Source organism: Parvimonas sp. M20 (assembly GCF_035282425.1).
Classification (GTDB): Bacteria; Bacillota; Clostridia; order Tissierellales; family Peptoniphilaceae; genus Parvimonas.
Genome location: NZ_JAYKBQ010000009.1, coordinates 1 through 57,671, shown reverse-complemented (window position 1 = coordinate 57,671; position 57,671 = coordinate 1). Strand labels below are relative to the sequence as shown.

Here is a 57,671-nt window from a genome sequence, read left to right as displayed (position 1 = left end):
CTGGACTTTTTGAAACAAGCTCAAATCTACAAGGCCAAGTTACTGTTAAAAATCCATTATATATACTTTCATTTGAAATCTCAAAACCCATTTTTCTAAGTTCTAAAAGTAATTCAAGAGAAATTGTAGCATTTTTAACTTGATGTGAACCAAGTAAATTAATTTTTAAATTCCTAAATTCTTTATAATCTATAATTTGTCCAGATTTATTATTTTCCAATATTTTAATTTTTGATAAATCATTTACTATAACTTTTGAGTTTTTACTTTTAGCTACTCTTATTATATTATCCATAATTTCAGTATCTTGAGAATATAGAACTAGAGGAACACCATCTTTAATTATCCCAGCTTTTTCAAGAGATATTTCTTTTATAGTATTTCCCAAAAATTGTTGATGATCAAAACTTATTGATGTAATTAACGTAATTAAAGGTTTATCCACAACATTTGTGGCATCTAGTCTTCCACCTAAACCTACTTCCATAATTGCAAAATCACATTTTTCTCTATAAAAATACAAAAAAGCTACAGCGGTTACTAGCTCAAAATCAGCTGGAAAAACTTCAAGAGTGTTTGCAACCTCCCTAACTTCATCCATCAATTCTATTAATTTATCTTCTGGAATATTTTTGTTGTTAATTCTAATTCTTTCTTCAAAATTGTAAATAGAAGGAGAAGTAAACATCCCGACTTTGTAGCCTTGTGAAACCAAAACAGAATTTACAAAAGAAGTGCAGGAACCCTTTCCATTGGTTCCTGCAATATGAATAATTTTTAATTTATCTTGTGGATTTCCTAGCTTTTCCATAAGAGTTTTTATATTTTGTAAACCTAATTTAATTCCACTGCAAACTTCTCCTCTGAGTTTAATCATTGCAGTTTCATAATCCATATTATTTTACCTTTTTTCTCGCGGCAATTAAACATTTTTCTGCTAAAACTGAAGTTGTTATCGATCCAATACCACCTGGTACAGGATTAATATAACTTGCAATTTCAGAAACTTCATCGAAATGAACATCGCCGGTTACCTTTCCATTTTCATCATAATTTGTTCCGACATCAACTACTATCGCCCCTTCTTTTACAAATTCCTTTGTAACAAAATGAGCCTTACCTATAGCTGAAACTAAGATATCTGCATTTTTACAAACTTCTTTTAAGTTTTGAGTTCTACTATGACACACAGTAACTGTTGCATTTTTTGCTAATAATAGCATTGCAACAGGTTTTCCAATAACATTACTACGACCTAATACAACTGCATTTTTACCACTTAAATCTAAATCATAAAATTCTAACATCTTTATAACAGCAGCAGCAGTACAAGGAATGAAACTATCTTCTTTAGGATAGAAAACTTCTCCAATATTATATGGACTTACTCCATCAATGTCTTTTTTAGGATTAATTTTCATTCCAACCAAATCATCGTCAATATGTGAAGGTAATGGTCTTAAAAGCAAGAAACCATCAACACTATCATCATTTCCAATTTTTTCTAGTTCAGATATAAAATTAGCTTCGGTAATATCTTCTGGATAGTGGAATTGGACACATTCAATTCCCAAAGAAGATAAAACTTTTATTGCTGCATTTTCATAACCTATAGAATCGCTTCTATCTCCAACTCTAATAAAACCACAAGTAGTAACTTTCCCTTTTTCTTTAAGTTCAGCAACTCCTGCTTTAATCTTTTCCTTTAAAGCTATTGCTACTTCTTTACCTTTCATTATTGTTGTCATAATAGTCTCCTTATTTTAAAAATCCATTAAATATTTCTTCAAATGCCTTATTAGCAAGTTCCATTCCATCTTTTAATAATTTCATAGATTTTTCGTTTATCATCTTAATATTATCCTCATTTTTCATTGAAGAAGTATTTGCAAATACACTTAAACTTGCACCTTTAAGAGCAGATTCTAAAAAGACAGCTCCTGTTGCAACATCTCCAATAAGATTTTTATTCCCAATTCTAATAAGTCTGTCAACTAAACAAAGAGCTTCATAAGATTTTTCCATTATTTGTAAAGGAATCATAGCAGCATTATAAAGGTTTTTTTCTAATGCCTCTCTCTTTAATTTCTTTTCCTCGTCAGTGTTTCTTGGCATCTTATAGCATTGAGAAAGTGGATAGAAAGCATCCGCATCCCCTTGAACTAATTCTTTTAAAGAAGTAATTAATTCGTTATATTTTTTTATTTGCTCTTTAATTTCTTCTTCAACATCTTTAAATTTTTCATTACCAGTAGTATAAATTGCATCCATATTTAACAGAGCAACTCCCAAAGCACCTACAAGGGCGGATGCTCCTCCACCCCCTGGTACTGGTTGTTTATCTGATAATTCTTGAATAAATAAATTTATGGTTTTATCACACATTTTTTGTTCCATAAATTCCTCCTATTAACTAGAATAATCCAACTATCTTTCCATCGTCAGTTATGTCAATATTATTTGCAGCAGGAACTTTTGGTAATCCAGGCATAGTCATAATATCTCCACTATAAGCAACAGCAAATCCTGCACCTGCAGCAATCTTTATATTTTTGATATTTACTTTAAATCCTTCTGGTCTACCAACTTTATTCTTGTCATCAGAGAATGAGTATTGTGTTTTTGCCATACAGATTGGTACATTTTTAAATCCTAATTCTTCTATAGTTTTAATTTTCTTTTTAACTCCTGGAGAGAATGTTACACCAGATCCTCCATAAACCTTTTGAACAATTTTATTTAATTTTTCTTCTAAAGAATCTTCAATATCATAAATTTGATTAATTGGTTTGTCATTTTCTGCAAGTTTTACAACTTCATTAGCAAGATCAACTGCTCCTTCTCCACCTTTTGCCCAAACATCTGAAAGAACTACATTAACACCTAATTCCTTACATTTAGTTTCAATTAATTGAATTTCTGCATCAGTATCCAATGGGAATTTATTAATTGCAACGACACAAGGAATACCAAATAGATTTTGCATATTTTCAACATGTTTTAGTAAGTTTGGAAGTCCTTTTTCCAAAGCAACCAAATCTTCATTTCCTAATTCTGTCTTAGCAAGTCCACCATGCATCTTTAAAGCTCTTACAGTAGCAACAACTACAACTGCATTAGGATTTAAACCTGCAAATCTACATTTAATATCCAAGAACTTTTCAGCTCCCAAGTCAGCTCCAAAACCTGCTTCAGTAACAACATAATCGGAATATTTTAACGCTAATTTTGTAGCAATTATACTATTACAACCATGAGCTATATTAGCAAAAGGTCCTCCATGAATAAATGCAGGAGTATGTTCTAATGTTTGAACAAGATTTGGTTTGATAGCATCCTTTAATAATGCTGCCATAGCCCCTTGAGCATTCAAATCTTTTGCAGTTACTGGTTCTCCTTTTCTATTGTAAGCAACAATGATTTTTCCTAGTTTTTCCTTTAAATCTTTTAAATCATTTGATAGACATAAAATAGCCATTACTTCAGATGCAACTACTATTTCAAATCCATCCTCTCTTGGAACACCATTCGCTTTTCCATTTAATCCATCAACAATAAAACGAAGTTGTCTATCATTCATATCAACAACTCTTTTTAAAGTAATAGTTCTAGAATCGATATCTAACTCATTTCCGTGATTAATATGATTATCTAACATTGCAGCAAGTAAGTTATTTGCAGCACCAATAGCATTAAAATCTCCTGTAAAATGCAAATTTATATCTTCCATAGGAACTACTTGAGCATATCCACCACCTGCAGCTCCACCTTTAACTCCAAAAACTGGTCCTAAAGAAGGTTCTCTCAGTGCAAGAGATGTTCTTTTTCCTATTTTATTTAATCCATCACCAAGTCCAACAACAGTCGTAGTTTTACCTTCTCCTGCAGGAGTTGGAGTTATAGCAGTTACTAAAATTAACTTTCCATTTGGTCTTTCGTTATAATCTTTCAATTCATGAATATTTAACTTTGCTTTATAATTTCCGTAAAGTTCAATTGCTTCTTCCGGAAATCCTAAGTAATCAGCTACTTCTCTGATAGGTTTCATTTTTGCTTCTTGAGCAATTTGCACATCTGTCTTCATAAAAGCCCTCCTTTTTATTAAAAAACATTTATTGGGAATCGTTATTCCCCATAATCAGTATACAATTTATTTAATAATATGTCAATATTTTATTCTAAAAAGAATCTTATATCATTGTAAAATAAATTACACACTCATAGAATTAACTACCCTTATAATTAATAAGCAAAACAGATTTTTTTATAGAATTTTATAACTATCAATATTATGATGAACGTTTTTATAGTATTAATATATCGGATAAGAACCCTCCCTTTTACTATGCTTTGCAGCAAGTAAGTGCCTCAAACTTTCTTGTTATGCAATAAAAAAGTCGAATTATTGTTTAATAATCCAACTTTTTATAATATTTTTTAATTTTTCTATTTCTTTCTTAAAACTTTGGAAACTTCAGCAACAACAAAAGGTAAGAATGCAAGTGGTATTGCAACTGCTAACTCTTTTATTCCTAAAGAAACAGTATCAAAATATGGTTGTAAGAAAGGTACATATACAACTACTAGCATCATAAAGAAAGATAATGCTGTTCCATATACCAATGTTTTATTTGAAAATATTCCAATATGGAATAATGTAAATCTACTACTTCTAACAGAATAGCTTCTTAGTAGTTCTGCAGTTATAAGTGTAAAGAATGCAACTGTTCTTGCTCCTTCAATATGATTAGGATAATGATGCATTCCATAGAAATACGCTCCAAGTGTTGCAACTGTAATTGCTAAAGATTGAGAAATTATACTATAAATCATTTCTTTATCTAAAATTGGTTCATTTGGATTTCTTGGTGGAACTTGCATAATATCTTCATCACCCTTTTCAACACCAAGTGCCAATGCAGGAAAACTGTCTGTAACTAGATTTAACCAAAGTAATTGAATTGGTATAAAAGGTACTGGTATATTTAAAAGAATAGATATTAAAACTATTAAAATTTCTCCTACATTACAAGATAATAGGAAAGAAACAAACTTTTTAATATTTGAATAAATAATACGTCCTTCATGAACTGCTGATACTATTGTAGCAAAATTATCATCTGTTAAAATTACATCTGAAGTATTTTTTGCAACATCTGTTCCTGTAATTCCCATTGAAACTCCAATATCAGCTCTCTTAATTGCAGGTGCATCATTTACTCCATCCCCTGTCATCGCAGCAATATGGCCATTTTTCTTTAAAGCACTAACTATTTGCACTTTATTTTCAGGACTTACTCTTGCAAAAACTCTCGTAGTTTTTACAACTTCACAAATTTCTTCTTCAGTCATCTTATTAAGTTCACGACCCATAATAGCATTTGAATGTTCATCCAAAATCCCTAAATCTTTAGCTATAGCAACAGCAGTTTCTAAATAATCTCCTGTTATCATTATAGGAATTATTCCTGCTTTTTTACATTCTTTGATAGCTTCTTTTGCTTCAGGCCTTGCAGGGTCAATCATTCCCATTAGTCCGACAAAAACCATATCTCTTTCTATATTTTCTGAAGTAATATCTTCAGGCAACAAATCAAATTTTCTATAAGCAAAAGCTAATACTCTTAGAGCTTGTTTAGCAAACTGACTATTTTGTGAAAGAACTTTATCTTTTATTTCAGAAGTGAATTCTTCTTCTTTTCCATTTATTAGAATATATTTACAATTATCGATAACTATATCAGGAGCACCCTTTGTAGCGGAAATAACATTAGATGAAAAAATATTTTCATTAAATGTTGTCATCATCTTTCTAGTAGAATCAAAAGGTATTTCTGCAATTCTTTTGTTCTTAACATTTAATACATCTTTAGATATACCAACTTTTTCAGAAACAGTAAGCAAGGCTCCTTCAGTAGGATCTCCTGCAATTCTATACATATTTTCATCTTTAAGTAGTTTTGCATCATTAACAAGAGTTGAAATTTTAGAAATTGAAATAAAATCGTCAATTTCTTTAGCATTAACTTTTTCTCCATTTAAAAATACATCTCCAACAGGCTCATAACCAGTTCCTTCTACATCATAAACTAGATTATTTACAAAAACTTTTTTTACAGTCATTTCATTTTGAGTAAGAGTTCCTGTTTTATCTGAACAGATTACTGTTGTAGTGCCTAATGTTTCAACTGCTAAAAGTTTCTTTACTATAGCATGCTTTTTTACCATTTTTGTCATACCAAGTGATAAAACTATAGTAACAATTGCTGGTAAACCTTCAGGAACCGCTGCAACAGCAAGTGAAATTGCAGTTAAAAGCATAAGTAAAAACTGTTGTTTATACAAAAGCCCAACTATAAATACTACAATACAAACTCCTATTGTTATTAGTCCAAGAGATTTTGAAAGACCAGCTAGCTTCTTTTGTAGTGGAGTGTCTTCATCTTCAAAAGAATCAAGAGTTGTTGCAATTTTACCAATTTCAGTATTTTCTCCAGTAGAAACTACTACTCCCTTTCCTCTACCATAAGCAACAATAGTAGAAGAGTAAGCCATATTTTCTCTATCACCAATCTCAATTTCTCCATCATAAACTTTATCTGCAAATTTTTCAACAGGTACAGATTCCCCAGTTAAAGAAGCTTCATCAATCTTTAAAATAAAACTTTCAATTAATCTTAAATCTGCTGGGATAATATCACCTGTTTCAAGCTCAACAATATCTCCAACTACAATTTCTGGGGAAGGAATATGAATTAATTTCCCATCTCTATAAACTTTTGCCATTGGACTAGCCATTTTTTGCAAAGCTTCTATTGCCTTTTCGGCTTTTCCCTCTTGATTAAGTGAAAGAATCGCATTAACAATTACAATCGCTATGATTATAAAAGCATCTGTTATTTCACCAACAATAGCAGACATAATACAAGCTCCAATTAGAATTAAAATCATAGGGTCTTTAAATTGGTCTATAATTTTTGAAAGAAGTGATTTTTTATTCTTTTGTTTTAATTCATTTCTTCCGTTTTTCTCTAAAAGCTCTACAGCTTTTGTCCTTGAAAGTCCGTTTTTAGCATCACTTCCAAGATCATTGATACATTCATCAATCTTTTTGTTGTACCAAAACATAATTTATCCTCCTTGAATTAAGGCTTTTTTGCATAAAAAAAACCTTGTTTAATAAAATTAAACAAAGGTCTTGCTTCCTATTGAAATAGTTAGGTGTTTAGCCGGGATAAACCGTACTGACGACTAAACAAGATTAGCTACTCCCCTTCATTGAGTATATTATACTAAATATAAAAAATTTTTTCAAGTAAATTTAAAAGGTGTTTTAAAAAATTTTAAAACACCTAAAAATTTATTTCTTTATAATTTTAACAGCAGTACCTGAACAAGTAACCATCATCATACCATTTGATGCTCCAAGCATTTCATAATCCATTTTTAGACCAACTATCGCATTAGCACCAATTTCATTTGCCCTATCAGTAATCTCATCTAAACTTTCATCTCTTGCTCCCATTAATTCTTTTTCATAGGAAGATGAACGTCCTCCAAAAATATCTCTTAGACCTGCTTTAATATCTTTTAAGAAATTTACTCCAGTAATTACTTCACCAAAGACAACTCCCTTATATTCAACAATTTCATATCCTTCAATATTATTTGTAGTTGTAATTATCATAAACATATCCTCCTTTAAAAGAATAGTAACATATTTTCTAAATTTAATCAAGATATTATTTATCTTTGTTTTAAGTTCATTTACTTAGTTTTAACTTTTATTTTTTCTAAAACAATATTACCTTTTTTTACATCCAAAAACAATTTTTCATCATTAAGAATTTGGTCTTTTAAAATTTCATCTGCAATTTTATTTTCAAGCTCAGATTTTATAATTCTTTCAAGAGGCCTTGCTCCGTATGCTTTATCAAATCCCATATCGGATAATTTTTTTATAATTTTATTACTATATCCAATATTTAAGCCAATATTTTTAAGTCTTTTTTTCAACTTTTCAAGTAAAAGCTCTGTAATTTTCATTATATCTTTTTCATCTAATTTTGAAAAAACTATAATATCATCTATTCTGTTTAAAAACTCAGGTTTAAACATAATTTTTAATTCAGAATTTACAATCTCTTTTATTCTATCGTATTCTTTTTCTTGTTCATCTTTCTTTGAAGAAAAACCTAATGAGTTTTTCTTTTCAATTGCAGATGCTCCGACATTTGAAGTCATAATAATTACTGTATTTTTAAAGTTTACTGTTTTACCTTGAGAATCTGTAAGCCTTCCATCATCTAAAATTTGAAGAAGCATATTGAATACATCAGGATGTGCTTTTTCAATTTCATCAAATAATACTACACTATATGGTTTTCTTCTTACTGCTTCAGTTAAATAACCTCCCTCTCCATATCCGACATATCCAGGAGGAGAACCTACTAGTTTAGAAACCGTATGTTTTTCCATATATTCACTCATATCAATTCTAATCATATTTTCTTCAGATTCAAACAAAAGATTTGCTAAAGACTTTGCAAAATAAGTTTTACCAACCCCAGTTGCACCAACAAAGATAAAACTACCTATAGGTTTACTGCCCAAAGAAACTCCTGCTCTTGATCTTTTTATAGCACTTGTAACTCTGTCAATTGCTGTACCCTGTCCAATAACAATATTTTTTAAATTATCAGAAAGAGACAAATACTTTTGACTTTCTTTAGCGGTTAATTTATTAACTGGAATTTTACTCCAATCTGAAACTATCTTTGCAATGTCTTCATATTTTAAAGTTAAGTTCTCATTGTTTTTCTTATCTTTTTTTATTTCCTTAAGTTTCTTTATATCTTCTAAATTCTGTTCATACTTATTTTTAGATTCTTGTGCCTTTAAAAACTCTTGACTTTCAACAAATTGTTTAATTTCTGATTTTAGTTTTACATTTTCATCTTTCAAGAAAATTATATCATCTGGATTTAAATATGATTTTATTCTTAACATTGACCCCGCTTCGTCAATTAAATCAATAGCTTTGTCTGGCAAAAATCTGTCCGTTAAGTATCTATGAGATAATTCTACAGCTGCTTTTATTGCTTCATCTGTAATTACTATACCATGATGATTTTCGTATTTTTCTCTTAATCCCAACAATATATTTATCGTCTGACTAACCGTTGGTTCAGAAACATCAATAGGTTGTAATCTTCTTTCAAGAGCTGAATCTTTTTCAATATATTTTCTGTATTCATCAATTGTTGTAGCACCAATTAATTGAATTTCCCCTCTAGCTAAAAATGGCTTTAAAATATTTGCAGCATCAATAGAACCTTCACTTCCTCCAGTTCCAACTATATTATGAAATTCATCAATAAATACAATTACATTTTTATTTTTCATAATTTCATTCAAAGTATCCTTCACTCTTTTTTCAAAGTCTCCACGATACTTACTTCCTGCAAGCATAGCAGGTAAATCTAAACTATAAATTGTCTTATTTTCTAAAAATTCTGGTACTTTCCCCTCTATAATCCTAAGAGCAAGTCCTTCAACAATCGCAGTTTTCCCGACGCCAGCTTCTCCTATCAAAATTGGATTGTTCTTTGTTCTTCTAAGTAAAATTTGTAAAATTCTATCAATTTCTTTATCTCTACCTATTACTTGATCAATCTTGCCATTCTTAGCTCTTTCATTTAAATTTACAGTATATTTTTCTAAAGTTTCTGTTGTTGCTTCTCCGATTGTTTCAGAATCACTTCCAAAATTTATCTTTTCTTTTATATCAGATGAAATACTTTCCGGACTGATATTAGAATCAATAAGCATTTTATATGCTAACCCTACTTTTAATTCCATTAATGAAATCAAAAGATGACAAGGCAAAACTTGAATATTGTCCGATTCCATTGCAATATTGACAGCATTATCAACAACTTTCTTTGCATTTTTTGATAATTTACTCGCTACATTAGAAAAATCTCCAAATCCTCTTTTATCTATCAAATAACTTTTTAATGAATTATAATTTGCCCCCGCAGAAACAAGACATTCAGTCTCTCTACTATTAATTTTCAAAAATGCAAGTAATATATGTTCAGTTCCAATATAATCATCTTTTAAATAAAACGCTTCATTTACAGCATATCGGATAAATTCATCAACGCTTCTAATTACATTTTCATACATAAAATCACTACTCCTATACTAATTTCAAAATCACATTTAAAAGCTCTTCTTCTCTTTCTTCTTCATCTAAAAAAGTTGAACTTCTAACTGCCATAAGACATTCATACAATACCTTTATATCATAATCAACAATAAGCTCCAAACTTTGTAATAATATACAAAGAGAAATATATTTACTAACTACATAAGGATTTAAATTTTCTCTATTTATCATAATTTTTTTATATTTTTCAAATTTTTCTCTATAATAGTCAGTTTTTATACCTAAAAGCTTTCTACGATTATCAATTTCCAAATTTACAATTTCCGTTATATATTTATCCATTTTTCTAATTGCAGAAAATTCGTCAGAATTCTGTTTGCAAAATTCTACAATATAAAAGTCTTCACAAAGTCCTATCATGGATAAAGAGTAAAACTTAATTCCCAAAATGTTCATTTTCTTTTCTAAAAAATCAGTTGTTTTATAATATTTTAATGATGGAATATGTAAAACTCCAGTCATTTTTAATCCATTACCAACTAAGTTCACATCTTTAAAAACATATCCAAAATTTGTATTAAAGGAAAAATTAAGTTTTTCATCTAAATCAGATTCTACCCCATAAGCAAAATTACCACATCTGAAAAAATTAACTCCTGGAAGTTTACCTGTTATCCTAAGATGTTCTTCAATATTTATATTAATAAATATAAATTCATCATCTCTTGAAGCAATGTATGAATTTTCCCTAAAAATATCATTTGAATCTATAAAAAGCCCCTTATTATAATATTTCAAGATTTGCTTTCTTGAATTTACTTTTTCAAATGTAAATCTATCACTATAATATAATTTATAAAATGAAGAACAAATTTTGTTATATAAATTAATTTCATCTTCAAAAGTTAACATATAATTAAATTTATATCCCTTTATATTTCTATAAACATCAACCTGACTAGAAAGAGAAACATATTTTTCGGATATTTTTCCTAGAAAACTACTCATTTATTCTCCTCCTAAGCTTTAAATTTTTCTTTTTTAAATCTTCAATTGTATTTTTTAAAACTTCACATTTTACGAATTCTTCTGTCTTTATACTATGCTCTAACTCTCTTTCCAAATCTGAAATTTTTATTTCATTTTTAAAAAACGCATTGGTATATTCTGGTCTTTTTCCTTTATATTTTTTAAAATCATTACATAATAGCTTTTTAATAAAATTCGAATAAACAAGTGTAGGTTTTACTTTCTTGTTTTCTATTAGTTTATATATTGTTTCAAAACAACATGGACAAATAGTTAAATTTGTGTTAATCATTTCTTTTACAGAAGTTTTACATTTCCTACATTTAACATTTGAATTAGAAATCTGACCTTTAAAATTACAAAAAAGCTCATCTTTTTCATCAGATTTTAACGAATTAAATAAATTGTCATATTCAAAATCTGATATTTCTTTTTCATAACTAATTGTTGCAATTTTTTTACTCATTTTTCCTCCCGAAAGAATATAGAATATTTAACAATATATTTGATCTTAAATTATCTTTTGTTTTAGCATCTATGCAAAGCGAATTATCACTTATAGCATGTAAAATAATAAATCTTTCTCTTTTTGTAATATATCCTAATTCAAATATTCTATCTATAATTCTTCGACCTTCATTAAAAGTTATCGTATTTTGTTCTAAATACTCAATAACTGAATTAAAAAATACATCTTCATTTAAAAGAGTTGAGATTTTAATGTAACCACTACCTCCACGATGACTTTCAATGTAATATCCATTTGTAGAAGAAAATCTTGTTGTTAAAACATAATTTATTTGAGATGGAGCACAAGAAAACTTATTCGCTAAATCATTTCTGCCTATCTCAATAATTCCATTTTCTGAATTTTCTAACATTTCTTTCAAAAATTTTTCTATAATATCACTAATACCTGCCAAAAGAACACCTCCTGACCTACTTTGACCTTTTTTATATTATACCCAATGAATAACAATATTTTACATTTTAAAATAATCTTATTAAAATTTTTACTAATCTTTATAGATTAAAAAAAGATTTATAATTTACTCAAAAAAATTTTTTTATATAATATACTGTAATATTATTTTATCTATTAAATTTTTTTGATTTTTTTTATTGAAAGTTAACTTTTTGTCAAAAAAATCTATGTGAATACTAAAATTTGTATTGACAATGCTCAAATGTGGGTTTATAATATTTCTACAATATTTATTATTGTGAAAATATTAAAGGAGGTTTTTTATTGTGAAAGGTTTTGCAATGAAAAAAATTGGAGAAATTGGTTGGATTGAAAAAGAAGAACCATTTTGTGGACCTATGGATGCTTTAGTTAAACCATTAGCCCTATCACCTTGCACTTCAGATGTACATACTGTTTGGGAAGGTGCTATCGGTGATAGAAAAGATATGATTTTAGGTCATGAAGGTTGTGGTGTTGTTGTTAAAGTTGGTGAATTAGTAAAAGATTTTAAAATTGGAGACAGAGTTATGGTCGCAGCTATAACTCCTGATTGGAATTCTTTAGAAGCACAAGGTGGTTTTGGTATGCATTCTGGAGGGATGCTTGCTGGTTGGAAATTTTCAAACTTTAAAGATGGTGTTTTTGGAGAAGTTTTCCATGTGAATGATGCGGATGGAAATCTTGCACATTTGCCTGATGAAATTTCTCCAGAAGAAGCATGTATGCTTTCTGATATGGTTCCTACAGGTTTCCACGGAGTTGAACTTGCTGATGTTCAATTTGGAGATACTGTATTAGTTGTTGGAATTGGACCTGTTGGTCTTATGGCAGTTGCTGGTGCTAATTTAAGAGGATCATCTAGAATAATTTGTGTCGGTACAAGAGAAATATGTAAACAAGTTGCTAAGGGATATGGTGCAACTGATTTCATAGGATATAAAGAGGGTTCTATAGACGAACAAGTTTTAAAACTAACAAATGGTGTTGGTGTCGATAAAGCTATAATAGCAGGTGGTGGAGTTGAAACTTTTGAACCTGTAATAAAATGTTTAAAACCAGGTGGAAAAATTGGTAATGTAAATTATTTAGGTTCAGGTACTTATGTCAATATCCCACGTATTGAATGGGGTGTTGGTATGGGACATAAGCAAATTTTAGGTGGACTTATGCCTGGCGGTCGTTTACGTTTAGAAAAACTTGCATCACTTATTGCATGTGGAAAATTAGATGTTAAACCTTTATTAACTCACAAATTTAAAGGATTTGAACATGTTGAAGATGCTTTATTGTTAATGAAAGATAAACCTGCTGATTTAATTAAACCAGTGGTTGTTCTTTAGTCAAAAATTAAATTATAAATTTGGGGGAGTTAAACTCCCCCATATTAATTATTGGAGTAATATGAAAATACTAATTATATCTGGATTTTTAGGTTCAGGAAAAACTACTTTTATAAAAGAAATGGTTAAAAAAACAAAAAAACAATTCGTAATTGTTGAAAATGAATTTGGAAAACTTGGTTTAGATGGAAATCTAATAAAAGAAAATTTTAATAATGAAGAAATAAAGATTTGGGAATTAACAGAAGGTTGTATATGTTGTTCATTAAATTTAGATTTTACACATTCTATATTAACAATAGCAAATACCATAAATCCTGAATATTTGATAGTAGAACCAAGTGGAGTTGCTATGCTAAGCAATATAATAGAACAACTATCGAAAATATGCTATGAAAATATAGTACTACTATCCCCCATAGTAATTATAGATGCAAATAACTTTAAAAATAATTTAGAAAATTACTCTGAGTATTTCTTAGACCAGCTAAATAATTCTTCAAAAGTAATTTTAAGCAAATCAGAAAATTTGTCAGAAGTAGAATTTTCTAATATTAAAAACGAACTAGAGATAAATCGAAAATTAGTAAATTTCAATCTAACACATTATTCAAATTGGACAAAACAAGATTGGGAGAACTTATTTAATAATGAATATTCTATAAAAAAAGATCACAAAGGCGAATTAAAAGTAATATTTAATAAAATAGAAATAGACAAAGAACAAATACTTGAAAATATTTCTTTACTAAATATAAAAATAAAAAATATTCCTGAATTAATTTTTAAATTAAATGTATTAATGTCTAAACAATTAGGAAGCATTGTGAGAGCAAAAGGATATTTTAACATAAAAGATTTTTGGTTTAAATTTGATTTAGTAAATAATAATTATGAGATATGTGGATGCAATCCAATGGAAGATTCAAGAGTTGTAATAATAGGAAAAAAATTAAATAAAAAATACATATATCAAATTTTTAACAAAAATAATTTTAAAAAATTAAATTCTTAATAAAATATATGTGTACTGCATCCATTTCTTATATCAAAAATTTTGGATGCAGTTTTCTCCACAATTTTAGCTATTAAATAAAAAATACTTATATAAATTCAACTTATCTCAAATATTATCCAACAGCAGTCATTACCTTTCCGATATAATAAATTCCATAAACTAATGCTCCAACAAACAATAGTCTAAACAAAGAAAACAAAGAAAGAGAAAAGTATTTCTTTTTTTCTTTTGTATCTCTATTAAAACTTAAAATAAAAGTACAAAACTTACATACTACACTTATTATGAATATAATTAATCCAAATCTAAAAACAATTCCTAGCATAAAAAAGCCTATTTTATAGCTTCCCAGTCCAAATGCAAATCCTATTACAAAACACAATAATAGAAATATATCTAAAGCTATAGAACCCCAAAGTAAAATTTTCATCAATTTTTCTCTATCATTTATAAATTTTTTCATAAATTCAACGTTTTTGTTTCCCATACTTATCACCAAAATATTTTTATAAAATTATGCTGATTATACAATATATATTTTTTATATCCAATTATAGAACATTCCATTATAGAAAGCATATAACTTAGTTTTCTAATATCACAAAAAACAACGGGATTTTATCACCCGTTGATCTTTGAATTCATACTATTTTATTTAAAAGTTTCTAAAAATATATCTAACTGTATTTTTCACATTATCTATAAATTTAGCGAATCCTTTTGTTTTTTTAGTTGGAAATTCCTTTCCATATAAAATTTCATAAGCTTTTAGTGCTTTATTTACTTTTTTTACATAGTTCTTAGCCTCTGCAGAAGGAATATTGTATAGAGTAACCCCATCACTAGAGTATTTAGAATCCTTTAACCAAGTATTTACATTTCCTATTCCACCATTGTATGCTGCATAAACTGTATTCATATTACTAAAATTTTGCATTAAATATTTTAAATAATATGTTCCTATTTTTACATTAGTTTCAGGATCGTTTAAGTCTAATGAATTCACATCAATATTTAATAACTTTGCGACATGTTTAGCAGTATCCGGTAGAACTTGCATTAAACCTTTAGCATTAACTTTACTTACTGCATCACTCTTGAAATTACTTTCAACTCTCATAATGGCTAAAACCACTTTAGGATCTACTCCATATTCACTAGAATATTTTTGAATTTCTTCAATATAACTTATAGGATAATTCTGTCCACCATAATAAACTGCACCCAAAAATAAAGCCTTACATATAATTATCACAGTTATTAAAGTTAACAATACTTTTTTCCATTTTTTCATCTTTTTCCTTTTCTTACCTTTATCATTTGTAGTTTCTTCTATATTTTCTTCATTAGTAGTATCTGAATTAATACTATCTTTTAAAGATTCAGTATTATCCATTTGATTATCATGTAAAGCACTTAAATCAGTTAATTTCGTTTTTTCCACTTCTGATGAATTTTGATTTTCTAAATCTTTTAAATCAACACTTTCTGTACTTTGATTTTGGAAAAATGCCGGTTGTACAAATTCACCTAAGTGTTCCTCACTATTACTTAAATCTTTACTTTCAGCAAAACCATCATAAGACTCATCAGTGTTGTTTTTAGCTTTTAATTCTTCTTCGGATACTTTTCTAAACGCTCCAGTATCTCCATTACTATCCTCACTATTTTCTTCAATATCTTCTGATTCATTTTCTTTTTTGTTTTTCTTAAATCTTCCAAAAAATCCTGATTTTTTTTCTTCATTAATACAACTATTTTTAAAGAATAAATCAACTTTATCTTTTAGCTCCTCAAAATCACCATTATTTTCAACAGATAAAATATCATAGCTTTCATTTTCAAACTCAGATTGTATCTCCATAATTCTATGGGCAACATCTTCAGTCATACCCTTTCTTTCCATTAGCCTTTTAAATCTAACTTCATCACTAGCTGTTATATTCCACACTTCATCAATATCAATTAGTTTTTCTAATCTGGCTATTGATTCATTTAATAGTGGAATTTGTAAAAATACAATATCTGATTCAGATTTTTTAGCAAAATCAACCATGTTTTTTAGAATAACAGGATGAGTTAAATAATTAAGCTTTTCTCTATTTTCATCATTTAATAAAACTGTTCTTCTTAACTTTGATTTTGAAATATTACCTTTTTCATTTAAAATGATATCTCCAAACTCTTTTACTAAAACTTTATAAAGTTCTGCCCCTCTCTTATACAATTCTTTTATTTGATCATCAGCATCTAAAACTAAATACTTCTCATTTCTTTTTTTAATTAACTCAGCTAAGCTACTCTTACCGCTGGCAATCTGTCCTGTTATAACAATAAATTTTTTATTTCGACTCATACCAATTTCTCCCTTCGCAAACATCTACTTTTAAAGGTAAATCTAATTTATACACATTTTCCATAGAATCTTTTAATATATTCTTAACAATTTCTTTTTCGCTTTCTTCACATTCTATTATAAGTTCATCATGAATTTGTAATATCAACTTTGCTCTAACTTTCTCATTTTTTAGTCTTTCATATACTTTAATCATAGCGATTTTTATAATATCCGCAGCACTTCCCTGTATAGGAGTATTCAATGCTATTCTCTCACCAAAACTTCTAATATTAAAATTTTTCGAATTAATTTCAGGAATATATCTCTTTCTGTCCAATATGGTAGTTACAAAGCCATCACTTTTAGCCTTATTTACTATCTCTTCCATATAATTTTTAATACTTAGATAAGTATTCAAATAGCCATCAATATATTGTCTTGCTTTATTTCGTGAAATATTTAAATCTTTTGAAAGACCATAATCGCTTATACCATAAACTATTCCAAAATTTACAGCCTTTGCACTTCGTCTTTGATTGTCAGTAACTTCACTAATAGGAACTCTAAAAACTTCGCTTGCAGTTTTATTATGAATGTCTAAATCATTTTTAAATGATTCAATCATAACAGAATCCTTAGACAAATGTGCTAAAACTCTAAGCTCAATTTGTGAATAGTCCGCATCTATAAAAACTTTATTTTTATCTGAGATAAATACTTTTCTAATATTTCTTCCCTCTTCACTTCTAATTGGAATATTTTGTAAATTAGGATCAACAGAGCTAAGTCTTCCAGTAGCAGTAATCATTTGCTTAAAAGAAGTTCTAACTCTCCCATCATCCATAATATAATCTATTATTCCTTCTAAATATGTTGAAATTAACTTATTTAAAGACCTATATTTTAAAATATATTCTGCTATTTCATGCTTACTTGCTAGTTTTTCTAGAACTTCAACATCAGTAGAATATCCTGTTTTTGTCTTTTTTACAACAGGTAATTTCATTTTTTCAAATAGAACTACTCCAAGTTGTTTAGGAGAATTTAAATTAAAAATTTCTCCAGCAAGTTCATAAACTTTTTCTTCATACTTCTTAGCAAGTTTAGAATACTCATCAGTTAATTCAATAATCTTATTTCTATCTACTAAAACTCCTGTGTTTTCCATATCAGCAAGAACTTTAACTAATGGTTTTTCAACATTTTCATATAATGAGATAAGATTATTTTCTTTAACTTTTTCTATAAAAATATTATACAATGCTGAAATGGCAAACACATTTTGTGAAATATAGTTAAAAATACTATCTTCATCCAATTCAAAAAAAGTCTTTTTGTTTTTTCCCTTTCCAAACATTTCTTTTAAATCTAAAATTTCTAGATGTAAAAATTCACTACTTACTTTTGAAATATCATAATTCCCTTTATTTGAATCAATTAAATATTCTAAAATCATAACATCTTCATAATTTTTAAATTCTAAATTATTCTTTAATGCAAAATATAACTCTTCCTTTATGTCATAACCAATTATCTTTATATCTAAATTACAAAACTTTTCAAAATCTGATAGCTTAAATTCCTTACAAATATATGCCTTCTTATTAAAGTTTGAATAAATTCCAATATAGAATTTCTTCCAATAAATATATCCTTCATCCGAGAAAAATTTAATTGATACAGACTCGTCATTTTTTATTTTTTCAAAAATTTCTGAAAAATCAATTACCTCAAAATCTATATTTTGATTTGTTTTTATAGTATTATCCTTTTTTATATCTTTAAAATGCTTATTTATAATACTCTTAAATTCCAATTTTTCCAATTTTTTAATATATTCATCAGAATTTACATCTTTAATTTCAAAATCTTCAATATTTCTATCAATAGGAACATTCAAAAAAATCTCACCAAGATATCTGCTTAAATAAGCCTTATCCTTTTCATTCTCAAGATTTTCTTTTAATTTACCCTTAAGTGCATCTAAATTTTTATATAAATTTTCAAGACTTCCATACTCTTGAATTAATTTTAATGCAGTTTTTTCCCCAACGCCCTTAACTCCGGGTATATTATCTGAACTATCTCCCTGAAGAGCCTTAACATCAATCAATTGTTTAGGAGAAAGTCCATATTCTTCTAAAATTGATTTATTATTCATAAGTTTAATTTCACTTATACCTTTTTTAGTTAAATAAACTAAAATATTATCATCAATTAATTGTAAATAATCTCTATCTCCCGTAAAAATATCTACTTCAAAACCTTCTTTTTGAGCAAGTTTTGCTATACTTCCTAAAATGTCATCAGCTTCATATTCATCAAGTTCCAAATAATTTACATTCATAGAAGAAAGTAAATCTTTTAAAATTCCGAATTGGTAAGTTATTTCATTAGGAGCATTATCACGAGTCCCCTTATAATCTTCAAACTCATTATGTCTAAAAGTTTTTGAACCCTTATCAAAGGCAACAAAAACATGAGTAGGCTTTATTAATTCTAAAGCCTTGTAATACATATTTAAAAAGCCATAAACTCCATTTACAAAAACTCCATCTTTAGTTGTTAAATTTCTTATTGCATAAAAAGCCCTAAAAATAAGACTTGACCCATCTATTAAAAGTATTTTTTTCATTTTATTCTCCAAAATATATTTTATCATAAAAACTATAATAATTATAGCATAACTCCTACATTATAACTCTTTTTTGTTGTTATGATGAAATTATTATAGTTTTACCATTCGGCGTAAAACTATAATAATTATAACATAAAGTTGAACATTTTAAAAATTTTATTATAAATTGACAAGTTTAATTTTGTGTGATATATTAATAATGTAAGAAAGTTGAAATAAATAATTTGATTGTTTTATGGAGGTGCAATATGAGAAAATTTTTAATAGTTTGTACTCTTATTTTATCAATGGGATTAGGGTGCAATATAGTAATGGCAAGTGAAAGTTTTGAACCAACTCACAAAAACACTAAATCAGGAAAAGAATATGGAATTAAAGAAGAATATAGAGTTAGAGAACTAGAAAATGAAAAATTAGAAATTGAATATAAAAAAGGTTTTTTTACAATTGTAAATAAGGATGAAATTTCTACAATTTGTGATTTGGATGCTACTGAAGATATGACATCTACTGATTCATGTGAAATTAACAAGTTCAATACAGGAATAATAGTAAAATTTAAAACTATAAAGGTTTATGGGAATTCATCTTATTTCCCATATAATAAGTATTATGACGAGTATGACAATGATGCAAATTGTTGGTATGGCAATAACTTAACACTAAAAGAGATAGTATGTAAAGATGAAAATACTTATGTAGCTATTTATGGTGAGATATTAGTTATAAAAAGTAAATAAATATATGTATTTTTTAAAAAGAGAAGTTTTTCTTCTCTTTTTTAGTTTTTAAGACAAAAATTTGGCATATATATTACTTTTATGATATAATTACAGTAATTAAATTATTTTGAATGGAGTTATTATGTTTAAATTTGATTTTAATGATAAAAAATACAAAAATATATATTTCATCGGAATTGGTGGAATAAGTATGAGTGGAATTGCTAAACTACTGTTAAAAAAGGGCTATAATATTTCAGGAAGCGACAGAAATACTTCTAAAGAAATTCAAATATTAGAACAAAATGGTGCAAAGATATTTATAGGTCAAAAAAAGGAAAATATTGAAAATCCTGACTTAATTGTATATACAGATGCAATTTTACCAGATAATGAAGAATTAATTAAAGCAAAATCTATTGGAGTTCCTTGTGTAACAAGGGGACAGTTTTTAGGAGCATTAATGAGAAATTATACTCATTCAATAGCAATTTCCGGATCACATGGAAAGAGTACAACAACGAGTATGATTTCAAAAATTTTAATTAATTCCCCATTTGAACCTTCAATTTTAATTGGTGGAAATTTAGATGAAATTGACGGAAATGTTCTATGTGGTAATGAAGATTATTTAGTAACTGAAGCCTGTGAATTTAAAGCTAATATACTACATTATTATCCAAGTATGGCTATTATTTTAAATATTGATGAAGACCATTTAGATTTTTATAAAAACTTGGATCATATTGTAGATACTTTTATAGGATATATGAAAAATTTGGATGAAAATTCAAAAGCTATAATTAATATTGATGATCCAAACTGTCTTCCCCTATTAGAACATATCAAAGGAGAAACTATTACATTTGGTATAAATAATGAAAATGCTACTTATAATATTACAAATATAAGTTTTGATAAGGTTGGTCATCCTTGTTTTGATATTGAAAATGAAAAATTTGGAAAACATCATTTTTGTTTAAATATAATAGGAAGACATAATATTTACAATGCAGCTGCTGCTATTATAGCTACTTATGAAACAGGAATAGATGTTGAATATATTAAGAATGCTATTTCAAAATATAAAAATTTACACAGAAGAATGGAAGTTTATGGAGTAATCGGTAATAGTAAAAAAGCTACTATTCTAACTGATTATGGACATCATCCAAGAGAAATTAAAAGTTGTCTAAGTTCAATTGCTGAACATAAAGAAGGCAGACTTGTATGTATTTTCCAACCACATACTTATTCAAGAACAAAAGTTTTATTAAATGACTTTGCAAAATGTTTTGATGATTGTGATGAAGTTATTGTTACTGAGATTTATGCTGCAAGAGAAAAATTCGATCCTACTATTCATTCAATAGATTTAGTTGAAAAACTAAATAAAAACGGAGTAAATGCTATATACCTAAAAACATTTGAAGAAGCAAGAGATTATATCTTTGAAACTTTTAAAGACAAAGATACTATAATTACAACAGGGTGTGGAAATCCACATGAACTTGCAAGAATGATTGTAGAAGACTATAAATAATTAAAAGAAAAAGACAGAAAATTTTAAATTTTCTGTCTTTTTATCTTGGTAAAAAACCAACTTTTTTATAAACTTTTCTAAGTGTTTTATTTGCATAATAGGATGCTTTATCTGCTCCTTCTTTCATAACTTTTTCAAGATGTGCCTTATCTGAAACAAATTCTTTATGTTTTTCTCTTATTGGTTTTAAACTATCTGAAATTAATTGTCCCAAATCTTCTTTAAATGCTGAATAATTTTCGTTTTTATATTTTGCCACAATTTCATCACTTGTTTTACCAGTGAAAGCAATATACATATTTATTAAATTTTTTAGTCCTTTTTGTTCATCATTATAATCGAAATTTCCAATACTATCAGTTACAGATTTTCTAATTTTTCTCTTTATAGTTTCTTCATCATCAAGAAGTAATATAAATGAATTAACATCTTCATCAGATTTACTCATCTTCTTTTGAGGATTTTTAAGGCTCATAATTTTTCCTGTTTCTTTTCCAATTATTCCTTCAGGAACCACAAAAGTTTCAGAATATTTATTATTAAATCTTTCTGCCAAATCTCTTGCAAGTTCTAAATGTTGTTTTTGATCAACACCAACAGGAACTAAATCTGTTTGATATAATAAAATATCTGCAGCCATTAATACGGGATAAGTAAACAAACCAGCATTTAAATTTTCTTCCGATTTTTGAGATTTTTCTTTAAATTGAGTCATTCTGCTAAGTTGTCCCATATAACTCATACAACTTAAAACCCAAGAAAGTTCTGCATGTTGAGGTACATGAGATTGAACAAAAAGAGTTGATTTATCCGGTTCTAATCCTGATGCTAAAAATATAGCCATTAAATCTAATGTTCTTTCTCTAAGCAATTTAGGCTCTTGTGGTACTGTTATAGAATGTAAATCAGCAACATTAAAAAAACAATCATATTGGTCTTGTAAACTTTTGAAGTTTTTTATTGAACCTAAATAATTTCCTATTGTAAGCTGACCTGAAGGCTGTAATGCACTGTAAACTATTTTTCCCATATTAAAATCCTCCTTTTATAAATATTAATAAAAAAGGTCATTTCTAAATTAATTAGAATATTGACCTATTTTTGTTATTTATTTTTCTTCTTTTTCTTTTTTAGGCTTTTCAAGTAATGCCTTTCTTGACAATTTTATTTTACCTTGATTGTCAATTTCTATTACTTTAACTTCAACTACATCTCCAACTTTAAATAAGTTTTCTACCTTATCAAGTCTTTCATGAGTCATATTTGAAATATGAAGTAAGCCTTCTTTTCCTTTAATTAATTCAACGAATGCTCCAAAATTTGTGATTGTTGTAATTACACCGCTGTAAATTTCTCCAACCTCAATTTCTTTAACTATTTCGTTAATCATTTCTTTTGCTCTTTCGCCATTTTCTCTTGAATCAGCAGTAATTGCAATGCGTCCATCATCAAAAGTATCAATCTTAACTCCTGTTTCATCAATAATCTTATTGATTACTTTTCCACCCGGTCCAATTACTTCTCTTATTTTTTCTGGTAAAATTTGCATAGTAAATATCTTTGGTGAATATTTTGACATTTCTTCGCTTGGAGTTGAAATACATTCATTCATAATTGATAAAATGTGAAGTCTTGCTCTTTTTGCTTTTTCCAAAGCTGTTGCCAAAATTTCTCTACTAATACCGTCAATTTTAATATCCATTTGTAAAGCTGTGATACCGTCTTTAGTACCTGCAACTTTAAAGTCCATATCTCCAAAATGGTCTTCTAAACCTTGAATATCTGTTAAAATAGCAATTTTATTAGTTTTTTCATCCTTTATAAGTCCCATTGCAATACCTGCAACTGAATCTTTAATAGGAACACCTGCATCTAATAATGAAAGTGTTGAACCACAAATACTTGCTTGTGAACTTGATCCGTTTGAAGATAAAACTTCTGAAACCAATCTCATTGTATATGGGAATTCATCTTCACTTGGCAAAACAGGAATTAATGCTCTTTCAGCTAATGCACCATGACCAATTTCACGTCTGCCCGGACTTCTTAAAGGTCTAACATCTCCAACACTAAATGGCGGGAAATTATATTGATGCATATATCTCTTATTATCTTCATCAATAACTCCATCCAAAATTTGAACTTCTCCAGGTGCACCTAAAGTTGTTAAAGTTAAAACTTGAGTTTGTCCTCTAGTAAATAATCCTGATCCATGAGTTCTAGGTAAAAGTCCTCTTTCACAAGAAATCTTTCTAATTTCGTCAAGTTCTCTATCATCTGGTCTAATTCCTTCTTCTATTATTAATCTTCTAACTTCATCAACAATTACAGATTCAATAGCTGCATTAATTTCACCTTTTTTATCTTCATAATCAGGTAAAAACTTTTCAAGAATTTCTTTTGTAATCTTATCTAAATTTTCTTCTCTTTCCATTTTGTTTGGAGTTCTAAGAGCAGAAATAATTTGTTCTTTACCAAATTCAATAATTGCATTAAATAAATCTTCATCCCTTTGCTTTATAATAACTTCAGATTTTTCTTTACCAATTTCTTCTCTTATTGTTTCTATAAAATTACAAATTGATTTAATTTCTTCATGTGCAAAAAGAATTGCATTTAAAACTTCTTCTTCACTTAAAATATCAGCTCCGGCTTCAACCATCATAATAGCATCTTTTGTTCCTGATACTGTAATATTAAGTCTTGATTTTTCTCTTTGTGCAATTGTTGGATTTATAATATATTCCCCATCAACATATCCAACATTAACAGATCCTGTAGGTCCGTTAAAAGGAATATCTGAAATTGTAAGTGCTATAGATGATCCAATCATTGCAAGTATATCTGGTTGATTATCTTGCTCAACAGATAATGCTGTTGCAATAACTTGAACATCATTTCTATATCCTTCTGGAAAAAGTGGACGTAGTGGTCTATCTATAAGTCTAGATGTCAATATTGACTTTTCACTTGGACGTCCTTCTCTTTTAATAAATCCACCAGGAATTTTTCCTACTGAATAAAGTTTTTCTTCAAAATCACAACTTAATGGGAAAAAGTCAACTCCTTCTCTAGGCTCTTTAGAAGCACAAGCGTTTACTAAAACGACAGTTTCTCCACATTGAACAAGACAAGATCCATTCGCTTGTTCTGCTACTTTTCCTATTGTTACTTTAAGCTCTCTTCCACTTAAGTTATATATAAATTCTCTAACCATTTAATCCTCCTATGGTCTTCTAAAAATAAAGAGCGAAAAAAATCGCCCTTTAATAATTATCCTCTTATTTGTAATTTGCTAGTTAATTCACGATATCTTTCGATATCAACATTACTAAGATATTTTAAAAGACCTTTTCTTTGTCCAATTAATTTGAATAAACCTCTTCTTGTTGCATGGTCTTTTTTATGTTCTTTTAAGTGTTCAGTTAAATATTTAATTCTGAAGCTTAATAATGCAATTTGAACTTCTGGAGAACCTGTATCTCTTTCACTTCTTTTAAATTCATCAATAATTCTTAATTTGTCTTCTTTAGTTATCATTATAACTACCTCCTAAAATATAATTCACCGTAGCAATGTAAAGGTCGGAGTTTCCATAAACATAGCAACAGTACTTGATAAGTATAACATAAAACGCAATAAAAGTAAACTATTTTTAAAAATTTTTACTGAATAACATCGAATTTTTATGTTATCGTATATTATAATTTTACAATTACTATTAATTTTTAACTTGTTTTTTCCACTCATCTTTTAAAATTCCATATTTCATTGAATCATAAAATATATTATTATGGTATCTAACTTTTCTAATTCTTCCTTCGAGTATCATACCAATTTTTAAGCTACATTTTATCATTCCAATATTTCCACTCCAAGTTGTTAAACCTATATGTTCTAAGTTATCTTCAGTATTAAAAATTTCATCTATCCATAACGAAAGTGCCTTTGAGCCGATTCCTTTACTCCAGAAATTATCATCAAAAATTACTATTCCTATTTCAAGCCATCTGGTTTTTTCATTTTCCCAATATTTTGAAACTATTCCAATTAGAGAATCATTAAAATAAATTCCTTTTACTCTTTCCCCTAAAAAAAATTCAATCTCCTTTGATGTTATAAATTCATCATAAGTTTTAAATTCAAAATCATCGAAATATGGAGCATCATATTCTTTCCACTTAGGCCTTTTACTTGAATATTCAATTTCATATAATCGTCTTAAATCATATCTTTGAATTCTCTTTAGTTCAATCATAAATTTCTCCTAAATTTATTCATCTGATAATTGCTTTCTCATTATATCCCAAGGTTTTACTTCAAATGGTAAAGGCATTTTTATAATTTGTTTTGCACGGGGTGCTACATCAATTTCTTCCCCTTTATCATCATACATTTTTTCTATTCTAAATGTTTCAAAACCATCTCTAGGGCCAAAAAATTCAACTTCATCTCCAACAAAAATTCTATTTCTCTGTTCTATTGTTGCAATTTTTGTTTCCTTATCATAGTCCAAAACAAGTCCAACAAAATCATAAGTTCTTATATATGAGCTTGAATTGTAAAGTTGATCATTTTCATCCGGCTTTTTATAGTAAAATCCCTTTGTAAAATCTCTATGACTTGCTTTTTTAATCTCAAGTAAAAGTCTTTCTGCCATTTCTTTTGTATAAGTACCATTTTTAATTGCATCAAGAGCTAATCTATAACTTCTTATAACAGTTGCAACATAGTATTGAGTCTTTACTCTTCCTTCAATTTTTAAACTATGAACTCCTGCTTTGATAACATCTTCAAGAGAATCCAACATACATAAATCTTTACTATTATATATAAAAGTTCCTCGTTCTGTTTCTTCAATAGGATAATACTCTCCTGGTCTTCTCTCTTCAACTAAATTATATTTCCATCTACAAGCATGAGCACAATCTCCCTTGTTTGCATCTCTTCCACACATATAGTTGCTCAATAAGCATCTTCCTGAATATGAAATACACATTGCACCATGGACAAAAGCTTCAATATCAACTTCAGGTACTTCCTTATGTATTAAATTGATTTCTTCTAAAGACAATTCTCTTGCCATTACAATTCGTTTAATACCTAAATCGTACCAGAATTTAACTGTTCTATAATTTGTAACACTTGCTTGTGTACTCATATGGACTTCAATATCTTTACTTACAGAACGAACAGCAGTGTATATTCCAGCATCTGCAACGATTAAAGCATCTACACCTATATCCACTAAAACTTTTACATATTCTTCCAATCCTATTAAGTCATCATTATGTGGGATTATATTCATAGTAATATATATCTTTTTGCCTCTTTCATGAACAAAATCTGTTGCTTCCTTTAATTGTTCAACTGAAAAATTTTTAGATGCTTTTCTTAATCCAAAAGATTCTCCTGCAAGGTAAACTGCATCAGCCCCATAGATAATTGCCATTTTTAATTTTTCTATATCCCCTGCAGGGGCTAATAGTTCAACTTCTTTCATTAATTATTTTCTCCTTTAACTATTAAATAGGAATCCAAGAAAACTGGATTCCCATTAAATATTTAATCTATTTTTTATAACATATAGCCATACCATCGTCTATTGGTATTATAGTAGTCGAAAATTCATCACTATTTGTGATAATTTTTAAAAACTCTTTTAATCTTTTAACTATTGTGTTTTTTCTTCTTATATTATTTTTTTCTTTTGCAACAAGACCTCGAAACAGAATATTATCTGAAACTAATATTCCCCCATGATTTAATTTTTCAATAGATTTCTCGAAAAAACTTATATATTGCCCTTTTGCAGCATCCATAAAAATCATATCATATTTATCTGTAATAAAATCTAAAGCATCATTTGCATCAGCAAATATAAGATCTATATTCTTCTCACAACCCGCTCTTTTTATGAACTCTTTTGCTTTTAAAAAGTTTTTCTCATCAATCTCAATAGTTGTGATAATAGAATCAGGATAAGCTCTATTCATAATTATAGATGAATAGCCAATTGCTGTTCCAATCTCTAAAATTCTTTTTGGTTTTTTTAACATTACCAAAAATTCTAAAAATCTAGCAACTTCAACTTCTATAATTGGAACTTTATTGTCATTAGCATATTCTTCCATTTCAATTAAAATAGGCTCTTTACTTTGTTCTAAATTCCTGATATATTCAGACACATAATTTGCAACTATTTCCATTATTCTGCTATTGTTTCTTCCAACATTTTTACTATGTCATTCATTATAGTTGAGATTCTAACTTCTGCAGACATAAATTCTGATATTTCAGAATTGCTCATCAAAATTGCATTCAAATCATTAAGTTGTTTTTCTTTTTCAGTAACATCTTCTCCATTTTGCTTTGCAATTTGATAATCATATAACTTCTTATGAAAATCATCTATAATTTTTTTATTTTCAGGATTTTCATCAATTTTTTTCTTTAATCGTTTAAACTCTTTAACTTCATCACAATTTTTAAAATCATTTGAAAAAGTTAAGATACTATTATAAATATTCATAAAACCTCCTAAAGCTCTGTAATTATAGGAATAATCATTGGACCTCTTTTTATTTCATGATAGATATAAGAATTTAAATCTTTTCTAATATTATATCTCATAGTTCCAATATCTGTTATAGAATCATCCTTACAAATACTTAAAGTATTTTCAACAACTTTTCTCATTTCAGAAACAAGATCCAAATTTTCCTTTACATAGATAAATCCTCTTGAAACTATTTCAGGTCCCGAAATTATTTCTTTAGTAGATTTTTCAAGAACTACCATAACAATTATAATACCATCTTCTGATAGATGTTTTCTATCTCTTAAAACTGCACTACCTACATCACCAACTCCAAGTCCATCAACCAAAATATTTCCAGACTCAACTGTTCCTGATATAAATCCTTCTTGTTTGTAATTAAATTCAAAAACAGTACCATTTCTTCCTATTAGAATATTATCTTTCGACATACCCATTTCAACCGCTAGTTTTGCATGTCTTTTTAAATGTCTTGACTCTCCATGAACTGGAATAAAGTACTTTGGTTTAACTAAAGTATGAATTAACTTTAATTCTTCCTGACAAGCATGGCCTGAAACATGAACCTCTGCAAGAGAAGAATGAATTACTTTAACTCCCATTTCAACAAGACGATTTACAAGTCCAAAAAAGATTTTTTCATTTCCAGGAATTGGTGATGCTGAAATTATTACAGTGTCATTTTCAGTCAATACAAGTTTTCTATGCTCTCCGTAAGCCATTCTATTTAATGCACTCATAGGCTCACCTTGGCTTCCAGTCATCAAAAGTACAATTTCAGATTCATCATACTTATTAATATCCTTTAAGTCAATAAGAGTTCCTTTTTCTATTTCCAATTTATTGAGTTCAGTAGCAACCTTAATAACATTAACCATAGATCTGCCTGACACAGCAACTTTTCTTTTAAATTTCTCCGCAGCTTTTATTATTTGTTGCACACGATGAAGGTTAGACGCAAATGTTGCAACTATAATTCTTCCATGAGCTTTACTAAAAAGTTCTATAAAAGTTTCTCCTACTGAACTTTCACTCATTGTATATCCAGGTCTTTCAACATTGGTACTATCTGCACATAAGAGCATAACTCCATCAATTCCCCATTGAGCAATACGATGTAAATCCATTTTATCTCCATCAATAGGTGTGTAATCAATTTTAAAATCTCCCGTAAAAATAATATTGCCAACTGGTGTTTTTATTCCGAAACTTACACTGTCAGGAATACTATGACAAGCTCTTATATATTCAACAGAAAAATGCTTAGTTTTTATAATTTCTCCGGCATTTACCAAGTGTAAACTTTCTTTACTAAGACTATGTTCCTGTAATTTACTTTCAACAAGACCTAAAGTTAATTTAGTTCCATAAACGGGTACATTTATCTTTTTTAATATATATGGAACGGCTCCGATGTGATCTTCGTGTCCATGTGTCAAAAAAAGCGCTTTTACCCTATCAATATTTTTCATTAAATAGGTAATATCCGGAATTACTATATCTATTCCTGGCATATCATCATCTGGAAAAGTCATTCCACAATCTAGAATGATAATTTCATCATCATATTCCAAAATAGACATATTTTTACCTATTTCACCAACTCCACCTAAGGGTATCATCTTTAAAGTTTTCTTTTTATTTTTTTGCACCACAACAATCCCCTACTTCTTTTCAAAATTTGAACAATCTGAACACTTTCCATAGAATTTTAAATCGTGGTTTATAATTTTAAATTTATATTTTTCTTCAATAATTTGTTCTAAAGTTTCTAAATAATCTTCTTCAACTTCAATTATCTTTCCACAATCTTTACACAGAAGATGATGATGTTGATGCTTGTCATCATCTCTTATGATTTCATATCTATATCTTTTATCATCAAAATCCAATTTATGAACTATATTCATTTTATCAAAAATAACAAGTGTACGATAAACAGTAGCAATTCCCAAATCTTTATCATATTTACTAGCTATTTCATGTAGTTCTTCTGGACTTAAATGATTACCTTTATTTTCATTTAGAACATTAAAAACAATTTCTCTTTGTTTAGTAATCTTATAGTTGTTTTCAACTAACAACTTTTTCATTTCTTTTACTTCCATAACTATTCTCCTTTTCTAAATATTTTCTTTTTCTGACTTTAATTCCTCATAAACTTCTATCGCATCGGAAAGTTCTTCATCATCAATACCTTCCAAATTAATATTTCCTTCTTTATCATATACAATCTTCAAAATATATGTGTTGATATCATCTTTTGAATTCAAAACAGCGTACTCACTTTCATTCATACCAAAAGTTTCAACTAATTCAAAAATAATTTTTTTCCCATTTTCATCAAAAGCTTCAAAACGCTCCAAAATATCACTCCTATTTTCTATCCAAATATGACTGTAAAATGTAGGTTGCTGCCACTTTATCTATTACTTTTTTTCTTTTTTTTCTACTCATATTTCCTTCAATTAAAATTCTTTCGGCACTAACAGTTGTAAGTCTTTCATCTTGCATAATTATCTCTATATTAAAACTATTTTCTTTTAAAAAATTCTTAAGCTCATCAACAAAAGCTAGTACTTTTTCACCTTGTGGTCCAATTGTGTTATTCATATTCTTAGGAAGTCCAACAACAATTTTAATAATATTTTCTTTAATTATTATATTTTTTAATGATTCCAAATCCTTCTCAATAAATTCTCTAAAAATTGTACTATGCCCTTCTGCCATAATAAACAATGGATCACTAATAGCAACTCCTATAGTCCTATCGCCTACATCCAAAGCCATATATCTATCCATAAATACCCCTTTTTAACATTATGTAAAAGCCCCGACAATTTGCCAGGATAAATTTAATCCTTTATATAATTTTCTAAAAATTCTTCAAGTATTTCATCTCTACTAACTTGTCTAATTAAACCCCTAGCATTATTATAGCTAGTAATATAAGTAGGATCTCCTGAAAGAATATATCCTATAATTTGATTTTTAGGATTATATCCCTTAATTTCGAGTGCTGAATACACTATTTTTATTATTTCTTTAATACTTTTTTTATCAGTTGGTATTTCAATTCTCATTGTTTCATTAAATTCGTTTGACATATAATCCCTCCTATTTTACATTTGAGATTTTAAAATCTCCTCGGCTTTTCCTAAAGCAAAATCTACCTTGCTCAAGTCTTTTCCTCCTGCTGATGCGATATCAGGTCTACCTCCACCGTTTCCACCAACAAGTTTTGCAACTTCTTTAACAATATTTCCGGCATTTATTTTTTTAGCATTCAAATCTTTACTTACTCCAACTGTAAAAGTAAGTCTTCCTTGATAAACATTAGCAAACACTATTACACTTTTACCCAATTTATCTCTTAATTTATCAATTAAATCTCTTAAATCATTTTGATTTTCAAATTCTACTTTTTTAGCAATAAAAGAAATACCATCTATATCTTTCTTTTCTGCTATAAAAGTATCTAAACTACTCAAAGTCATTTGAGACTTTATTTCTTTTAGTTCTTTTTCTAAAGATTTAATATCATCAGTTAGAGAAACTACTTTAGAAACTAACTCAGGCTTTTTACATTTTAATACATTTGAAACTTCTTCAACTTGATTTTCAGTTTTCTTTAAGTATTCATAAACACTTCTACCTGTAATAGCCTCAATTCTTCTAACTCCAGCAGCAACACTTGATTCTGAAATTATTTTGAACATTTGAATTTCACTAACATTTCTTACATGTGTCCCTCCACAAAGTTCTATTGACCAACCTCCAAAAGAAACGACTCTTACAACATCTTTATACTTATCTTCAAAAAGTCCTATTGCACCCATTTCTGAAGATTCCTCTAAAGACATTTCCTTTATGATTGTATCAAGGTTCAAAGCAATTTTATCATTTACAATTTGTTCTGCTCTTTTTAAATCCTCTTGGCTTATAGCTTCAAAATGTGTAATATCAAATCTTAATTTATTTGCATCTACCAAAGAACCAGCTTGATTAATATGATTACCTAGAACTTCTATTAATGCTTGATGTAAAAGATGTGTTGCAGAATGATTTTTCATAATATCACGTCTATTATTTACATCTATTTTAAATGTTAACTCATCATTTAAATTAACATTTCCACTAATAACTTCTACACTGTGGAAAATTCCATTATTTTTATTTTTCTTAGTATCTAAAACTTTAAGCTCACAGTTTTCGCCAATAATAATTCCAATATCTCCTACTTGTCCTCCACCTTCTCCATAGAAAACAGTCCTATCAGATACTAAAAATGCCTTATCTCCTTGATTTAATGTAGAAACTGCTGATTCATCTTTAAATAGTTTTATAACTTTTCCAACACATACATTATCTGTATATCCTAAAAACTCTGTAGTTTCCAAAGTCTTTAGATAGTCAGTATTTTTTTCGCTCCAACCTGCTGATGAAACATTTCTGCCTTCTCTTGCTCTAATCTTTTGATCTTGCATATTTTTATTAAAAGCTTCTTCATCAACTGTCATCTTTTCTTCTTCTAAAATTTCTTTTGTCAAATCTAATGGAAATCCATAAGTATCGTATAATTTAAAAGCCTTATCCCCAGATAAAACCTTTGAATTCTTTGATTTTTCATCTTCTATGTAAGAATTCAAAATACCTAATCCTTGTTCTATAGTCTCTTGGAATTTAGATTCTTCAGCGTTTAAAATCTTAAAAATTCTTTCACTATCTTCTAATAATTCAGGATATTCCATATTATAAGCTTCCATAACAACTTTTGAAACATCCATCAAAAAATTATCCTTAATTCCCAATAATTTACCATGTCTTGCAGCACGTCTTATAAGTCTTCTTAAAACATAGCCTCTTTGTTCATTACTTGGAATTACACCATCATAAATTAAAAATGTCATAGCTCTAGCATGATCTGCTATTACTCTTATAGAAATATCAGAAATTTCATTTGATTTGTATTTAACTCCGGAAATTTCTTCTATTTTCTTAATTATAGTATCAACTAAGCCTATTTCAAATATATTATCTTTTTCTTCCAAAACTAAAGTAAGTCTTTCAAGTCCCATTCCGGTATCAATATTAGGATGATCTAATCTATGATAATTTCCTTCTTTGTCCTTATTAAATTGAGTAAAAACTAAATTCCAGATTTCCATAAATCTATCATCAGGATTTGTATATTTTTCTCCTCTATCATACATAATTTCAGAGCACGGACCACAAGGGCCAACTTCTAATTCCCAAAAATTGTCTTCTTTTCCAAGTCTTTGAATTTTTTCCGCTGGAAGTCCAACTTCATTTCTCCAAATATTATAAGCTTCATCATCTTCTTCATAAACTGTTACAGATAGTAAATTTTTATCCATTTCTAATTTTTCTGTCAAAAATTCCCAAGCCCAAGTTATTGCTTCTCTTTTAAAATAATCTCCAAATGAAAAATTCCCTAACATTTCAAAAAAAGTTCCATGTCTTTGAGTTTTTCCTACATTATCGATATCAGCTGTTCTAATACATTTTTGACTAGAAGTGGCTCTATTTTTACTCATTTTTTTTACCCCTGTAAAATAATCTTTTAATGGAGCCATTCCAGCATTTATAAGCAATAAACTTTTATCATTATTTGGTATTAAAGGATAACTCTTTAAACGTAAATGTCCTTTACTTTCAAAAAACTCTAAATACTCTTCTCTAATTTCATTTAATCCTAATTTTCTCATATATCCCTCTTAATTATTAATTTTATCCTTGTATAAATATTTTTTTACATAAGGTTTAGTATGTTTGTAAATTATCTTTATAACCGCAGCAATAGGCACTGAGAAAATCATACCCAAAACTCCAAACATTCCTCCACCTATAATTAATAGTATCAAAACTATTAGTGGGTGCATTCCTGTACTATCTCCAAGTATTTTTGGCCCCAAAATATTATTTTCAAGCCATTGAACGAAACAAAATAGTACTGCAACCCAAAAAGCAGTAAATGGTCCTTTAAATAATGCAAGTAAAACAGCAGGTACAAAACCTAAAAATGGACCAATATATGGAATAATATCTGCCACACATGTTATAACCCCTATAACAAAAGAAAATTCAATTCCGAACGCCATTAAATATATCATAGTAGCTACTCCTACAAAAATAGCCATTATAATTCTACCTCTTACAAACATGGATAATGATTCATCTATTTCTCTCCATATTTTAACCAAGAAATTTTCATACCTATCAGGAACTTTCTTTCCTATTACGTCAAAAATTTTATCTTTTTCAAGCAATAAATAAAATGTTATTACAGGAATTAATATAAGTTGAATAACTATTCCTATAAAATTCGATATTCCTGCAACCATTCCTGTTATCCAAGTTGCAGAAGATGATAGTAATGTATTAGCAATTTTTACAAGTTGACCATTTATACTATTTATCATTTCATTAATAAAAGGTGTATCTGTAAATAAATTTTGTCTAATACTATCACTATAATCAACAAAATTTTTGACCATATCAGGCAAAGAGAACAATAAATGTTTAAATTGTCTAAATGTACTTGGAAATATTCCAATCGCCAAAACACAAATTGAAAGTGTAATTATAATATAAATAAGTATTATAGCATATAACCTCTTTATTTTTTTCCCCTCAAGAAATTTCATAAATGGATTTAGAATATACGCAATAATTACTGATGCTAAAAATGTAAAAAAAGTTATTCTTAATATAGGATAAATACTATATAGATAAAACATAGCAAATGTCGATAAAATATATAACATCATTCTTAAAATTTTAAGCTTATTAAATCTTATTTTATCATCGTCATCTAACTTCTTATTTGAAAATTGAATAAATACGTAAATTCCAACAATCAATAAAATCGAAATCAATATTTTTATAGTAATATTTAACACAAAATCAAAATCTAACATATTACCTCCATCTAATTAATTATTTCTTTTAAAGCTATAATAAATTCATCTATTTCTTCAAATGTATTATTTTCTCCAAAACTGATTCTTATAGCACTATTCTTTAATTCGTCGTCAATACCCATAGCTGTCAAAACATGTGAATTTTCAATAGAACCACTACTACACGCAGATCCTCCTGAAATACAAATTCCCTTAAAATCCATAGTCATAATTAACATTTCTTTATCTAATCCAGAAAAAGAAATATTAACATTTCCAGAATATCTATTGTCAAGAGAACCATTAATCTCATAATCTTTAAAATTTTCTTTAACATTTTTCAAAAAATAATCTCTTAAAGCTAATCTCTTAAAAACATTTTTTTCTCTTGACTCTCTCAAAATATCTATAGCCTTTGAAAATCCAACTATTCCTGCAACATTTTCAGTTCCTGCACGTCTTGATCGTTCTTGACTACCTCCAAATACAAAATTTTCAATATCAGTTCCTGATTTTATATATAAAGCTCCTATTCCCTTTGGTGCATGAACCTTATGACCAGAAATAGAAAGTAAATCAACATTCAAATCTTTAACATCAATCACTAGCTCAGATAAAGCTTGAACTGCATCTGTATGAAAAACAATTTTTGGATTTTTTTCCTTGACAGAATTGCAAATTTTCTTTATATCTTGAATAGTTCCTACTTCATTATTAATATACATAACAGATACCAAAATAGTGTCATCTCTTATTGAATCAATAATATTTTTTTCATCTATAAAGCCATCTCTATCAGGATTAATAAAAGTAACATCAAAACCTCTATTTTCTAAAAATTTTGCAGTTTCTAAAATTGCAGAGTGTTCGAAGGCTGTTATAATAATATGACCATTTTTTCTTCCCTTAAACAAAGTTAGACCCATAAGAGCCCAATTATCAGCTTCTGTTCCTCCTGTTGTGAAAAACAATTCATTTTTCTCAGCATTTATGTAATTAGAAATATTTTCCCTTGACTTTTCGACAGCAACTCTAGATTTTTGTGCAAATTCATATAGAGAAGAAGGATTAGAATAATTATTAAGTAAAAAATTCTTCATTTCATCAAAGACTTCTTCATTTAAACTTGTAGTTGCAAAATTATCAAAATATATAATATTATTCATATATACAAAACTCCATAATAATAAAAAATATTACTATAATTATACTCCAAAAACCTATAAATTACAAGAAAGCATAGCAAAAAGTATCAAATAAATTAAAATTACCCACATATAAAATCTAATACTTGTATTTATTCTGTTATCAATTAGTTTAAGTAAAAACTATTCAAGAACTTTTTAAACATTTACTTTAAAGATTTTAAAATTATTTATTTTCAAAAAATACTTCATTCTATTTTTTATAGAAAAAAGACACTGATTAATCAGTGCCTTCAGTAAAAATTTTATTAAAATCTAATATTAGCCTTTAAGCAAATTATTTTACTAATTCTAAAATCGCCATTTCAGCTGCGTCCCCTTGTCTAGGTCCTAGCTTTAATATTCTTGTATATCCACCATTTCTTTCTTTATAAAGTGGAGCAATTTCTTCGAATAGCTTATGAACTGTTTCAGTCTTGTAAATATAAGCTAAAGCTTGTCTTCTTGCATGAAGATCGCCTTTTTTTCCAAGAGTTATCATTTTTTCAGCTACTCTTCTAGTTTCCTTCGCTCTTGTTACCGTAGTTTGAATCTTTCCATTTTCAAAAAGAGATTGAACTTGATTTCTAAGCATTGCATCTCTATGGTCAGCTCTACGTCCAAGTTTTCTTAAATTAGCCAAAGTACTACCTCCTCTTTTTATTCTTCATCTAAAAATTTTAAACCTAATTCATGTATTTTATCCACTACTTCTTCTACAGATTTCTTACCAAAGTTTTTAATTTTCTTTAGCTGTTCTATATCTTGTGAAATAATATCCTTAACTGTATCAAGATTTGCTCTTTTCAAACAGTTAAAACTTCTAAGGGATAAATCTAATTCTTCAACACTCTTTGATAAAACACTATTAGTGTCCAAATTTTTACCATCTTTTATACTTGAATTATCAAGGTTAATGTCTGGTAGTGATCTAAATAGACTTAAGTAATCTATAAAAATTCCAGCACCTGTTGAAAGAGCTTCTTGTGGAGTAATAGTTCCATTTGTCCAAACCTCAATTTCAAGTTTGTCAAAATCTATACTTTGTCCAACTCTAGTATTTCCTACCATAAAGTTTACTTTCTTCACAGGAGAAAAAGAAGAATCCACCGCTATTGAATTAATATCACAATATTCTTTATTCAAGTCGCTAACTCTATAGCCCTTACCATTTAAGACTAATAAATCCATTCGGATTTCTCCCTCTTCATTAAGAGTTGTTATATAATGATCTTTATTAGCTATTTCAACATTTTGATTTTCAGAAATATCTCCAGCTGTTACAACTTTTGGTCCTTTTACATTTAATTCTAAAATTACAGGTTCATCATTGCATTTCTTTAATGCAATTCCCTTAATATTAATTAAAATTTCTGGAACATCAGCTATTGAGCCTTTAATAGTAGTAAACTCATGTCCAATACCATCAATTTTAACAGTTGCTATGGCAGATCCAGGAAGAGAACCTAAAAGTACTCTTCTCATAGAATTCCCTAATGTAGTGCCATATCCTCTATCAAGAGGCATTATAGCAAATTTACCATAGTTTTTTTCAAGATCTAGATCTAAAACTTCAATATTTGTATTTAAATCTTCTGTCATAGACTTTATCCTCCTTAGTCTAATTCATATTGAAACTTTTAAATACCTTTAAAAGCTTACAATTACACTCTTCTTCTCTTTGGTGGTCTACAACCATTATGTGGAATCGGAGTAACATCCTTAATTAAACTAACTTCAAGTCCAGTAGCTTGCAATGATCTGATAGCAGCTTCTCTACCTGATCCAGGTCCTTTGACATAAACTTCTACAACTTTTAGCCCATGTTCCATAGCTTTCTTTGCAGCTTCTTCAGCAGCTTGTTGTGCAGCAAATGGAGTAGATTTTCTTGATCCTCTAAAACCTAATTGTCCAGCACTTGCCCAAGAAATTACATTACCGTTTAAATCACTAAGAGTTACCATAGTGTTATTAAATGAAGAAACGATATGAGCTTGTCCTTTTTCAATGTTTTTACGCTCTCTTCTTTTAACACGAGCTTTTTGTTTCTTAATTGCCAATTAAATCCCCTCCTTATTTACCTTTTTTTGTACCAGAAACTTTCTTTGGACCTTTTCTTGTTCTGGCATTATTTTTAGTATTTTGTCCTCTTACAGGTAAACCTCTTCTATGTCTGATTCCTCTGTAACAGTTAATTTCTCTTAATCTCTTAATATTCATAGCGATTTCTCTACGTAAATCACCTTCAACAAGATATTTATCTATTTCAGCTCTTATTAAAGCAACTTCAGCTTCAGTTAAATCTTTAACTCTTGTATCTGGGTTTATTCCAGCATTTCTAAGAATATCATTTGAAGTCTTTCTACCTATACCATAGATATAAGTCAAACCTATTTCTACCCTTTTTTCTCTTGGTAAGTCGACACCTACAATTCTTGCCACTGTTACCTACACCTCCATCTTCATTAACCTTGTTTTTGTTTGTGCTTTGGATTTTCACAAATCACCATTACTCTGCCTTTTCTTCTGATGATTTTACATTTTTCGCACATTTTTTTCACTGATGGTCTTACTTTCATTTAAGTCCCTCCTATGCTACTTGTTTCGCCAAGTTATTCTTCCTTTTGTTAAATCATAAGGTGAAAGTTCAACCAATACCTTATCTCCCGGAAGAATTCTTATATAATTCATTCTTAATTTTCCTGATATATGAGCTGTTATTTCATGACCATTTGCAAGTTTAACCTTGAATATAGTATTCGGCATAGCATCAATAACAGTTCCTTCAACTTCTATAACATCCTTTTTGGACATTTAAAGAACCTCCTATTTTTCTACATTATCCTGTATATATGATTTTAATAATTTTCGCAAATTAGAATCATTAAATGATAATGGATTCAAACTAAAATCTTTAAGCACGTCATTATAAATTTGCAAATGCTTTGACTTTTTAAGTTTAGGTTTAGAAAGAGGTCTATTACTACCATTAGCAACTTTTACTAATGATGAACTAATTACCTCAACTATGATCATTACTTCGCCCTTGTCCCGGCCCTTAAGTGATTTTACAACCTGACCTACTTTAAAATCAAAATTTAGATCCATAGTATACTCTCCCAAATGTTAAACATTCTAAGAAAGAGACTCCTTAATTTGTGAAAAGACATCCTCAATAGACAAAGTACCATCAACAGTTAAAATCAATCCTAAATTCTTGTAAAAATCAATTAGTGGAAAAGTCTGCTTTTCATATACTTCTATACGATCTAATACAGTTTTTTCATTATCATCTGCTCTTTGAATAACTTCTCCTGAACATTTATCACAAATACCATCTTTTGAAGTTGGCTTATTATCTACATGATAAGTTTCTCCACAGTTTTTACAAACCCTTCTTCCAGAAAGTCTCTTTACTAAAATATTCTTATCAACATCTATGTTAACAACTTTATCTAGTTTAAGACCTCTTTTCTCTAATCCTTTTTGCAAGGCTTCTGCTTGATTAATTGTTCTTGGAAAACCATCTAATAAAAATCCATTTTTACAGTCGTCCTTTGAAAGTCTATCCCATACCAAATCAATAGTTAGTTCATCAGGTACTAGTTGACCTTTATCTAAGTATGACTTTACTTTTTTTCCAAGCTCTGTTTCATTTTTAATATTATGTCTAAAAATATCTCCCGTTGAAATATGAGTTATTCCATATTCAGAAACGATACTTGACGCTTGAGTTCCCTTTCCGGCCCCCGGGGGTCCTAACAAAATTAGTCTCATAATTTATCTCCTATAAACTATTTATTTAAAAAACCTTTATAGTGTCTCATTAACATCATAGATTCTATTTGTTTCATTGTTTCAATTACAACACCAACTATGATTATAGCTGATGTTCCACCAAAGTTAATTTTCATTCCACTTAAACGTGAAAGAACTATTGGTGCTGAAGCAATTAAAGCTAATATAATAGAACCTGAGAAAGTAATTCTATTTGATATTTTTTGTAAATGTTCTCCAGTTGGTTTTCCAGGTCTAATTCCAGGAATAAAACCACCATATTGTTGTAAATTTTTTGCGTATTCAACAGTATTAAACTGAATAGCTGAATAAAAGAATCCAAACAATATTATCAATATAAAATTCAATATTGAATATACATATACACCAACTGAACCTTCAACTGTTAAATATGAAGTAATCCAACTTGGAGTTCCACCAGAAAATAATAATGAAAGAGTTTGTGGCATAGCCAATAAAGAGGATGCAAAGATTACAGGCATTACACCACTCATGTTAACTTTTACCGGAATATGAGTAGCTTGTCCGCCATACATCTTCCTTCCAACAACTTTTTTAGCATATTGAACTGTTATTTTTCTTTCACCTTCATTTATAAGTACAACAATTACAACTATTGCAATAGCCGCTAGTACAACACCTATTATAGTAAGAATTCCAACTGTTCCAGTCTTTATTCCATAAATAAATGTACCAATTTGTGATGGTAAATTTGAAACAATACCAAGGAAGATAATAATTGAAATACCATTACCAATTCCCTTTTCAGTTATCATTTCTCCTAACCAAACTAAGAACATAGAACCTGCTAATAAAGATGTAATAATCAATGCTGATTGAATATATCCTTTAGCAACTATCGCTTTAGCAAATAATCCATTTGCTATTGCCATAGCTTCAAAAATCCCAAGTATAACTGCACCTATTTTAGTATACTTTGCAACTTTTTTTCTACCCATTTCACCATCCCTTGCGATTTCTCCAAGTCTTGGGAATGCAATAGTAAGAAGCTGAACAACTATTGATGCTGTAATATAAGGATAAATACTTAGAGCAAAAACACTCATTTGTTTTAAACTACCTCCGGCAAGTAAATCTAATAGATTTACTAAACCGCCAGTATTACTACTCATCAGCTTATTAACAACTGTTTTGTCTATAAAAGGAATTGGAATAACATTTCCAAGTCTATAAACAACAATCATCAATAATGTAAAAATCATTTTACTTCTGATTTCTTTTATTCTCCACGCATTTGATAGAGTCTTGAACATATTAGATCACCTCTACCTTTCCTCCAGTGCTTTCTATTTTTTCGATAGCACTTTTAGTAAATTTACTGCAAGATACAGTCAATTTTTTAGTTAATTCTCCATTACCTAAAATCTTAACGCCATCTTTTGCTTTAGCTCTTTTAGCTAAATTAACTTCAAATATTAATTCTTCAGTAACTTCTGTACCATCTTCAAAAATATTTAATTGTTCTACATTTACTTCTGCATATTGTTTAGCAAAAATATTTGTAAAACCTCTTTTTGGAAGTCTTCTAAATAGTGGCATTTGTCCACCTTCAAATCCAGGTCTTACTCCGCCACCAGATCTTGAGTTTTGTCCGTCACGTCCTTTACCACCATACTTACCAAGTCCGGAACCGTAACCTCTACCAAGTCTTTTTCTTGCTTTTGAGCCTCCACCTTCAGCAGGTCTTAAATCATGTAACTTCACGCTTTATACCTCCTTAAATTTCTTCAACTTCAAGCATAAAACTAATTTGATTGATCATCCCTCTAATTGATGGAGTGTCCTCTTTAACAACTGTTTGACCAACTTTTTTTAAACCTAAAGCTTCAACATTTTTAATATGTTTTTCTATTCTACCAATTTTACTCTTTTTAAGTGTTATTTTGAGCTTTGCCATTTTAAAAGCCCCCCTTAACCTAATATTTCTTCTACGGATTTTCCTCTTAATCTAGCAATATCTTCAGCTCTTTTAAGATTCTTTAACCCTTCCATAGTTGCATTAACTATATTTCTAGCATTAGCAGTTCCCAAAGATTTACTTCTTACATCTTTAATTCCTGCAAGTTCACAAACTGCACGAACAGGACCACCAGCGATAACTCCAGTACCGGCTCCAGCAGGTTTTAATAAAACTCTACCAGCTCCAAAAACTCCAACAATTTCATGAGGAATTGTAGTATTTACAAGAGGTACTCTAATTACATGCTTTTTAGCATCTTGAACACCTTTTCTGATAGCTTCAGGAACCTCAAGTGCCTTACCAATACCAACACCAACATGTCCATTACCATCTCCAACTACTACAAGAGCGCTAAATCTAAAGTTTCTACCACCTTTTACTACTTTAGTAACACGGTTGATGGCAACTACTCTTTCTTCTAATTCTAATCCTTCTACTTCTTTAATTAAAAGTTCCATTAATTACCCTCCTGATACTAAAATTTAAGTCCAGCTTCTCTGGCACCATCAGCTAATTCTTTAACTTTTCCATGATATAAATATCCACTTCTATCAAAAACAACTTCAGTAATGCCTTTTTCAATAGCTTTTTTACCAATTGCAAGACCAACTGCTTTTGCTGCTTCTTTATTTGATTTTGATTCTAATGAAGCTAATTCTTTATCCAAAGTTGAAGCTGAAACTAAAGTTATACCTTTAGTATCGTCTATAATTTGAGCATATATATTAGTATTACTTCTATATAAATTTAATCTTGGTTTTTCAGGAGTTCCAGAAACTTTTTTTCTTACTCTAGCATGTCTTGCTTTTCTATTTTCATTCTTGTTAATTTGCTTTAACATTAAATTTCACTCCTTCCTATTTACCAGTTTTACCAACTTTACGTCTGATATATTCTCCTTCATATCTAACACCTTTACCCTTATAAGGTTCTGGTCTTCTATGTGCACGAATATTTGCTGCAAAGTTTCCAAGTTGTTGTTTATCAATACCATTAATCACAATTTTTGTTGGTTCAGGAACCTCAACAGTAATGCCTTCTGGATCCATTACTTCAATTGGATGAGAATATCCTAAATTTAAAGTTAATTTCTTTCCAGATTTTGCTGCTCTATATCCAGTTCCTTCAATAATCAAAGTTTTAGTAAATCCCTTTGAAACACCATCAATCATGTTAGCAAGTAATGTTCTTGTTAGTCCATGAAGTGATTTATGTCTTTTTATTTCAGAAGGACGTTCTATACTTATTGTATTTCCTTCCATTTTTATGTTCATTTCTCTGCTTAATTGTTGAGTCAATTTCCCTTTAGGTCCTTTTACTTCAACAAAGTTTTCTTCACCTAAGATTACCTCAACTCCAGCAGGAACAACAATTGGTTTTAATCCAATTCTTGACATTGGTTTACCTCCTTAGTTTTAATCCTTAAACATGTTACCAAACGTAACAAAGAACCTCTCCACCAACACCTTCTTTTCTAGCAACCTTATCAGTTACAACTCCCTTTGATGTTGAGATAATTGCAATTCCAAGTCCTCCTAAAACTTTAGGAATTTCGTGGCTTCTAGCATAAACCCTTAAACCAGGCTTTGAAATTCTCTTAAGTCCTGAAATAACTTTTTCGTTGTTCTTTCCATATTTTAAGTCAACTGTGATGATTCCTTGTTTGTCATCTTCAATTACATTATATCCTTCAATAAAACCTTCATCTAATAAAATCTGTACAAGATTTTTCTTCATTTTTGATGCAGGTATTTCAACAGATGAATGTCTAGCGTTATTACCATTTCTAATTCTTGTAAGCATATCTGCTATAGGATCAGTCATCATATAAGCTTCCTCCTTTATCTAATATTACCAACTAGCCTTTTTAACGCCAGGAATTTCTCCCTTGTAAGCTAATTCACGGAATACAATACGGCTGATTCCATATTTTCCAATGTATCCATGAGGACGTCCAGTTATTTTACAACGGTTGTGTAAACGAGTTGGAGAAGCATTTCTTGGTAATTTGCTTAAACCAACATAGTCCCCTTTGGCTTTTAACTCTGCACGTTTTGCAGCATACTTTTCAACTAACTTTTGACGTTTTAATTCACGTTGTACCATTGATTTTTTAGCCATTAAATTTCCTCCTACTACTTTTTAAAAGGCATTCCTAATAGCTCTAAAAGTGCTTTTGACTCTTCATCAGTCTTAGCAGTAGTAACTATTATAATATCCATTCCTCTTATTTGATCAATCATATCATATACGATTTCTGGGAATATTAATTGTTCTTTTATACCTAATGCATAATTTCCTCTACCATCAAAGCTTGAAGCACTAACACCTCTAAAGTCTCTTACACGTGGAAGAGCAATATTAACCAATCTATCTAGAAAATCATACATTTTTTCTCCTCTAAGAGTTACTTTAGTACCAATCTTCATACCTTCTCTTAGTTTGAAATTAGCAATTGATTTTTTAGCAGTAGTTATTATAGGCTTTTGACCTGAAATAATTTCCAAGTCTCTTAAAGCGCTTTCTAAAACTTTTGGATTATCTTTAGCTGAACCTAAACCAATATTGATAACAATCTTATTTAGTTTAGGAACCTCCATAATATTTTTATATTTAAAACGTTCCATTAAAGCAGAAACTATTTCTTCTTTATATCTAACTTGCATTCTGGAAGTCACTTAAGATTCCTCCTTTCAACTATTTATCTATTTTTGAACCACTTTTTTTACTGATTCTAACTTTTTTATCCCCTTCAAGAGCATAACCAATTCTAGAAGGTTTATTAACTTTAGGATCAAGGTACATTACATTTGAAACATCAATACTTCCCTCAATTTTTATTAGGCCAGCTTCATCTTTTGGATTTCTAGCCTTTTTGTGTTTAGTTTGAATATTTACTCCTTGAACTATTACTTTATTTTCTTTTACTAAAGTTTTAAGTACTTTTCCAGTTTTTCCTTTATCTTTTCCTGCAATTACAATAACAGTATCTCCAGATTTTATTTTCATTCTAACACCTCCTATTATAATACTTCAGGTGCAAGAGATATAATTTTCATAAAGTTACCAGCTCTTAGCTCTCTTGTAACTGATCCGAAAATTCTTGTACCAACTGGGTTCTTATCATCTTTTATAATTACTGCTGCATTATCATCAAATCTAATGTAGCTGCCATCATTTCTCTTTATACTATTTGTTGTTCTAACAATTACCGCTTTTACAACGTCACTTTTCTTAACAACTCCACCTGGTGTAGCACTTTTAACAGTACAAACTACTATATCGCCAACTTTTGCATATTTCTTATTAGTACCACCAAGTACTCTGATAACAAGAAGTTCTTTAGCGCCAGAGTTGTCAGCAACTTTTAAACGACTTTCTGTTTGAATCATACGATACTCCTTTCCAGATGAAAATTATTTTACTCTTTCAAGTATCTCAACAAGTCTCCATCTCTTTTCTCTTGAAAGAGGTCTTGTTTCCATAATTTTAACTCTATCACCAATTAAACATTCGTTATTTTCATCATGTGCTTTAAATTTTGTAGTCTTTTTCATTTGTTTTTTATAAAGTGGGTGAGATACAAAAGTTGCAACTTCTACAACTATAGTCTTATCCATTTTATTAGAAACTACATTTCCTATTATGACTTTTCTACTATTTCTTTCCATATAGTATTAAGCCTCCTTTCCAGCATTAAGCTCACGTTCTCTAATAATAGTCTTAACACGAGCTATATCTTTTTTAATGCCACCAATTCTCATAGGATTCTCTAATTGTCCAGTGGCTAATTGAAAACGTAAATTAAATAATTCTACTTTTAAATCTTTTAATTTTGCTTGTAAATCACTATCATTCATTTGGCGAATTTCTTTAATTTTCATTAGCTTCACCTTCCTTCATCTCACGAGTTATAAATTTAGTCTTTACAGGTAGTTTGTGAGCAGCAAGTCTCATAGCTTCTCTAGCTACATCAACAGGAACTCCACTCATTTCAAATAATACTCTACCTGGTTTAACAACTGCTACCCAGTATTCAGGAGCTCCTTTACCAGAACCCATTCTTACTTCAGCAGGTTTTTTAGTAACAGGCTTATCAGGGAATACTTTAATCCAGATTTTACCGCCTCTTTTTATATATCTTGTCATCGCACGTCTTGCAGATTCAATTTGGTTTGCAGTCATCCAGCAAGGTTCTAATGCTTGAATCGCATAATCTCCATAAGAAATTGTATTTCCCCTTAGAGCTTTACCAGTCATTCTGCCTCTATGAACTCTACGATATTTTACTCTCTTAGGCATTAACATAGACTCTTTCCTCCTTCCAGTAACTAAGCTTCTTTCTTAGCACCAGTTTTATTAAATCTTTTCTTATTGTCTTTCTTGTTTCTTCTATCTTTTTTTGCAGGTTTTTCTTCAATAACTGCAGCTTTCATTCCTGGAAGAACTTCTCCTTTGTATAACCAAACTTTTACGCCTAATTTTCCATAAGTTGTATCAGCTTCAGCAAATCCATATTCAATGTCTGCTCTTAAAGTTTGTAGAGGAATTGTTCCTTCAGAATATCCTTCAGTTCTAGCCATATCAGCTCCACCAAGTCTACCAGAAACAGCAGTTTTTATACCTTTTGCTCCTGCTTTTAATGATCTTTGCATAGCTTGTTTCATAGCACGTCTAAAAGATACACGTCTTTCTAATTGTCCAGCAATGTTTTCAGCAACTAATTGAGCACTTAAATCAGGTCTCTTAACTTCTTCAACATTAACAATTACTTTTTTACCAGTTAATTTTTCAATTTTAACTCTTAATTCTTCAACACCAGCACCTGATTTTCCAATTACCATTCCAGGTTTAGCAGTAAAAACTGTTACCTTTACTCTATTTGCTGATCTTTCTATTTCAACTTTAGGTACTCCTGAAAGAGCTACCTCTTTTTTAACAAGTTTACGAATATTGTGGTCTTCTACTAATAAATTACCAAATTCTTTTTTATCGGCAAACCATCTTGAGTCCCAATCTTTTATTATTCCAACTCTTAACCCATGAGGATTAACTTTTTGACCCATTTTTTATCCTCCTTATACTATCTTTCTGCTACCGTTACACCAATATGACTTGATCTTTTCAAAATTGGGTAAGCTGAACCTTTAGCCTTTGGTCTCCATCTTTTCATAACTGGAGCATCATTTGCATAAGCTTCTAATACATAAAGGTCTTTTCTATCTAAATTATGATTATTTTCTGCATTAGCAACAGCTGATTTTAATACCTTTTCTAATAATCTAGCACCCGCTTTAGGAGTGAATCTTAGAATAGATAAAGCTTCATCTACATGCTTTCCTCTTATTTCTCTACAAATAAAGTTTACTTTAAGAGGTGAAATTCTTTGATATTTTGCAATTGCTTTAGCTTGCATGTTATCTCCTCCTTATCTATTATCTTATTTTACTATTTTTTTCGTTTTTGCCAACATGACCCCTGTAAGTTCTAGTTAGAACGAACTCTCCAAGTTTATGTCCTACCATATCATCAGTAATATATATTGGTAAGTGCTTTCTTCCGTCATGAACAGCTATAGTATGTCCAACAAATTGTGGAAAAATTGTACTTCTTCTTGACCAAGTTTTTATAACTTTTTTTTCATCTGCACTATTTAATGCATCTATTTTCTTTAAAAGATGATCATCACAAAATGGTCCTTTTTTAAGAGATCTACCCATTTGTTTTCCTCCTTAATTAGTTTTTAGTTCTTCTTCTTACTATGAACTTATTAGACTTTTTATTTTTCTTTCTAGTCTTAAGTCCTAAAGCCGGTTTACCCCAAGGAGTTGAAGGTGCTGGACGTCCAACAGGAGTTCTACCTTCCCCACCACCATGAGGGTGATCTACTGGGTTCATCGCTGATCCTCTAACATGTGGTCTCTTACCCATATGTCTTGATCTTCCTGCTTTACCGATAGTTATAAGTTCATGACTTAAATTACCAACTTGACCAACTGTAGCTCTACATTCTAAATGAATTAATCTAAATTCACCTGAAGGTAATCTTAATTGTGCAAATCTTCCTTCTTTACCCATCAATTGAGCTTCAGAACCTGCACTTCTTACAAGTTGTCCACCTTTCCCTGGTTTTAACTCAATATTATGAACATTTGTACCAACTGGAATATCTTTTAATTTTAATGCATTACCAATTACGATATCTGCATTTTCGCCTGATTCTATTTTATCTCCAACTTTTAATCCTTCTGGAGCTAAGATATATCTCTTTTCTCCATCTAAATAATGGATTAATGCTATATTAGCAGTTCTATTTGGATCATATTCGATAGAAGCAACTTTTCCTGGTACTCCATCTTTATTTCTTTTAAAATCTATTATTCTATATTTTCTTTTAGCACCGCCACCTCTATGTCTAACGGTAATTCTTCCTAATGAATTTCTTCCGCCTGATTTTGATAAAGAAACTAATAAAGACTTTTCAGGCTTTGTCTTAGTTATTTCATCAAAAGTTAAAACGCTCATTCCACGCACACCAGCAGAAGTTGGTTTATACTTTCTAATAGCCATTAATATTACCTCCTATATTAAATACTTTCAAAAAATTCAATTTCTTTTGAATCTTCCGTAAGAGTAACAATGGCTTTTTTCCAATCCGGTCTTTTGCCAACATTAGCTCCCATTCTTTTTTTCTTACCAGTAATATTCATTGTATTTACTTGTTTAACTTTTACACCAAAAATTGTTTCTACGGCTTTTTTTATTTCTGATTTATTAGCCCTAGTATCAACTTTGAAAGTGTATCTTTTTGATTCCATATTTTCCATTGAACGTTCAGTTACAACCGGTTTAATAATAATATCATATGCTGTCATTATGCATACACCTCCTCAATTTTTGATAAGGCATCTTTTATGATTATAAGATTATCAAATCTCATTAAATCATAAACATTCATATAATCTACAACAACAGTTTCAACTTTAGGAAGGTTAGCAAATGATTTAATAATCATATCATTTCCTTCTGGTAAAACTATCATAGTTTTTGTTTCTAAACTCAAGTTTTTCAAAATTTCTTTTGCTTTCTTTGTGCTGAATGCATCAACTGTTAAAGAATCTAAAATTCTTAATTCTCCTTCAAGAACTTTTGAAGAAAGAACTGATTTCATAGCAAGTCTTCTTACTTTTTTAGGAACTGAGTATCTATAACTTCTTGGTTTTGGTGCGAATACTACTCCGCCACCTTTCCATTGAGGAGCTCTTATACTACCTTGTCTAGCACGACCAGTACCTTTTTGTCTCCAAGGCTTTCTTCCGCCTCCACGTACTTCTGCACGAGTTTTAGCTGATTGAGTGCCTTGTCTTCTATTAGCTAAATGGTTTTTTACTACTTCATAAACAACATGTTCATTAACTTCAATACCAAAAATAGCTTCGTTTAATTCTATATCACCAACAACTTCTCCTAGTTGGTTATAAACATTAACCTTAGGCATTATTTATCCTCCTTAAACTATCTTTTAACCGCTTCTCTAATTGTTACTAAACCACCTTTAGGTCCTGGAATAGCACCTTTTACAAGAATTAGGTTCTTTTCAACGTCAACTTTTACAACGACAAGATTTTGAACAGTACTTTTTTCATTTCCCATTTTTCCACTTGCTTTTCTACCTTTAAGTACTCTACCTGGGTAAGTACCTGCACTTCTAGCTCCGGCTACTCTATGAGATTTAGAACCATGTCCTTCAGGACCTCTTCCGTAATTCCATCTCTTTATAGCACCTTGAGTACCTTTACCTTTTGAAGTTCCGATAACATCTACTTTATCTCCTTCAGCAAATAAGTCAACCTTAATTTCTTGACCAGTTTCAAAAGTTTCGCCTTCGTTTAATCTAAATTCTCTTACAAATCTCTTATATCCAACACTTACTTTATCAAAATGTCCTCTAAGAGGTTTTGTAACCTTCTTTTCTTTTTTGTCTACATATCCACATTGGATTGCATTATAACCATCAGTTTCAACAGTTTTAATTTGTGTAACGAACATAGGGCCCGCTTCAACAACTGTTACAGGAACAACTGCTCCATCTTCAGTAAAAATTTGAGTCATTCCAATTTTTTTACCTAAAATACTCTTCATTGAGTACACCTCCTATTACTTACAGCGGATTGATTTACAATCATTCTAAGATTTATAACTTAATTTCGATATCTACACCACTTGGAAGATTTAATTTCTTTAAACTTTCCAAAGTTTTTTGGTTTGGATTTAGGATATCAATAAGTCTTTTATGTGTTCTTTGTTCGAATTGTTCTCTACTGTCTTTGTATTTGTGAACAGCTCTTAAGATTGTAATGATTTCCTTTTCTGTTGGTAGTGGAATAGGTCCTGATACTTCTGCACCAGTTCTCTTTGCAGATTCCACTATTTGTTGTGCTGAGCTATCAATTAATTCATGATCGTAAGCTCTTAATCTAATTCTGATTTTTTGCTTGTTTGCCAATTTTTTTACCTCCTTATTTCGCATGTTTTGGCATCATGCAACTAGGTCCTCCGTATCAACTCATCCGTGTGTTCCATTTTTACTTCCAAAAAATACGGCGACCCGTCGCCGAAATCTAGTTCGACATACTCAGAAATAATTACCTCAAAATGCTAGAAAATAGCCATAATTTGAGCAACCTATTTCGTCAACGCCTATTATGTGCATATGAGCACCCATATATTATACTACATCACTTCTATTATTGCAATACTTTTTTGGCATTTTTTCAAAAATATTTAAAAATTTTTTCAATCGTATATTGTAAAATTAAGTTAGCCACATATAAAAAAGATAGTGTATAATTTTTATACACTACCTTACCTAAATTTATTCCTCAATTTTTAAAACTTCGTTAGCTTCATCTTTTTCAAATACTTCAACGTTTTTTATGTTATCAAATCTTCTTGTAATCTTTGTTGAAGTTGTAAAAATATCTTTAACATCTTTGCTTACTTTGTTTATATCTTTCTCTAGTGTCTCCCATCTTTTTGCATATCTTTCAAACTCATCAGAGAGTAAACTTAATTCTCTTTGAATCTCTAAAGCATATTGAGATTGCTTTAAGTTTTGAGAAACTGCTTGTATTGTTGTTAATATTGCCATCATTGTTGTAGGAGATGTAATCCAAACTCTCTTTGAATATGCATATTCAACAATTTTAGGCATATAAGCGTTAAGATATGCAAATATAGCCTCTGCTGGTAAAAACAAAATAGCTTGGTCCGTTGTTTCATTTTTTATAATATATTTTGAAGAAATGTCATCAATATGTTTCTTTAAATTTTGTTCAAAACTTTTTTCATTTTCTAACTTGTTTTCAGATATATCCTCAAAAATTCTCCTATAATTTTCCAATGGGAATTTACTGTCGACACAAATAGTTCCAACAGGTTCTGGTGCAAATATAACTGCATCTGCCATCGTTCCATTAGAAAGTTTATATTGTTTTTGATAAATTTCATTGTTATTTCCAAATGCTGAAGTCAAAACTTGATACAATTGTACTTCTCCAAAAATTCCACGAGTTTTTTTATCAGTCAAAACATTATTTAAGTTTTGAACATTATTAGATAAAAACTCCATCTTCTTTTGAGCTTCGTCAAGTCTTCCTAAACTTTGCATAACATTACTAAATGTCTTTTTAGTATCTTCAAAGCTTTTTTCAAGTTTTGTTTCAACACTTTCATTTATTTTATCGAGTCTTCCCTCAACAACAACGGTAAGATTTAAGAAGTCCTTTTTTAACTCTGACTTTAATTTGTCATTGAAATTAAAAATCGAATCAATATTCTCTTTACCCGCTTTTATAATATTGTCATTAGTAGAATTTTTAAATTCAAGCAATTGATTAGAAATTTTTTCATTGTTTCCATTTAATTTTTCGTTTAATTTATTAAATTCATCTGAAAAACTAAGTTTTAATTTTAAAATATCTTCATCTCTTATGACATCACCATTTGATTTTTTTAATAGTTTTAAAATCAAAACAATCGCAATAACAACTAATAAAATTAAAGTTCCAATTAAAAAATAAATCATATTTCACCTATTTTAAAATACCAAATTCATATCCATTAGATTTAAAATAATCAATTATACTAGGCAAAGTTTCTACAGTCAAATTCTTTCCCTGAGAATCATGCATTAAAACAACAGCAACATTTTGTTGTTTCCAATAGCTTAAAGATGTTTTAACATATTTTAACATTTCCTCTTTGTTTGTAGGTCTAACCTTTAGAGGTTCTGCATCTCCTGATAAGCTATTCCAATCAATCCATTCAAGTCCTAAACTTTTTAAAGTTTCATCCCCATTACCAGCATTTTCAAGACCTTTCCATGACATATGACCACCTGGATACCTCCAAACACCTGTATTGAATTTATCACCTAAAAGTTCTTTCAATCTCGCCATAGTTTTTTCAGCTTCATCCTTTATAACAGCAGGATTTGGAACCCTCTTAGGATACAATTTATTATAATCATGAGAAAAACTATGAATAGCTATTCCATGTCCCTCTTTTAATTGTCTTTCTAAATATGGTTTTGCTTGATCGTTTAAAGTTTTACCTACTATGAAAAAAGTAGCAGGAACTTGTTTTTCTTTAAGAATATCTAAAACTTTATCAGTTACACCCGGAGTAACTCCGTCATCAAAAGTTAAAAATACCATTTTCTTTCCTGTATATTCTTTTTTACTCATAATATAATCTCTAATTTCTGCTGTATTATACGCATATGAGTCTGCTGATTTTATATGATTTCCAGATTCTGCAAAATCTATTCCATTTGGATTATTTTGCTCAGTTTCTTTTTCAGAAGAATTTTGTTTGTCATCCGAATTATTATCTGAATTCCCTTTTTTATTCTCTTCACTGTTTTTATTTTGTGTTTGATTTTTGTTCGGATAAATTAAGTCATAAGCATATTTACCACCTATAAACACAAAAAGTGCTAAGAAAACTGCAGTTATAATAACAAAATTTTCTTTCCTTCTTCTTTTCTTTCTTTTCTTTTTCATTACTTTTATTTTTTCTTCATTATCTATCATTGAATTTACCTCCTAATTTAAAACTATTATTAATTTATCAACCACATTGATAAATTAACAATTCGTCCATCCCCAATATAAAGCATAAAGTTTCATTTATTATAACATATTTTCAAACAAATTGTAAACTTAATTATTAGTTATTCCAACTATTTTTTAAAAATATAATATATTTATTTTGTCTATTTATAATAACTAAAATATGATATAATAAGTATATATTTATGCCTTGTGATAAAGGCCTCCCTATTTTATCATAATTAAATTAATTTATTTATCAAAATAAATTATGATATAATACATGGATAAAATTAAGTTATGAGATTAAAATATATATCAAAAATTATACTGAGGAGTTTTTATGAAAGACATTTATTCAAATCCACTTACTAATAGATATTCAAGTAAAGAAATGAGTTATATTTTTTCTGATGATTTTAAATTTAAAACTTGGAGAAAATTATGGATAACTCTTGCAAAAGGAGAAAAAAGTTTAGGACTAAACATAACTGATGAACAAATTAAAGAACTTGAAGCATTCAAAGATGATATTAACTTTGATGTTGCATTAGAAAGAGAAAAAATTGTAAAACATGATGTGATGAGTCATGTTTATGCCTATGGGGTTCAGTGTCCTAATGCAAAAGGGATTATTCATTTAGGTGCTACAAGTTGCTTTGTTGGAGATAATACTGAACTTATTGTTATGAAAGAGGCACTCTTAATTGTAAAGAAAAAAATTATAAATGTTTTAAATTTATTAAAGAAAAATGCTCTAAAATATAAAAATCTTCCAACTTTAGCATATACACATTTTCAAGCTGCACAACCTACAACAGTTGGAAAAAGGTTAACGCTCTATATGCAAGATTTAATTATTGACCTTGAAGAACTAAATTTCATATTGGAAAACTTAAAACTTCGCGGAGCAAAAGGAACAACGGGAAGTCAAGCATCATTTATGGAGCTTTTTGATAATGACGAAGAAAAAGTAAAACAACTTGACAATTTTATAGCTAAAGAAATGAACTTTAAAGGTGTTTTTGCCGTTACAAGTCAAACATATACAAGAAAAATTGACAGTAAGATTTTATTTTTATTATCAAATATAGCACAATCCGCTCATAAATTTTCTAATGATTTAAGACTTTTACAACACCTTAAAGAAATTGAAGAACCTTTCGGCAAAAGTCAAATCGGATCATCTGCCATGCCTTATAAGAGAAATCCTATGAAATCAGAAAGAATTGGAGCTTTATCAAATTTTGTTATTTCCAATGTGATGAATCCTTCAATAACTTTTGCAACACAATGGTTTGAGAGAACTTTAGATGATAGTGCAAATAAAAGACTTTCAATTTCTCAAGGATTTTTGGCAGTAGATGGAATATTGGAACTTTATGCAAATGTAGTCGATGGAATGGTAGTTTATGAAAAAGTAATTGAAAAACATTTAATGGCTGAATTGCCTTTTATGGCAAGTGAAAATATCATGATGAATCAAGTAAAAAAAGGTGGAGATAGACAAGAACTTCATGAAAGAATTAGAGAGCTTTCACAAATTGCAGGAAAAAATGTAAAAGAAAAAGGACTTGAAAATAATTTATTGGAATTAATCGAAAAAGATGATTTCTTTGACATAAGTAAAGATGAACTTACTGAAGTTCTTAATCCAATGAAATATATTGGAAGATGTCCTTCACAAGTAGATGAATTTATAGAAAATGAAGTTAATCCTATTTTAGAAGAAAACAAAAATCTGATTGAAAGTATAAAAGAAGTTGAAATATAAAAACGCTCCCACTGGAGCGTTTTAAATTTGCCTTTTACTTAAAATTTACTTGCATCAACAGAATTTAGATATTCTTCTATTGGTTCAACTGCTTTTTTTATAGTTCCATATATAAATGGATTTTCTAATTTTGCAACTTCAAGAAGTTGTAAGAAAGGTTTTGTTCCCCCTGTTTTACAAAGTCTTACATAATCAGCAAATGCTGATTTGTGATCTTTTTGGTCTTTATTCCAAAATTGGAAAGCACACACTTGAGCCAATGTATAATCTATATAATAGAAAGGCATTTGAAAAATATGTCTTTGTCTAAACCAAAATCCACCATTTTCTAGAACTTTTATTCCATCATAGTCTCTATGTGGTAAATATTTCTTTTCTAATTCTCTAAATTTTTCACGTCTTTGTTTTGGAGTTAGTTCAGGATTTTCATATACAACATGTTGGAATTCATCAACTAAAGCTCCGTAAGGTAAAAATGTTAAACGATGAGCCATATGATTATATCTAAATTTATCAGCTTCTTCTTCAAAGAATAAATCCATCCAAGGCCAAGTGAAAAATTCCATACTCATTGAGTGGATTTCTGCTGATTCCATTCCAGGCCAAGTGTATTCAGGAATATAATCTCTTGATGAGAAAACTTGAAAAGCATGCCCTGCTTCATGAGTTAGAACCTCAACATCATGAGTTGTACCGTTAAAATTAGCGAAAATAAATGGACTTCTCCAATTTCTTAAATAAGTACAATATCCTCCACCTGCTTTTGTTGTCTTTGCATCTAAATCAAATAAATTTTTAGTTTTCATAAAATTAAAAAATTCTTTGGTTTCAGGAGATAACTCACTATACATTTTTTCTGCTCTGTCAACCATCCAATCTTTTTTTCCATGTGGAGCAGGATTTCCTGACTTAAAGAACATCGGCTCATCATAGAAAGTTAGTTTATCTAATCCTATTCTCTTTCTTTGTTCTTCTCTAATCTTATTACAAATAGGAACAATAGTTTCTACAATTTGTTTTCTATAACCCTCAACATCTTTAGCATTATAATCAACTCTACCCATTTTTTTGTAGCCAAGCTCTATAAAATTCTTATAACCTAATTTTTTAGCCATTCTATCTCTTATCTTAACTACTTTATCATAGATTTCATCTAGTTTTTCTGTTTGCTCTTCATAAATTTCAGAAACAAGATTTGTAGCTTTTCTTCTAGTACTTGCATCAGAATCTTGAGTATACTTAGCAAGTTGAGTAAGATTTAACTGTTCGTCATTCCATTCTTTTGAACAAGAAGACAAAAGTTTTTGATATTCCATAACAACCTTTGCTTCCTCAACTAAATCTTCCATAATTGAAGGATTAAAAGTCAATAAATAATTTTCATATTTTTGGAACAAATAAACTCCAAACTTTTCTTCAAGTTCTTTTCTAAATTTGCTATTAACAAACTCCCTTATATATTCAACCTCGACTTCTTGAACTTTTGGAGCATTTTCTTGAATAAATTGCATTTCTTTGTCAAAAAATTCATCCTTAGTATCAATTGAATTTTTAACATGTGCTAAAGCAACCATACTATCAGCATCTGAACTTACTTTATTAAGCTCATTATAAGTTTCAATAGCTTCTTCACTTGTTTTAGCATTTACAAGTCTTTCAGTCAAAGCTCTAATATCAGTTCTAAGTTTTTCAAAATCAGGACGAATATATTTGTAGTCCTCAAACTTTAAATCTAAATTTTCTTTAGTCATAACTACCTCCTATTATAAATCTTAAAACTATTTTATCACAATTTAACAATAAAAAACAGTCTTACAAAATATTATAAGAAAAAAGGAATTACCTAAGTAATTCCTCAGAGCGCAGACAAAGCATAAATTTTGTCTGTGCTTTTTTTATGTATTTTTGTTTTTAATTAAAAATCATCTGAAATTTTGTTAAAATCTTAAATTTTCTATAAATTTCCTTAAAAATTAAAAAATTAGGTCTCTTTCTACCTAATCTGCTCATCATATTTGCTAATTTCTTCATATTTAGACACGCAAAAGTTAGGAGAGCTTTTATTTGCATTTTTGCTTTCCCTTTCTCATTTGTATATCTAAATCCATGATATTCTTTTACCGTTCCGAATGTTCTTTCTATTGTCTCTTTTCTTCTCTTATATTCTTCTTTTCCTTTTTTTGTATATCTGTATTCTTCACATTCTTCTAAGTAATTCTTCCATATATGTCTTGTTATTACTTTTTGTTTGTTTTTGCTTTCTGTACACTTCTCTAAATTCTTACACTTACTACATTTATTCCTATCACTTCTATATTCTCTATATCCTTCTCTTGTTGTCGTACTATACTTTATTATCTCATTTTCTGGGCAGATGTAACAATCATAATATTCATCATATACATAATCTCTTGGATAAAATCCTTCTTTTCTCTTTCCTTTTGACCTTGTGTATGGTAATACAGGTTGTATCTTATCATCTATCAACATCTTGCACCCTACTTATAAAAGTGGACACATTAAATAAATAATAGTATTATATTTATGAACACAAAAAGGAGGTATCTTT

General features: G+C 29.0%; 67 protein-coding genes (1 of these 67 running past the window's edge). 5 read left to right on the top strand and 62 right to left on the bottom strand.

Translation table 11 applies throughout. From position 1 onward, the window contains the following. The 10 genes from VJI93_RS05360 to VJI93_RS05315 all read right to left on the bottom strand — a co-directional run. Positions 1-895 carry the 5' portion of a bifunctional folylpolyglutamate synthase/dihydrofolate synthase gene (locus tag VJI93_RS05360; RefSeq protein WP_323999727.1) on the bottom strand. 383 nt of this gene lie to the left of the window's left edge, so the window shows 895 of its 1,278 coding nt (coding positions 1-895); its start codon is at positions 893-895; its stop codon lies off the left edge, out of view. A 1-nt stretch (position 896) separates the two neighbouring features. Continuing rightward, complete coding sequence (locus VJI93_RS05355) at positions 897-1,748, bottom strand: bifunctional 5,10-methylenetetrahydrofolate dehydrogenase/5,10-methenyltetrahydrofolate cyclohydrolase (RefSeq protein ID WP_323999728.1); 852 nt, start codon at positions 1,746-1,748, stop codon at positions 897-899. Between the two features lie 10 nt (positions 1,749-1,758). After that, positions 1,759-2,397 (bottom strand): cyclodeaminase/cyclohydrolase family protein, encoded by a 639-nt coding sequence (locus VJI93_RS05350; RefSeq protein WP_323999729.1) that lies wholly within the window; start codon positions 2,395-2,397, stop codon positions 1,759-1,761. Between the two features lie 16 nt (positions 2,398-2,413). Continuing rightward, complete coding sequence (locus VJI93_RS05345; protein WP_323999730.1) at positions 2,414-4,084, bottom strand: formate--tetrahydrofolate ligase; 1,671 nt, start codon at positions 4,082-4,084, stop codon at positions 2,414-2,416. 362 nt (positions 4,085-4,446) lie between these two features. Continuing rightward, positions 4,447-7,128 (bottom strand): cation-translocating P-type ATPase, encoded by a 2,682-nt coding sequence (locus VJI93_RS05340; RefSeq protein ID WP_323999731.1) that lies wholly within the window; start codon positions 7,126-7,128, stop codon positions 4,447-4,449. Positions 7,129-7,360: 232 nt separating this feature from the next. Then, entirely contained in the window at positions 7,361-7,687 is a 327-nt protein-coding gene (locus VJI93_RS05335; protein WP_323999732.1) for a heavy metal-binding domain-containing protein, read from the bottom strand. 80 nt (positions 7,688-7,767) lie between these two features. Continuing rightward, complete coding sequence (locus VJI93_RS05330) at positions 7,768-10,191, bottom strand: ATP-dependent Clp protease ATP-binding subunit (protein WP_323999733.1); 2,424 nt, start codon at positions 10,189-10,191, stop codon at positions 7,768-7,770. Between the two features lie 13 nt (positions 10,192-10,204). Further along, positions 10,205-11,182 (bottom strand): ATP--guanido phosphotransferase, encoded by a 978-nt coding sequence (locus VJI93_RS05325; protein ID WP_323999734.1) that lies wholly within the window; start codon positions 11,180-11,182, stop codon positions 10,205-10,207. Further along, entirely contained in the window at positions 11,175-11,669 is a 495-nt protein-coding gene (locus tag VJI93_RS05320) for a hypothetical protein (protein WP_323999735.1), read from the bottom strand. Before VJI93_RS05320 ends, VJI93_RS05325 begins: the two co-directional genes overlap by 8 nt. Beyond that, complete coding sequence (locus tag VJI93_RS05315) at positions 11,662-12,126, bottom strand: CtsR family transcriptional regulator (protein ID WP_323999736.1); 465 nt, start codon at positions 12,124-12,126, stop codon at positions 11,662-11,664. The genes VJI93_RS05320 and VJI93_RS05315 overlap by 8 nt, the downstream gene beginning before the upstream one ends. A gap of 328 nt (positions 12,127-12,454) precedes the next feature. Here VJI93_RS05315 and VJI93_RS05310 point away from each other — a divergent pair, with 328 nt between their 5' ends. Together VJI93_RS05310 and VJI93_RS05305 are read left to right on the top strand one after the other, a co-directional pair. Continuing rightward, the gene (locus VJI93_RS05310; protein ID WP_323999737.1) at positions 12,455-13,510 is read left to right on the top strand and encodes an NAD(P)-dependent alcohol dehydrogenase; all 1,056 of its coding nucleotides are present in this window, start codon (positions 12,455-12,457) and stop codon (positions 13,508-13,510) included. Between the two features lie 61 nt (positions 13,511-13,571). Continuing rightward, positions 13,572-14,525: a GTP-binding protein gene (locus VJI93_RS05305; RefSeq protein WP_323999738.1), complete on the top strand. Its 954-nt coding sequence runs from the start codon at positions 13,572-13,574 to the stop codon at positions 14,523-14,525. Positions 14,526-14,640: 115 nt separating this feature from the next. Here VJI93_RS05305 and VJI93_RS05300 read toward each other — a convergent pair whose 3' ends face one another. The 3 genes from VJI93_RS05300 to polA form a co-directional block, all read right to left on the bottom strand. Next, the gene (locus tag VJI93_RS05300) at positions 14,641-15,015 is read right to left on the bottom strand and encodes a hypothetical protein (RefSeq protein WP_323999739.1); all 375 of its coding nucleotides are present in this window, start codon (positions 15,013-15,015) and stop codon (positions 14,641-14,643) included. A 168-nt stretch (positions 15,016-15,183) separates the two neighbouring features. Next, positions 15,184-16,884 carry a dephospho-CoA kinase gene (coaE, locus tag VJI93_RS05295; protein ID WP_323999740.1) on the bottom strand — a complete coding sequence of 567 codons (1,701 nt, stop codon included), beginning with the start codon at positions 16,882-16,884 and terminating at the stop codon, positions 15,184-15,186. After that, complete coding sequence (gene polA / locus VJI93_RS05290; RefSeq protein WP_323999741.1) at positions 16,871-19,501, bottom strand: DNA polymerase I; 2,631 nt, start codon at positions 19,499-19,501, stop codon at positions 16,871-16,873. Before polA ends, coaE begins: the two co-directional genes overlap by 14 nt. Before the next feature lie 251 nt (positions 19,502-19,752). Between polA and VJI93_RS05285 the strand changes: the two genes are divergently transcribed. Both VJI93_RS05285 and murC read left to right on the top strand, forming a co-directional pair. After that, complete coding sequence (locus tag VJI93_RS05285) at positions 19,753-20,244, top strand: hypothetical protein (RefSeq protein WP_323999742.1); 492 nt, start codon at positions 19,753-19,755, stop codon at positions 20,242-20,244. Positions 20,245-20,368: 124 nt separating this feature from the next. Next, positions 20,369-21,769, top strand: a complete 1,401-nt coding sequence (gene murC / locus VJI93_RS05280; protein ID WP_323999743.1) for a UDP-N-acetylmuramate--L-alanine ligase — start codon at positions 20,369-20,371, stop codon at positions 21,767-21,769. 40 nt (positions 21,770-21,809) lie between these two features. On the opposite strand, the gene trpS is transcribed toward murC, so the two are convergent. The 47 genes from trpS to VJI93_RS05045 all read right to left on the bottom strand — a co-directional run bounded on the left by trpS (position 21,810) and on the right by VJI93_RS05045 (position 53,310). Then, a complete protein-coding gene (gene trpS / locus VJI93_RS05275) occupies positions 21,810-22,799 on the bottom strand; it encodes a tryptophan--tRNA ligase (protein WP_323999744.1) in 990 nt (329 codons plus the stop codon). Between the two features lie 78 nt (positions 22,800-22,877). Then, positions 22,878-24,986: a polyribonucleotide nucleotidyltransferase gene (locus tag VJI93_RS05270; protein ID WP_323999745.1), complete on the bottom strand. Its 2,109-nt coding sequence runs from the start codon at positions 24,984-24,986 to the stop codon at positions 22,878-22,880. 56 nt (positions 24,987-25,042) lie between these two features. Then, the gene (rpsO, locus tag VJI93_RS05265) at positions 25,043-25,309 is read right to left on the bottom strand and encodes a 30S ribosomal protein S15 (RefSeq protein WP_323999746.1); all 267 of its coding nucleotides are present in this window, start codon (positions 25,307-25,309) and stop codon (positions 25,043-25,045) included. 181 nt (positions 25,310-25,490) lie between these two features. Then, positions 25,491-26,027 (bottom strand): GNAT family N-acetyltransferase, encoded by a 537-nt coding sequence (locus VJI93_RS05260; protein WP_323999748.1) that lies wholly within the window; start codon positions 26,025-26,027, stop codon positions 25,491-25,493. Positions 26,028-26,042: 15 nt separating this feature from the next. Beyond that, the gene (locus VJI93_RS05255) at positions 26,043-27,272 is read right to left on the bottom strand and encodes a peptidase U32 family protein (protein WP_323999749.1); all 1,230 of its coding nucleotides are present in this window, start codon (positions 27,270-27,272) and stop codon (positions 26,043-26,045) included. A gap of 67 nt (positions 27,273-27,339) precedes the next feature. Further along, the gene (locus VJI93_RS05250; protein WP_323999750.1) at positions 27,340-27,978 is read right to left on the bottom strand and encodes an O-methyltransferase; all 639 of its coding nucleotides are present in this window, start codon (positions 27,976-27,978) and stop codon (positions 27,340-27,342) included. Beyond that, entirely contained in the window at positions 27,978-28,301 is a 324-nt protein-coding gene (locus tag VJI93_RS05245; RefSeq protein WP_323999751.1) for a YlbF family regulator, read from the bottom strand. Before VJI93_RS05245 ends, VJI93_RS05250 begins: the two co-directional genes overlap by 1 nt. An 8-nt stretch (positions 28,302-28,309) precedes the next feature. Next, positions 28,310-29,983: a ribonuclease J gene (locus tag VJI93_RS05240; RefSeq protein WP_323999752.1), complete on the bottom strand. Its 1,674-nt coding sequence runs from the start codon at positions 29,981-29,983 to the stop codon at positions 28,310-28,312. Positions 29,984-29,992: 9 nt separating this feature from the next. Then, positions 29,993-30,436 (bottom strand): Fur family transcriptional regulator, encoded by a 444-nt coding sequence (locus tag VJI93_RS05235; RefSeq protein WP_323999753.1) that lies wholly within the window; start codon positions 30,434-30,436, stop codon positions 29,993-29,995. Positions 30,437-30,451: 15 nt separating this feature from the next. Continuing rightward, positions 30,452-30,694, bottom strand: coding sequence for a DUF1292 domain-containing protein (locus tag VJI93_RS05230; RefSeq protein ID WP_323999754.1), 243 nt, complete (start codon positions 30,692-30,694; stop codon positions 30,452-30,454). Between the two features lie 10 nt (positions 30,695-30,704). Then, positions 30,705-31,130 (bottom strand): Holliday junction resolvase RuvX, encoded by a 426-nt coding sequence (gene ruvX, locus VJI93_RS05225; RefSeq protein WP_323999756.1) that lies wholly within the window; start codon positions 31,128-31,130, stop codon positions 30,705-30,707. Between the two features lie 53 nt (positions 31,131-31,183). Next, entirely contained in the window at positions 31,184-31,435 is a 252-nt protein-coding gene (locus VJI93_RS05220) for an IreB family regulatory phosphoprotein (RefSeq protein ID WP_323999757.1), read from the bottom strand. 15 nt (positions 31,436-31,450) lie between these two features. Beyond that, positions 31,451-34,057 carry an alanine--tRNA ligase gene (gene alaS / locus VJI93_RS05215; protein ID WP_323999758.1) on the bottom strand — a complete coding sequence of 869 codons (2,607 nt, stop codon included), beginning with the start codon at positions 34,055-34,057 and terminating at the stop codon, positions 31,451-31,453. A 9-nt stretch (positions 34,058-34,066) separates the two neighbouring features. Beyond that, complete coding sequence (locus VJI93_RS05210; protein WP_323999759.1) at positions 34,067-35,269, bottom strand: AI-2E family transporter; 1,203 nt, start codon at positions 35,267-35,269, stop codon at positions 34,067-34,069. A gap of 11 nt (positions 35,270-35,280) precedes the next feature. Continuing rightward, entirely contained in the window at positions 35,281-36,417 is a 1,137-nt protein-coding gene (locus VJI93_RS05205; RefSeq protein WP_323999760.1) for a cysteine desulfurase family protein, read from the bottom strand. Between the two features lie 316 nt (positions 36,418-36,733). Beyond that, complete coding sequence (gene rplQ / locus VJI93_RS05200; protein ID WP_323999761.1) at positions 36,734-37,078, bottom strand: 50S ribosomal protein L17; 345 nt, start codon at positions 37,076-37,078, stop codon at positions 36,734-36,736. A gap of 17 nt (positions 37,079-37,095) precedes the next feature. Further along, on the bottom strand, positions 37,096-38,037 hold the full coding sequence (locus VJI93_RS05195) for a DNA-directed RNA polymerase subunit alpha (protein ID WP_323999762.1): 942 nt from the start codon (positions 38,035-38,037) through the stop codon (positions 37,096-37,098). A 62-nt stretch (positions 38,038-38,099) separates the two neighbouring features. Beyond that, a complete protein-coding gene (gene rpsK, locus VJI93_RS05190) occupies positions 38,100-38,495 on the bottom strand; it encodes a 30S ribosomal protein S11 (RefSeq protein ID WP_004833590.1) in 396 nt (131 codons plus the stop codon). Between the two features lie 13 nt (positions 38,496-38,508). Further along, the gene (gene rpsM / locus VJI93_RS05185) at positions 38,509-38,877 is read right to left on the bottom strand and encodes a 30S ribosomal protein S13 (protein ID WP_004833591.1); all 369 of its coding nucleotides are present in this window, start codon (positions 38,875-38,877) and stop codon (positions 38,509-38,511) included. Between the two features lie 23 nt (positions 38,878-38,900). Next, positions 38,901-39,014 carry a 50S ribosomal protein L36 gene (gene rpmJ, locus VJI93_RS05180; protein ID WP_004833592.1) on the bottom strand — a complete coding sequence of 38 codons (114 nt, stop codon included), beginning with the start codon at positions 39,012-39,014 and terminating at the stop codon, positions 38,901-38,903. A gap of 16 nt (positions 39,015-39,030) precedes the next feature. After that, positions 39,031-39,249, bottom strand: coding sequence for a translation initiation factor IF-1 (infA, locus tag VJI93_RS05175; RefSeq protein ID WP_004833593.1), 219 nt, complete (start codon positions 39,247-39,249; stop codon positions 39,031-39,033). 12 nt (positions 39,250-39,261) lie between these two features. Then, complete coding sequence (locus tag VJI93_RS05170; RefSeq protein WP_009372611.1) at positions 39,262-39,543, bottom strand: hypothetical protein; 282 nt, start codon at positions 39,541-39,543, stop codon at positions 39,262-39,264. A gap of 27 nt (positions 39,544-39,570) precedes the next feature. Next, positions 39,571-40,212, bottom strand: a complete 642-nt coding sequence (locus VJI93_RS05165; protein WP_323999763.1) for an adenylate kinase — start codon at positions 40,210-40,212, stop codon at positions 39,571-39,573. A gap of 17 nt (positions 40,213-40,229) precedes the next feature. Further along, the gene (gene secY, locus VJI93_RS05160) at positions 40,230-41,507 is read right to left on the bottom strand and encodes a preprotein translocase subunit SecY (protein WP_323999764.1); all 1,278 of its coding nucleotides are present in this window, start codon (positions 41,505-41,507) and stop codon (positions 40,230-40,232) included. A 1-nt stretch (position 41,508) separates the two neighbouring features. Further along, positions 41,509-41,958 (bottom strand): 50S ribosomal protein L15, encoded by a 450-nt coding sequence (gene rplO, locus VJI93_RS05155; RefSeq protein WP_233055438.1) that lies wholly within the window; start codon positions 41,956-41,958, stop codon positions 41,509-41,511. Between the two features lie 13 nt (positions 41,959-41,971). Then, complete coding sequence (gene rpmD, locus VJI93_RS05150) at positions 41,972-42,151, bottom strand: 50S ribosomal protein L30 (RefSeq protein WP_068473718.1); 180 nt, start codon at positions 42,149-42,151, stop codon at positions 41,972-41,974. Between the two features lie 14 nt (positions 42,152-42,165). Continuing rightward, complete coding sequence (gene rpsE / locus VJI93_RS05145; protein WP_416384090.1) at positions 42,166-42,672, bottom strand: 30S ribosomal protein S5; 507 nt, start codon at positions 42,670-42,672, stop codon at positions 42,166-42,168. A gap of 17 nt (positions 42,673-42,689) precedes the next feature. After that, a complete protein-coding gene (gene rplR / locus VJI93_RS05140) occupies positions 42,690-43,055 on the bottom strand; it encodes a 50S ribosomal protein L18 (protein ID WP_009372294.1) in 366 nt (121 codons plus the stop codon). Positions 43,056-43,071: 16 nt separating this feature from the next. After that, positions 43,072-43,611: a 50S ribosomal protein L6 gene (rplF, locus tag VJI93_RS05135; protein WP_323999765.1), complete on the bottom strand. Its 540-nt coding sequence runs from the start codon at positions 43,609-43,611 to the stop codon at positions 43,072-43,074. A 34-nt stretch (positions 43,612-43,645) separates the two neighbouring features. Next, a complete protein-coding gene (gene rpsH / locus VJI93_RS05130) occupies positions 43,646-44,041 on the bottom strand; it encodes a 30S ribosomal protein S8 (protein ID WP_323999766.1) in 396 nt (131 codons plus the stop codon). Between the two features lie 24 nt (positions 44,042-44,065). Beyond that, complete coding sequence (gene rpsN, locus VJI93_RS05125; protein ID WP_004833609.1) at positions 44,066-44,335, bottom strand: 30S ribosomal protein S14; 270 nt, start codon at positions 44,333-44,335, stop codon at positions 44,066-44,068. Between the two features lie 14 nt (positions 44,336-44,349). Next, a complete protein-coding gene (gene rplE / locus VJI93_RS05120; RefSeq protein ID WP_323999767.1) occupies positions 44,350-44,892 on the bottom strand; it encodes a 50S ribosomal protein L5 in 543 nt (180 codons plus the stop codon). A 19-nt stretch (positions 44,893-44,911) separates the two neighbouring features. After that, positions 44,912-45,223, bottom strand: coding sequence for a 50S ribosomal protein L24 (rplX, locus tag VJI93_RS05115; protein WP_323999768.1), 312 nt, complete (start codon positions 45,221-45,223; stop codon positions 44,912-44,914). A gap of 14 nt (positions 45,224-45,237) precedes the next feature. Then, positions 45,238-45,606, bottom strand: a complete 369-nt coding sequence (rplN, locus tag VJI93_RS05110; protein WP_009372516.1) for a 50S ribosomal protein L14 — start codon at positions 45,604-45,606, stop codon at positions 45,238-45,240. A 24-nt stretch (positions 45,607-45,630) separates the two neighbouring features. Continuing rightward, positions 45,631-45,885 (bottom strand): 30S ribosomal protein S17, encoded by a 255-nt coding sequence (rpsQ, locus tag VJI93_RS05105; protein WP_004833613.1) that lies wholly within the window; start codon positions 45,883-45,885, stop codon positions 45,631-45,633. 6 nt (positions 45,886-45,891) lie between these two features. Further along, the gene (gene rpmC / locus VJI93_RS05100; RefSeq protein WP_004833614.1) at positions 45,892-46,098 is read right to left on the bottom strand and encodes a 50S ribosomal protein L29; all 207 of its coding nucleotides are present in this window, start codon (positions 46,096-46,098) and stop codon (positions 45,892-45,894) included. After that, positions 46,088-46,522, bottom strand: coding sequence for a 50S ribosomal protein L16 (gene rplP, locus VJI93_RS05095; RefSeq protein WP_004833615.1), 435 nt, complete (start codon positions 46,520-46,522; stop codon positions 46,088-46,090). Before rplP ends, rpmC begins: the two co-directional genes overlap by 11 nt. Positions 46,523-46,545: 23 nt before the next feature. After that, positions 46,546-47,280: a 30S ribosomal protein S3 gene (gene rpsC / locus VJI93_RS05090; RefSeq protein WP_323999769.1), complete on the bottom strand. Its 735-nt coding sequence runs from the start codon at positions 47,278-47,280 to the stop codon at positions 46,546-46,548. 17 nt (positions 47,281-47,297) lie between these two features. Next, the gene (gene rplV / locus VJI93_RS05085; protein WP_004833617.1) at positions 47,298-47,630 is read right to left on the bottom strand and encodes a 50S ribosomal protein L22; all 333 of its coding nucleotides are present in this window, start codon (positions 47,628-47,630) and stop codon (positions 47,298-47,300) included. A 19-nt stretch (positions 47,631-47,649) separates the two neighbouring features. Continuing rightward, entirely contained in the window at positions 47,650-47,934 is a 285-nt protein-coding gene (gene rpsS / locus VJI93_RS05080; protein WP_323999770.1) for a 30S ribosomal protein S19, read from the bottom strand. Positions 47,935-47,950: 16 nt separating this feature from the next. Next, positions 47,951-48,784, bottom strand: coding sequence for a 50S ribosomal protein L2 (gene rplB / locus VJI93_RS05075; protein ID WP_323999771.1), 834 nt, complete (start codon positions 48,782-48,784; stop codon positions 47,951-47,953). Between the two features lie 17 nt (positions 48,785-48,801). Further along, on the bottom strand, positions 48,802-49,092 hold the full coding sequence (rplW, locus tag VJI93_RS05070; RefSeq protein ID WP_172965474.1) for a 50S ribosomal protein L23: 291 nt from the start codon (positions 49,090-49,092) through the stop codon (positions 48,802-48,804). After that, positions 49,089-49,712 carry a 50S ribosomal protein L4 gene (rplD, locus tag VJI93_RS05065; RefSeq protein WP_323999772.1) on the bottom strand — a complete coding sequence of 208 codons (624 nt, stop codon included), beginning with the start codon at positions 49,710-49,712 and terminating at the stop codon, positions 49,089-49,091. Before rplD ends, rplW begins: the two co-directional genes overlap by 4 nt. 17 nt (positions 49,713-49,729) lie before the next feature. After that, positions 49,730-50,356, bottom strand: coding sequence for a 50S ribosomal protein L3 (rplC, locus tag VJI93_RS05060; RefSeq protein ID WP_323999773.1), 627 nt, complete (start codon positions 50,354-50,356; stop codon positions 49,730-49,732). Between the two features lie 52 nt (positions 50,357-50,408). Next, positions 50,409-50,720, bottom strand: a complete 312-nt coding sequence (gene rpsJ, locus VJI93_RS05055) for a 30S ribosomal protein S10 (protein ID WP_009354283.1) — start codon at positions 50,718-50,720, stop codon at positions 50,409-50,411. 369 nt (positions 50,721-51,089) lie between these two features. Continuing rightward, positions 51,090-52,301, bottom strand: a complete 1,212-nt coding sequence (locus VJI93_RS05050) for a DNA recombination protein RmuC (protein ID WP_323999774.1) — start codon at positions 52,299-52,301, stop codon at positions 51,090-51,092. Positions 52,302-52,308: 7 nt separating this feature from the next. Beyond that, the gene (locus VJI93_RS05045) at positions 52,309-53,310 is read right to left on the bottom strand and encodes a polysaccharide deacetylase family protein (RefSeq protein WP_323999775.1); all 1,002 of its coding nucleotides are present in this window, start codon (positions 53,308-53,310) and stop codon (positions 52,309-52,311) included. Positions 53,311-53,671: 361 nt separating this feature from the next. On the opposite strand from VJI93_RS05045, the gene purB reads away from it, so the two are divergent. Further along, positions 53,672-55,102, top strand: a complete 1,431-nt coding sequence (gene purB, locus VJI93_RS05040; protein WP_323999776.1) for an adenylosuccinate lyase — start codon at positions 53,672-53,674, stop codon at positions 55,100-55,102. A gap of 38 nt (positions 55,103-55,140) precedes the next feature. Here purB and VJI93_RS05035 read toward each other — a convergent pair whose 3' ends face one another. Together VJI93_RS05035 and VJI93_RS05030 are read right to left on the bottom strand one after the other, a co-directional pair. Further along, complete coding sequence (locus tag VJI93_RS05035) at positions 55,141-56,853, bottom strand: M3 family oligoendopeptidase (RefSeq protein ID WP_323999777.1); 1,713 nt, start codon at positions 56,851-56,853, stop codon at positions 55,141-55,143. A 160-nt stretch (positions 56,854-57,013) separates the two neighbouring features. After that, complete coding sequence (locus VJI93_RS05030; protein WP_323999778.1) at positions 57,014-57,592, bottom strand: transposase; 579 nt, start codon at positions 57,590-57,592, stop codon at positions 57,014-57,016. Positions 57,593-57,671 lie beyond the last annotated feature (79 nt).

Coding starts and splice junctions, on each gene's coding strand:
- secY (WP_323999764.1), bottom strand. CDS start 41,507: ATGTTCAAGACTCTATCAAATGCGTGGAGAATAAAAGAAATCAGAAGT.
- VJI93_RS05170 (WP_009372611.1), bottom strand. CDS start 39,543: ATGGATCTAAATTTTGATTTTAAAGTAGGTCAGGTTGTAAAATCACTT.
- polA (WP_323999741.1), bottom strand. CDS start 19,501: ATGAAAAAAATACTTTTAATAGATGGGTCAAGTCTTATTTTTAGGGCT.
- VJI93_RS05210 (WP_323999759.1), bottom strand. CDS start 35,269: ATGTTAGATTTTGATTTTGTGTTAAATATTACTATAAAAATATTGATT.
- rplF (WP_323999765.1), bottom strand. CDS start 43,611: ATGTCAAGAATTGGATTAAAACCAATTGTTGTTCCTGCTGGAGTTGAG.
- VJI93_RS05305 (WP_323999738.1), top strand. CDS start 13,572: ATGAAAATACTAATTATATCTGGATTTTTAGGTTCAGGAAAAACTACT.
- VJI93_RS05220 (WP_323999757.1), bottom strand. CDS start 31,435: ATGTCAAACGAATTTAATGAAACAATGAGAATTGAAATACCAACTGAT.
- rpsO (WP_323999746.1), bottom strand. CDS start 25,309: ATGATAACTAAAGAAGACAAATTAAGAATTATTGATGAATTTAAAAGA.
- VJI93_RS05260 (WP_323999748.1), bottom strand. CDS start 26,027: ATGATTGAACTAAAGAGAATTCAAAGATATGATTTAAGACGATTATAT.
- coaE (WP_323999740.1), bottom strand. CDS start 16,884: ATGAGTCGAAATAAAAAATTTATTGTTATAACAGGACAGATTGCCAGC.
- VJI93_RS05340 (WP_323999731.1), bottom strand. CDS start 7,128: ATGTTTTGGTACAACAAAAAGATTGATGAATGTATCAATGATCTTGGA.
- VJI93_RS05255 (WP_323999749.1), bottom strand. CDS start 27,272: ATGAAAGAAGTTGAACTATTAGCCCCTGCAGGGGATATAGAAAAATTA.
- rplV (WP_004833617.1), bottom strand. CDS start 47,630: ATGCAAGCTAAAGCAATTGCAAAATATCAAAGAATTTCACCTCTTAAA.
- rpsH (WP_323999766.1), bottom strand. CDS start 44,041: ATGATGACTGATCCTATAGCAGATATGCTTACAAGAATTAGAAATGGT.
- rpmD (WP_068473718.1), bottom strand. CDS start 42,151: ATGGCAAAGCTCAAAATAACACTTAAAAAGAGTAAAATTGGTAGAATA.
- VJI93_RS05250 (WP_323999750.1), bottom strand. CDS start 27,978: ATGGAAATAGTTGCAAATTATGTGTCTGAATATATCAGGAATTTAGAA.
- VJI93_RS05195 (WP_323999762.1), bottom strand. CDS start 38,037: ATGACAGAAGATTTAAATACAAATATTGAAGTTTTAGATCTAGATCTT.
- infA (WP_004833593.1), bottom strand. CDS start 39,249: ATGTCCAAAAAGGATGTTATAGAAGTTGAAGGAACTGTTATTGATGCT.
- rpmC (WP_004833614.1), bottom strand. CDS start 46,098: ATGAAAATTAAAGAAATTCGCCAAATGAATGATAGTGATTTACAAGCA.
- rpsE (WP_416384090.1), bottom strand. CDS start 42,672: ATGGAACTTTTAATTAAAGAAGTAGAAGGATTAGAATTAGAAGAAAGA.
- VJI93_RS05355 (WP_323999728.1), bottom strand. CDS start 1,748: ATGACAACAATAATGAAAGGTAAAGAAGTAGCAATAGCTTTAAAGGAA.
- VJI93_RS05330 (WP_323999733.1), bottom strand. CDS start 10,191: ATGTATGAAAATGTAATTAGAAGCGTTGATGAATTTATCCGATATGCT.
- VJI93_RS05345 (WP_323999730.1), bottom strand. CDS start 4,084: ATGAAGACAGATGTGCAAATTGCTCAAGAAGCAAAAATGAAACCTATC.
- VJI93_RS05205 (WP_323999760.1), bottom strand. CDS start 36,417: ATGAATAATATTATATATTTTGATAATTTTGCAACTACAAGTTTAAAT.
- VJI93_RS05270 (WP_323999745.1), bottom strand. CDS start 24,986: ATGGTTAGAGAATTTATATATAACTTAAGTGGAAGAGAGCTTAAAGTA.
- VJI93_RS05350 (WP_323999729.1), bottom strand. CDS start 2,397: ATGGAACAAAAAATGTGTGATAAAACCATAAATTTATTTATTCAAGAA.
- trpS (WP_323999744.1), bottom strand. CDS start 22,799: ATGGGAAAAATAGTTTACAGTGCATTACAGCCTTCAGGTCAGCTTACA.
- rplC (WP_323999773.1), bottom strand. CDS start 50,356: ATGAAGAGTATTTTAGGTAAAAAAATTGGAATGACTCAAATTTTTACT.
- VJI93_RS05235 (WP_323999753.1), bottom strand. CDS start 30,436: ATGGAAGTAAAAGAAATGAAAAAGTTGTTAGTTGAAAACAACTATAAG.
- VJI93_RS05045 (WP_323999775.1), bottom strand. CDS start 53,310: ATGATAGATAATGAAGAAAAAATAAAAGTAATGAAAAAGAAAAGAAAG.
- VJI93_RS05050 (WP_323999774.1), bottom strand. CDS start 52,301: ATGATTTATTTTTTAATTGGAACTTTAATTTTATTAGTTGTTATTGCG.
- VJI93_RS05035 (WP_323999777.1), bottom strand. CDS start 56,853: ATGACTAAAGAAAATTTAGATTTAAAGTTTGAGGACTACAAATATATT.
- VJI93_RS05285 (WP_323999742.1), top strand. CDS start 19,753: ATGAGAAAATTTTTAATAGTTTGTACTCTTATTTTATCAATGGGATTA.
- VJI93_RS05245 (WP_323999751.1), bottom strand. CDS start 28,301: ATGAATATTTATAATAGTATCTTAACTTTTTCAAATGATTTTAAAAAT.
- rplB (WP_323999771.1), bottom strand. CDS start 48,784: ATGGCTATTAGAAAGTATAAACCAACTTCTGCTGGTGTGCGTGGAATG.
- rplN (WP_009372516.1), bottom strand. CDS start 45,606: ATGATTCAAACAGAAAGTCGTTTAAAAGTTGCTGACAACTCTGGCGCT.
- ruvX (WP_323999756.1), bottom strand. CDS start 31,130: ATGGATAGATATATGGCTTTGGATGTAGGCGATAGGACTATAGGAGTT.
- murC (WP_323999743.1), top strand. CDS start 20,369: ATGTTTAAATTTGATTTTAATGATAAAAAATACAAAAATATATATTTC.
- VJI93_RS05300 (WP_323999739.1), bottom strand. CDS start 15,015: ATGGGAAACAAAAACGTTGAATTTATGAAAAAATTTATAAATGATAGA.
- purB (WP_323999776.1), top strand. CDS start 53,672: ATGAAAGACATTTATTCAAATCCACTTACTAATAGATATTCAAGTAAA.
- rpsN (WP_004833609.1), bottom strand. CDS start 44,335: ATGGCTAAAAAATCAATGGTACAACGTGAATTAAAACGTCAAAAGTTA.
- VJI93_RS05320 (WP_323999735.1), bottom strand. CDS start 11,669: ATGAGTAAAAAAATTGCAACAATTAGTTATGAAAAAGAAATATCAGAT.
- rplR (WP_009372294.1), bottom strand. CDS start 43,055: ATGTTAAAGCAAATTAACAAGAATGAAAATAGAAAAGCAAGACATGCT.
- rplP (WP_004833615.1), bottom strand. CDS start 46,522: ATGTTAATGCCTAAGAGAGTAAAATATCGTAGAGTTCATAGAGGCAGA.
- VJI93_RS05030 (WP_323999778.1), bottom strand. CDS start 57,592: ATGTTGATAGATGATAAGATACAACCTGTATTACCATACACAAGGTCA.
- VJI93_RS05335 (WP_323999732.1), bottom strand. CDS start 7,687: ATGATAATTACAACTACAAATAATATTGAAGGATATGAAATTGTTGAA.
- rpsQ (WP_004833613.1), bottom strand. CDS start 45,885: ATGGAAAGAAATAGTAGAAAAGTCATAATAGGAAATGTAGTTTCTAAT.
- rplD (WP_323999772.1), bottom strand. CDS start 49,712: ATGCCTAAGGTTAATGTTTATAACCAACTAGGAGAAGTTGTTGGTGAT.
- VJI93_RS05165 (WP_323999763.1), bottom strand. CDS start 40,212: ATGAGACTAATTTTGTTAGGACCCCCGGGGGCCGGAAAGGGAACTCAA.
- rpsS (WP_323999770.1), bottom strand. CDS start 47,934: ATGGGTAGATCTCTTAAAAAAGGACCATTTTGTGATGATCATCTTTTA.
- alaS (WP_323999758.1), bottom strand. CDS start 34,057: ATGAGAAAATTAGGATTAAATGAAATTAGAGAAGAGTATTTAGAGTTT.
- rpmJ (WP_004833592.1), bottom strand. CDS start 39,014: ATGAAAGTAAGACCATCAGTGAAAAAAATGTGCGAAAAATGTAAAATC.
- VJI93_RS05325 (WP_323999734.1), bottom strand. CDS start 11,182: ATGAGTAGTTTTCTAGGAAAAATATCCGAAAAATATGTTTCTCTTTCT.
- rpsC (WP_323999769.1), bottom strand. CDS start 47,280: ATGGGTCAAAAAGTTAATCCTCATGGGTTAAGAGTTGGAATAATAAAA.
- rplX (WP_323999768.1), bottom strand. CDS start 45,223: ATGAAAATAAAATCTGGAGATACTGTTATTGTAATTGCAGGAAAAGAT.